48 protein-coding genes and 3 pseudogenes (2 of these 51 only partly in view) are annotated in these 57671 nt (G+C 56.0%); 33 read left to right on the top strand and 18 right to left on the bottom strand.

The window, feature by feature from the left end; translation table 11 throughout:
* From ACYZTU_RS20195 to ACYZTU_RS20165, 7 genes and pseudogenes are all read left to right on the top strand, one after another.
* A protein-coding gene (locus ACYZTU_RS20195; protein WP_461964983.1) for an FAD-dependent oxidoreductase crosses the window boundary here: on the top strand, positions 1–680 show its 3' portion. It extends 493 nt beyond the left edge of the window; 680 of the gene's 1173 nt are visible here — the last part of the coding sequence; its start codon lies beyond the left edge, outside the window; the stop codon is at positions 678–680.
* Positions 673–1467 (top strand): NAD-dependent epimerase/dehydratase family protein, encoded by a 795-nt coding sequence (locus tag ACYZTU_RS20190; RefSeq protein WP_461964981.1) that lies wholly within the window; start codon positions 673–675, stop codon positions 1465–1467. The genes ACYZTU_RS20195 and ACYZTU_RS20190 overlap by 8 nt, the downstream gene beginning before the upstream one ends.
* The gene (locus ACYZTU_RS20185) at positions 1464–2300 is read left to right on the top strand and encodes a sugar phosphate isomerase/epimerase family protein (protein WP_461964979.1); all 837 of its coding nucleotides are present in this window, start codon (positions 1464–1466) and stop codon (positions 2298–2300) included. Before ACYZTU_RS20190 ends, ACYZTU_RS20185 begins: the two co-directional genes overlap by 4 nt.
* A complete protein-coding gene (locus ACYZTU_RS20180) occupies positions 2297–2653 on the top strand; it encodes a DMT family transporter (protein WP_401278752.1) in 357 nt (118 codons plus the stop codon). Before ACYZTU_RS20185 ends, ACYZTU_RS20180 begins: the two co-directional genes overlap by 4 nt.
* 11 nt (positions 2654–2664) lie before the next feature.
* Complete coding sequence (locus tag ACYZTU_RS20175; RefSeq protein ID WP_461964977.1) at positions 2665–4806, top strand: glycosyltransferase family 2 protein; 2142 nt, start codon at positions 2665–2667, stop codon at positions 4804–4806.
* A 362-nt stretch (positions 4807–5168) separates the two neighbouring features.
* Positions 5169–6863, top strand: coding sequence for an acyltransferase family protein (locus ACYZTU_RS20170; protein WP_461964975.1), 1695 nt, complete (start codon positions 5169–5171; stop codon positions 6861–6863).
* A gap of 161 nt (positions 6864–7024) precedes the next feature.
* Positions 7025–7484, top strand: a pseudogene (locus tag ACYZTU_RS20165) (IS66 family transposase); the annotation flags it as partial.
* Between the two features lie 186 nt (positions 7485–7670).
* Here the strand turns inward: ACYZTU_RS20165 and ACYZTU_RS20160 are convergent.
* The 8 genes from ACYZTU_RS20160 to ACYZTU_RS20125 form a co-directional block, all read right to left on the bottom strand.
* The gene (locus ACYZTU_RS20160) at positions 7671–9227 is read right to left on the bottom strand and encodes a hypothetical protein (protein WP_461964973.1); all 1557 of its coding nucleotides are present in this window, start codon (positions 9225–9227) and stop codon (positions 7671–7673) included.
* Positions 9228–9473: 246 nt separating this feature from the next.
* On the bottom strand, positions 9474–11507 hold the full coding sequence (locus ACYZTU_RS20155; RefSeq protein ID WP_461964971.1) for an HAD family hydrolase: 2034 nt from the start codon (positions 11505–11507) through the stop codon (positions 9474–9476).
* The gene (locus ACYZTU_RS20150) at positions 11504–12700 is read right to left on the bottom strand and encodes a glycosyltransferase (RefSeq protein WP_461964969.1); all 1197 of its coding nucleotides are present in this window, start codon (positions 12698–12700) and stop codon (positions 11504–11506) included. The genes ACYZTU_RS20155 and ACYZTU_RS20150 overlap by 4 nt, the downstream gene beginning before the upstream one ends.
* A 43-nt stretch (positions 12701–12743) precedes the next feature.
* Positions 12744–14039 (bottom strand): hypothetical protein, encoded by a 1296-nt coding sequence (locus ACYZTU_RS20145; protein ID WP_461964967.1) that lies wholly within the window; start codon positions 14037–14039, stop codon positions 12744–12746.
* Between the two features lie 169 nt (positions 14040–14208).
* Positions 14209–16254 (bottom strand): glycosyltransferase, encoded by a 2046-nt coding sequence (locus tag ACYZTU_RS20140; protein WP_461964965.1) that lies wholly within the window; start codon positions 16252–16254, stop codon positions 14209–14211.
* The gene (locus tag ACYZTU_RS20135) at positions 16254–17393 is read right to left on the bottom strand and encodes a class I SAM-dependent methyltransferase (RefSeq protein WP_461964963.1); all 1140 of its coding nucleotides are present in this window, start codon (positions 17391–17393) and stop codon (positions 16254–16256) included. Before ACYZTU_RS20135 ends, ACYZTU_RS20140 begins: the two co-directional genes overlap by 1 nt.
* Positions 17394–17404: 11 nt before the next feature.
* Positions 17405–18727 (bottom strand): ABC transporter ATP-binding protein, encoded by a 1323-nt coding sequence (locus tag ACYZTU_RS20130; RefSeq protein ID WP_461964961.1) that lies wholly within the window; start codon positions 18725–18727, stop codon positions 17405–17407.
* Positions 18717–19547, bottom strand: a complete 831-nt coding sequence (locus ACYZTU_RS20125) for an ABC transporter permease (protein WP_461971116.1) — start codon at positions 19545–19547, stop codon at positions 18717–18719. The genes ACYZTU_RS20130 and ACYZTU_RS20125 overlap by 11 nt, the downstream gene beginning before the upstream one ends.
* 480 nt (positions 19548–20027) lie before the next feature.
* Here ACYZTU_RS20125 and ACYZTU_RS20120 point away from each other — a divergent pair.
* Positions 20028–21190, top strand: a protein-coding gene (locus tag ACYZTU_RS20120) for an IS3 family transposase (RefSeq protein WP_461964959.1) whose coding sequence is annotated in 2 segments (ribosomal slippage) — positions 20028–20283 and positions 20283–21190 — 1164 coding nt in all. Because the reading frame shifts where the segments join, the coding sequence is not laid out codon by codon here.
* Positions 21191–21375: 185 nt separating this feature from the next.
* On the opposite strand, the gene ACYZTU_RS20115 is transcribed toward ACYZTU_RS20120, so the two are convergent.
* Positions 21376–22314, bottom strand: a complete 939-nt coding sequence (locus tag ACYZTU_RS20115) for an NAD-dependent epimerase/dehydratase family protein (RefSeq protein WP_461964957.1) — start codon at positions 22312–22314, stop codon at positions 21376–21378.
* Between the two features lie 469 nt (positions 22315–22783).
* On the opposite strand from ACYZTU_RS20115, the gene ACYZTU_RS20110 reads away from it, so the two are divergent.
* From ACYZTU_RS20110 to fabF, 4 genes are all read left to right on the top strand, one after another.
* Positions 22784–24778 carry a polysaccharide biosynthesis protein gene (locus tag ACYZTU_RS20110; RefSeq protein WP_461964955.1) on the top strand — a complete coding sequence of 665 codons (1995 nt, stop codon included), beginning with the start codon at positions 22784–22786 and terminating at the stop codon, positions 24776–24778.
* Between the two features lie 112 nt (positions 24779–24890).
* Complete coding sequence (locus ACYZTU_RS20105; protein WP_461964953.1) at positions 24891–25226, top strand: ComEA family DNA-binding protein; 336 nt, start codon at positions 24891–24893, stop codon at positions 25224–25226.
* A gap of 205 nt (positions 25227–25431) precedes the next feature.
* Positions 25432–26226: an SDR family NAD(P)-dependent oxidoreductase gene (locus tag ACYZTU_RS20100; protein WP_461964951.1), complete on the top strand. Its 795-nt coding sequence runs from the start codon at positions 25432–25434 to the stop codon at positions 26224–26226.
* 32 nt (positions 26227–26258) lie between these two features.
* Positions 26259–27533, top strand: a complete 1275-nt coding sequence (gene fabF, locus ACYZTU_RS20095; protein WP_461964949.1) for a beta-ketoacyl-ACP synthase II — start codon at positions 26259–26261, stop codon at positions 27531–27533.
* Here the strand turns inward: fabF and ACYZTU_RS20090 are convergent.
* Positions 27530–28048 carry a TetR/AcrR family transcriptional regulator gene (locus ACYZTU_RS20090; protein WP_461971114.1) on the bottom strand — a complete coding sequence of 173 codons (519 nt, stop codon included), beginning with the start codon at positions 28046–28048 and terminating at the stop codon, positions 27530–27532. The genes fabF and ACYZTU_RS20090 overlap by 4 nt on opposite strands.
* A gap of 254 nt (positions 28049–28302) precedes the next feature.
* On the opposite strand from ACYZTU_RS20090, the pseudogene ACYZTU_RS20085 reads away from it, so the two are divergent.
* Positions 28303–28461 (top strand): annotated as a pseudogene (locus ACYZTU_RS20085) (GntR family transcriptional regulator); the annotation flags it as partial.
* A gap of 15 nt (positions 28462–28476) precedes the next feature.
* On the top strand, positions 28477–29328 hold the full coding sequence (locus tag ACYZTU_RS20080) for an urea carboxylase-associated family protein (protein WP_461964947.1): 852 nt from the start codon (positions 28477–28479) through the stop codon (positions 29326–29328).
* Between the two features lie 45 nt (positions 29329–29373).
* On the opposite strand, the gene ACYZTU_RS20075 is transcribed toward ACYZTU_RS20080, so the two are convergent.
* Both ACYZTU_RS20075 and eat read right to left on the bottom strand, forming a co-directional pair.
* The gene (locus tag ACYZTU_RS20075) at positions 29374–29541 is read right to left on the bottom strand and encodes a DUF2897 family protein (RefSeq protein WP_009050155.1); all 168 of its coding nucleotides are present in this window, start codon (positions 29539–29541) and stop codon (positions 29374–29376) included.
* A 138-nt stretch (positions 29542–29679) separates the two neighbouring features.
* A complete protein-coding gene (gene eat, locus ACYZTU_RS20070) occupies positions 29680–31044 on the bottom strand; it encodes an ethanolamine permease (RefSeq protein ID WP_461964945.1) in 1365 nt (454 codons plus the stop codon).
* A gap of 403 nt (positions 31045–31447) precedes the next feature.
* Between eat and kdpF the strand changes: the two genes are divergently transcribed.
* From kdpF to ACYZTU_RS20040, 6 genes are all read left to right on the top strand, one after another.
* Positions 31448–31537, top strand: coding sequence for a K(+)-transporting ATPase subunit F (gene kdpF / locus ACYZTU_RS20065; RefSeq protein WP_007899818.1), 90 nt, complete (start codon positions 31448–31450; stop codon positions 31535–31537).
* 8 nt (positions 31538–31545) lie between these two features.
* On the top strand, positions 31546–33255 hold the full coding sequence (kdpA, locus tag ACYZTU_RS20060) for a potassium-transporting ATPase subunit KdpA (protein WP_461964943.1): 1710 nt from the start codon (positions 31546–31548) through the stop codon (positions 33253–33255).
* A gap of 10 nt (positions 33256–33265) precedes the next feature.
* Positions 33266–35323 (top strand): potassium-transporting ATPase subunit KdpB, encoded by a 2058-nt coding sequence (kdpB, locus tag ACYZTU_RS20055; protein ID WP_461964941.1) that lies wholly within the window; start codon positions 33266–33268, stop codon positions 35321–35323.
* Between the two features lie 80 nt (positions 35324–35403).
* A complete protein-coding gene (gene kdpC, locus ACYZTU_RS20050) occupies positions 35404–35949 on the top strand; it encodes a potassium-transporting ATPase subunit KdpC (protein WP_461964939.1) in 546 nt (181 codons plus the stop codon).
* A 133-nt stretch (positions 35950–36082) separates the two neighbouring features.
* The gene (locus tag ACYZTU_RS20045; RefSeq protein ID WP_461964937.1) at positions 36083–38728 is read left to right on the top strand and encodes a DUF4118 domain-containing protein; all 2646 of its coding nucleotides are present in this window, start codon (positions 36083–36085) and stop codon (positions 38726–38728) included.
* A gap of 68 nt (positions 38729–38796) precedes the next feature.
* Positions 38797–39495 carry a response regulator gene (locus ACYZTU_RS20040; protein WP_461964935.1) on the top strand — a complete coding sequence of 233 codons (699 nt, stop codon included), beginning with the start codon at positions 38797–38799 and terminating at the stop codon, positions 39493–39495.
* 159 nt (positions 39496–39654) lie between these two features.
* On the opposite strand, the gene ACYZTU_RS20035 is transcribed toward ACYZTU_RS20040, so the two are convergent.
* Positions 39655–40695: a patatin-like phospholipase family protein gene (locus ACYZTU_RS20035; protein WP_461964933.1), complete on the bottom strand. Its 1041-nt coding sequence runs from the start codon at positions 40693–40695 to the stop codon at positions 39655–39657.
* A gap of 222 nt (positions 40696–40917) precedes the next feature.
* Between ACYZTU_RS20035 and ACYZTU_RS20030 the strand changes: the two genes are divergently transcribed.
* The 3 genes from ACYZTU_RS20030 (at position 40918) to ACYZTU_RS20020 (ending at position 42981) form a co-directional block, all read left to right on the top strand.
* Positions 40918–41196, top strand: coding sequence for a hypothetical protein (locus ACYZTU_RS20030; RefSeq protein WP_461964931.1), 279 nt, complete (start codon positions 40918–40920; stop codon positions 41194–41196).
* Between the two features lie 45 nt (positions 41197–41241).
* Positions 41242–42009: a CHAD domain-containing protein gene (locus tag ACYZTU_RS20025; protein WP_461964929.1), complete on the top strand. Its 768-nt coding sequence runs from the start codon at positions 41242–41244 to the stop codon at positions 42007–42009.
* 174 nt (positions 42010–42183) lie between these two features.
* Entirely contained in the window at positions 42184–42981 is a 798-nt protein-coding gene (locus ACYZTU_RS20020) for an acyl-CoA thioesterase (protein ID WP_461964927.1), read from the top strand.
* A gap of 12 nt (positions 42982–42993) precedes the next feature.
* Here the strand turns inward: ACYZTU_RS20020 and ACYZTU_RS20015 are convergent.
* Both ACYZTU_RS20015 and ACYZTU_RS20010 read right to left on the bottom strand, forming a co-directional pair.
* Positions 42994–43206 (bottom strand): annotated as a pseudogene (locus tag ACYZTU_RS20015) (terminase); the annotation flags it as partial.
* A 157-nt stretch (positions 43207–43363) separates the two neighbouring features.
* The gene (locus ACYZTU_RS20010) at positions 43364–44845 is read right to left on the bottom strand and encodes a methyl-accepting chemotaxis protein (protein WP_461964925.1); all 1482 of its coding nucleotides are present in this window, start codon (positions 44843–44845) and stop codon (positions 43364–43366) included.
* Between the two features lie 178 nt (positions 44846–45023).
* On the opposite strand from ACYZTU_RS20010, the gene ACYZTU_RS20005 reads away from it, so the two are divergent.
* The 7 genes from ACYZTU_RS20005 (at position 45024) to ACYZTU_RS19975 (ending at position 50357) form a co-directional block, all read left to right on the top strand.
* Positions 45024–45554, top strand: a complete 531-nt coding sequence (locus tag ACYZTU_RS20005) for a hypothetical protein (protein WP_461964923.1) — start codon at positions 45024–45026, stop codon at positions 45552–45554.
* A gap of 82 nt (positions 45555–45636) precedes the next feature.
* Positions 45637–45828 (top strand): PLDc N-terminal domain-containing protein, encoded by a 192-nt coding sequence (locus tag ACYZTU_RS20000; protein WP_262169451.1) that lies wholly within the window; start codon positions 45637–45639, stop codon positions 45826–45828.
* 163 nt (positions 45829–45991) lie between these two features.
* Positions 45992–46225: a hypothetical protein gene (locus ACYZTU_RS19995; RefSeq protein ID WP_461964921.1), complete on the top strand. Its 234-nt coding sequence runs from the start codon at positions 45992–45994 to the stop codon at positions 46223–46225.
* Between the two features lie 214 nt (positions 46226–46439).
* Complete coding sequence (locus tag ACYZTU_RS19990; protein WP_059404670.1) at positions 46440–46781, top strand: ribonuclease E inhibitor RraB; 342 nt, start codon at positions 46440–46442, stop codon at positions 46779–46781.
* Positions 46782–47178: 397 nt separating this feature from the next.
* Complete coding sequence (locus ACYZTU_RS19985) at positions 47179–48588, top strand: circularly permuted type 2 ATP-grasp protein (protein ID WP_461964920.1); 1410 nt, start codon at positions 47179–47181, stop codon at positions 48586–48588.
* A 12-nt stretch (positions 48589–48600) separates the two neighbouring features.
* A complete protein-coding gene (locus tag ACYZTU_RS19980) occupies positions 48601–49551 on the top strand; it encodes an alpha-E domain-containing protein (protein ID WP_461964918.1) in 951 nt (316 codons plus the stop codon).
* The gene (locus tag ACYZTU_RS19975) at positions 49548–50357 is read left to right on the top strand and encodes a transglutaminase family protein (protein WP_461964916.1); all 810 of its coding nucleotides are present in this window, start codon (positions 49548–49550) and stop codon (positions 50355–50357) included. Before ACYZTU_RS19980 ends, ACYZTU_RS19975 begins: the two co-directional genes overlap by 4 nt.
* 121 nt (positions 50358–50478) lie before the next feature.
* Here ACYZTU_RS19975 and ACYZTU_RS19970 read toward each other — a convergent pair whose 3' ends face one another.
* Positions 50479–51300, bottom strand: coding sequence for a c-type cytochrome (locus ACYZTU_RS19970; RefSeq protein ID WP_461971112.1), 822 nt, complete (start codon positions 51298–51300; stop codon positions 50479–50481).
* A 582-nt stretch (positions 51301–51882) separates the two neighbouring features.
* On the opposite strand from ACYZTU_RS19970, the gene ACYZTU_RS19965 reads away from it, so the two are divergent.
* The 3 genes from ACYZTU_RS19965 to ACYZTU_RS19955 all read left to right on the top strand — a co-directional run bounded on the left by ACYZTU_RS19965 (position 51883) and on the right by ACYZTU_RS19955 (position 56076).
* Positions 51883–53088 carry an acetyl-CoA C-acetyltransferase gene (locus ACYZTU_RS19965; protein WP_461964914.1) on the top strand — a complete coding sequence of 402 codons (1206 nt, stop codon included), beginning with the start codon at positions 51883–51885 and terminating at the stop codon, positions 53086–53088.
* Between the two features lie 25 nt (positions 53089–53113).
* Entirely contained in the window at positions 53114–55258 is a 2145-nt protein-coding gene (locus ACYZTU_RS19960) for a 3-hydroxyacyl-CoA dehydrogenase NAD-binding domain-containing protein (protein ID WP_461964912.1), read from the top strand.
* A 95-nt stretch (positions 55259–55353) separates the two neighbouring features.
* On the top strand, positions 55354–56076 hold the full coding sequence (locus tag ACYZTU_RS19955) for an amidotransferase (RefSeq protein ID WP_461964910.1): 723 nt from the start codon (positions 55354–55356) through the stop codon (positions 56074–56076).
* Between the two features lie 51 nt (positions 56077–56127).
* Here ACYZTU_RS19955 and ACYZTU_RS19950 read toward each other — a convergent pair whose 3' ends face one another.
* Entirely contained in the window at positions 56128–57099 is a 972-nt protein-coding gene (locus ACYZTU_RS19950; RefSeq protein ID WP_461964908.1) for a magnesium and cobalt transport protein CorA, read from the bottom strand.
* Positions 57100–57261: 162 nt separating this feature from the next.
* Positions 57262–57671, bottom strand: the 3' portion of a protein-coding gene (locus tag ACYZTU_RS19945) for a 1-acylglycerol-3-phosphate O-acyltransferase (protein WP_461964906.1). Its footprint extends 313 nt past the window's final position; only the last 410 of its 723 coding nucleotides appear in the window; its start codon lies off the right edge, out of view; its stop codon occupies positions 57262–57264.

The following is a 57671-nucleotide window of genomic DNA, read 5'->3' as shown; positions in this document are numbered from 1 at the left end:
TCCAGGTTCGTTGTTCAACCCAAGCGAGCGGTATTTCCAGAGGGCCGGACTCTACACTGCGCGTGGCAGTAAAAACGCCAAACGGCCAGTTGGAACAGGTCGTGTGTCGTTACGTATTCAATTGCACTTACAGTGGTCTCAATCAGTTCTCTGGCGAGTTTCCCGGGGTGAAGGCTGAGCTCAAGCAAGAAATTACTGAAATGGCCCTGATGCAGATGCCCCCATCCCTTGTCGGGCTGGGTGTTACGGTGATGGACGGGCCATTTTTCTCGATGATGCCTTTCCCTGCCCGCGACCTGCATACCCTGTCCCATGTGCGGTATACCCCGCACTTGCATTGGACTGATCGGCAAGGGGTTGACCCCTATGAGAAACTTCGCCATTACCCGCGGGACTCACGCGTTGATCGAATGGTGAGGGATGTGGGGCGCTATATCCCGGCCGTTCTTGAGGCCAGGCATATTGACTCGTTGTTCGAGGTCAAAACCGTTCTGGTGAAGAACGAGGGCGACGATGGGCGGCCGATTCTTTTTGAAAAACACGCAGGGCTCCCCGGTTGTTACTCGGTGCTCGGCGGCAAAATTGACAATATTTATGATGTTCTTGAGAAACTCGATACAGAACAGTTCTCGTGTATCGATAGTCAGGAAACCATCAAGTCTGGAGTTGTGAATGGCTAATGCACTTATCGGGTTTTCAGGGTTTGTTGGCAGTACGCTGCTGAAGCAGAAAACCTTCACGTCGCTGTATCGTTCAACCAACATCGGCGATATCGACGGTCAGGTGTTCGATACCGTTGTGTGTGCTGGTGCGCCGGCACAAAAGTGGATCGCCAACCGTGACCCTGAGGCTGATCGGGAAAAAATCGACGGTCTGATTGCACATCTCAAGACCCTCCGGTGCACGACCTTCATTCTGATCAGCACAGTCGATGTTTTCAGCAATTCCATGGGGGTTGATGAAGAGACGCAGGTGGATGTGTCGGGTCTGCATGCCTATGGTCTGCACCGCCGATTGCTAGAGGAATTTGTTGAAAGCCATTTCGCAAACTACCTGATCGTGCGTCTTCCGGGGTTGGTGGGGCCTGGTCTGCGTAAAAACGTCATTTTCGACTTCTTGAATCAAAACAACCTTCATTCGATCGATGGTCGTGGCGTCTTCCAGTTCTATCCGATGGTCAATCTCTGGCACGACATCCAGCTGTCGCTCGATGCCGGTTTGAAGTTGGTTCACCTGACGGCGCAACCCGTCAGTGTGGCCGATATTTCGCAGAAGGGCTTCGGCACACCTTTCACCAACGCCCTCGCGAATCCCGCTGCAACCTATGACATGCAGACCCGGCATGCGCAGGTATTCGGTGGGGCTGGGCGGTATCAATACAGCGCTCGCGAGACACTTCTCGCGGTTCGTGCCTATGCCCAGTCAGAACCGCTAGCTGTGAAAACCGATCCAGGAGTAAACCCATGAGGCTGGCGATTTCCAACATTGCGTGGGATATCGCGCAAGACGAAGGCGTCGCCGATTTGCTTCGGCTTCATGGTGTCGACGCAATCGATGTGGCACCCGGAAAGTACTTTCCCGAGCCCGCCAAGGCTTCGGACGATGGCATCATCCGGGTTAAAGACTGGTGGGCGATGCGAGGCATCGAAATCACCGGGATGCAGGCGCTGTTGTTCGGTACAACCGGTTTGAATGTCTTTGGTTCGCAGCAATCTCAAGAAGATTTGTTAACGCACTTGAGCGCTGTGTGCCGTATTGGCGCTGGCCTTGGTGCTACCAGAGTGGTCTTTGGCTCACCGAAGAATCGTGATCGCAGCGGTTTGAGCGATGAGCAAGCGTTCGCGGTGGCTGTGCCTTTTTTCAGGCAGTTGGGGGACATCGCTCATTCCAATGGGGTGACGATCTGTCTTGAACCCAATCCAGCCTGTTACGGCGCCAACTTCATGACCACCAGCGCAGAGACTGCAGCCGTGGTCAGAGCAATTGATCATCCTGCCATCCGCATGCAACTGGATACCGGTGCGCTGACGATCAACGGCGAAGACCCCCAGCAGGTGCTGAACGAGTGTGCCGGACTGATCGGGCATGTGCATGCCAGCGAGCCGGATTTGCTGCCCCTCGGGGATGGCGGCACCGATCATGCGCAGATGGCGTTGGCTTTGAAGTGTTATTTGCCTGGTCATGTTGTATCGATCGAGATGGTTGCCACCAAGGATGAGTCACATCTGCACTCTATTGAACGTGCCTTGGGCGTAGCGTTGAAGTCTTACCGTGTAGACAGCGTCGAGGATGGAGCATGAAATGGATCATTCTGTTTCTGGGCATCCTTTCCAATGCATCTGCCAGCGTACTGGTGAAGATGGCAATGATGCCGCCACGCAAGTTTCCGTCGCTCAGTGATCCACTGACGGCAATCACCAACTGGCCCTTTTGGCTGGGACTTGGGCTGTATGGCATGGCGTTTCTGCTCTATGCCGCTGCGCTGGCTCGTCTTCCACTCAATGTGGCGCATCCGGTGTTGACTGCGGGGGCGGTGGCGACTGTCGCCTTGTCTTCGATATTGATTTTTCGTGAGCCCTTTCACTGGACGACAGCGGCAGGGGTTGTGTTGGTAATTGCTGGCGTCGGGCTAATCACAGCTCGCGTAGTTTGATGGTAGAAATAATGACCGCTTCTGATATTGATCCAGCTGTGCGCAGCACCTGGCAAGTTCCTTCTTTTGATACTCCACTGTGGCTTGGGCGTAAACATCCCTGGTGCGTGGTTATTCCCGTCATTAACGAAGGCGATCGCATCAGGAACCTGATTGCCAAGATGGCAGAGGCAAAAATTTCTGACATTGCCGATATCATCATTGTCGACGGTGGTAGCACGGATGGTTCTCTTGAGTTGCAGGCTCTACAGGATAAGGGCGTCAGCGGTCTTCTGGTGAAAACCGGCCCGGGCAAGTTGAGCTCGCAGTTGCGTTGCGCCTATGCATTTGCCCTGGATCAGGGTTATGAAGGCATTGTCAGCATCGACGGTAATGATAAGGATGATCCGGTTGCCATTCCGCGCTTTATTGACGCCTTGAAACAAGGTGTCGATTTTGTCCAGGCTTCTCGTTTCCTGCCGGGTGGTGTGGCAGTGAATACGCCAAAGTCGCGCGACCTGGCCATTCGATTGATCCACGCTCCGGCATTGTCGTTCAGCTCAGGTTTTCCATGGACAGATACGACCCAGGGCTTTCGGGCGTACAGCCGTAAAATGCTGCTGGACCCGGCAATCAGCCCGTTCCGCGACGCCTTTCGAGAATACGAATTACTGGCTTACCTCTCTCATCGAGTACCGCAGATGGGGTATCGATGCTTGGAATTATCCACTAGTCGCATCTATCCCGAAGGTGAAGTTCCGACCAAGATCAGTGCAGTTAGGGGGAACCTCAAAGTCCTGAAGACCCTGCTCTTCTCATGCGTGGGGGCTTACAACGTACCCGGTACTGAAAGGAAACTCTTGCCCAGTGCTTGGCCAATAGCTCTTGTATGCTTTATTGGTTTTCTGTTTAGTGTGCTGGCGTTTTTTCCCGGGTGGATGAGTCCGGATTCTTTTGCGCATTACGTCGATGCATCAAAAGAAGTTTATAACGATTGGCAGCCTGTAATGATGAGCTGGTGGTGGCATCAGCTCAGTCGCATTTACTCTGGTCCTGCGCTGTTATTAATTCAGAACCTGATTTTCTATTGGGGGGCGTGGGGGTTGATTGCTCTCGCTAGCCGTCGGAAAATTGGTCGCTTTGCATATCTTATTCCTTTGATCGGATTCTGGCCTGGGTTGCTTTTTCCTTTGGGTCAGATCTGGAAAGACGTTGCTTTTGCTTGTTCCATGTTTTTTGCGTGGGCAATCCTAATCAATGTATGCGCGCAGTCTAGAAAGCTACAGTTTATCGAACGTTTTGGAGTATTCGCTCTAGGAGTCTTTGCCTTCGGTGTAAAAACAAATGGGTTGGTTGCTCTACCGTTCCTGTTTGGGTTTTGGGTATTCATTGAGGGGTGGAAGAAGTCCAGCTGGGCTATGCAAGTTGGTCTTATGCTAATCATCACTGTGGGAGCCGTAACAACTGCCCATTTTACGGTGCCTCAAGATCGTATCGTCAAGACGAGTTCGTTCCAGTACACCCAAACCTACGATCTGCTCGCTATCTCAGTAAAAACAGACCAAAATTTGCTACCTTCATACATCAATGCTCGCATTGATGGTGCGCCTGGCTCGTTGAAAAAATTCTATTGGGTTGGAGGCAATAATGCACTTTTTTACAATACGGCAGGTAATCTGACCACTACAAATGCCAACGAGCTTGCTGAGTTGAAGAATCTCTGGGTACGGGCAGTGATTAAATATCCACGAGAGTATCTGGCACATCGATTGGATAATTTTTTAGCGTTGCTCCGATGGGGGGAAACTACGCCAGCATACGTTGCCGTCGTTGGAATCGATGAGAATCCGTATGGGCTGAAGTTTGAAAAAAATAAGTTTTCGGATGGGTTGGCCTCGCAGCCTGATCGTCACCCATGGATGTTCTTACCCTGGATTTATGCGGTGTTGCTCTTGACCTCGACAGGAGTGCTGGTCTGCCTAAAATGGCATAGGGGAATGGTGTTAAGCTTGAGTGGTTCTGCGGTCGCTTTTGTGGCTCCGCATTTCTTCATTGCTCCCTCCGCTGACTATAGATATCTGTATTACGCATATTTTTGTGCGTTGATATTGGCGTTCTTTGCAATTGCCGAGATGTTTCGACGGGTTGCTGCCAAGGCGATGCGGGCGGGTTGATACGGCTCGGCTGGTCCCCTCTGCCTCGTCAAGGTAAAGCCCCGTTATGGGATACGGATGCATAGGTCGCTTGCGCGGACAGACAATGAGCGACCTGGCTAGTGCAGTCAGGCGCTCCCAATTCAATCGGTTTAGCTGGTTCCGGCGTTTAGGGGTATTGAACGCGGCGATATACAGTGAACCGATGATTTGGTAGGAGCCCTACCGCACAGGTACAAAAAGGCCGGCAACTGGGCGGGCGGGCGTTCGGGAGGATCTGCAGCAGTTGCTGCGATGTGATGGGGTTTTCTCCAGCGAAAATATTAGTGGTCCAGTGCTATCATGTGCGCTGACAAAAAAACATAACGGACTGGTCACCTATCGTGCAAAAACACGTTCCTGTCGGAGAGCGCAGCTTGTGGGCACTATTTCTATCGATGCCTATTGCCTACCTGCTAACCTCAAAATTATTACCGTTTATTGTGGTGACTTTATTCGGAGTCCAAACCTCCGTAATCGAATTACAGGCAACAGGAGCGAAATCTGCCGACTCAAAGGGGGCAGAAGTGTGGGTTGAAAGGCCTCAGTACATGGATGGCACAGTGCCTGCCGGATGGGAGGCCCGGGGAAACAGGCTGGTTTCCTACATTCCTCCATATGGCCCTCTTACCTTAGAAGTGCCTTCTAACAGTCCAGGCCTTGAGTTTGTCAAAACTGATTGGTCGGGGCATGCATCAATAAAAATCGGCGCAGAGAAAAGTACAGTCGATCTTTATAGTAAGTCTGAATCGAAGGTATCAATCTCTGGTTATGAACTGCTGCTAAAGTCCAAGGGTATATTCGTTCCTTTCGTGGCGGTTGTTTTTTTTACACTGCTGGCTTTTATGATGCTCATCACCCATCGCGTTCTCCGCGTTGATGGCGCTCTCTCGACAGTGGTGGATCGGCCTGTCGGCTCTAAGAACCTAAAGTATGACTCCCGCCTTGACCATCTCCGTTTTTTGGCCGCCGCAATGGTGATTTTTTATCACTGTTTTACCGATAACTTTGGTCTTGGTCATAGTACCTATAACCCCCTTTTAGGGCTCGTCGAACAGGGGCATATGGGTGTTGGACTCTTCATGGTACTTAGCGGTTATCTGCTCACGAAAATCGCGTCAGGCAAAGAAATAAATTATTTTGACTTTATAAAAAATAGAGTTATACGAATCTATCCTCTGTATATACTGTGCGTCTTGATAATGCTGTGTGGGTGGAGCCTTAACTATTCTTTCACGCAGGCGCTCAGTTTGTTTTTTCCATTTGTGAATGCTCTGCAAGACGTAAAGCTTCCAATGTTTGCCCACCTATGGACAATTGCGGTAGAGTTTCAATTTTACTTAATATTCCCATTTCTTGTCTTGTTTCTAGATAAAGTTGGTCCGAGGTACATCGTAGGGCTTCTGGTACTCACAATATTCTTCAAATATCTCATGTGGACGAAAATGGGTTCAGTGACCAATGTGGCCTACATGACCCTGTTAGGACGCATTGATCAGTTTATTATCGGTATGGTTGCGGCCTTTTTGACTAAGCAATATTTGGCCGATAGTAAGATAACAACTGCGTGGCTTGTTGCTGCAATCGCAAGTGCAGCCGTTGTAATGAGTATTTTCTGCGGACAAAAAGGTCTAATCGGAATTGATCAGTCTTGGGTGATGGCGTTTTGGCCATCCATCGAGGCGGTGATGTGGGCTACCCTGATCGTCAGCTACTCGCATGCACGAATTCGGATCCCTGAAGCCATCAATGTAAGCCTAGCGCGCTTAGGTCAGCTTAGCTTCTCTATGTATTGCATGCACTACGTCGTGATTCCATTCACTAATTCCCATTTCGTTCGCATTGGGCAGGCCCCCGGTGGGTTGGCTGATGTCCTTGCACAGACTGCCTTTCTAACGGTTCCTGCCATCGTGATCTTCTCTATGCTGACTTACGGAATTATTGAGAAGCCATTCTTTACCCTCAAGAAAAAGTACGCCATGCCCTCCCCGGCGGAGCGATCTTTGCGCCAAGAGAAAGAACGTGAAAGCGTCAAGTGATTGGACGTTCTGGACAGAATTACCTCTTTCGGAACCTGTCTGCGTATGTCGCTCATCTAGGCCGGTCAGCCAAAACGATGAATTAATGACTCCAACTTATCATTGTTGTTTCATCGAGTATTTAGCAGGGTGACTCATTATTCCGTGAATGGCAGATTTATCAAACCGGGCGTGCCGATATCGCCCTGAATCTGATCAACAAGCTGTACGGTATCGAGCGAGATTTAAAAGAAGTCGGCGATGAACATCGACACGAAAGTCGACAGCAAAACAGCCTGCCGGTGTTGGCGCAGTTGCAAGCATGGTTGGAGAAAACCCGGCCACAAGCGACGGCGCAAAATGCACTGGGCAAAGCCATCAGTTACCTGGCCAGCAATTGGATCAAGTTGGTGCGCTACACCGAGGCCGGTTACTTGCCGATCGACAACAATACGGCCGAGCGTGCGATCAGGCCCTTCGCGCCAGAATTGGCTGTTCAGCGACACGCCCAGAGACGCGACGGCCAGCGCTCAACTTTACAGTTTGGTCGACACGGCCAAAGCCAACGGCCAAGAGCCCTTTGCGTGGCTGCCACAGGCATCGTCGGTGGACGATTACGAAGCCTTGCTGCCTTGGAGTTGCTTGCTTGCTCGCTCGCCTCGCCAAGCGCGCCGCCTATTTTTGAATAGGTGGGGTTCATGGAGCACTTACCAGCATTCAGCCAAGCCGTTCAAGTGGAGTAGAACGGCTGAGGCCATCATTAGCGAGTATATAAGGCGAAGCCAAGCGTGATAAAAAATTAAATTAATGGATTAAGCGCTCAGGCCACTAGTCAGCTTTTATTACGGATGTTTCGCCGTTGGCTCTAGTGATAGTTGCCTTTGAGTATTGAGGTAAATCTGGAAGTATCATTTCACCCTCAATGTAGGTTAGAGCGCAGCCCTTCCTGGCTTTTAGAAGCTCAGCGGCATTGTCCGAAGATTTGTATTCGTAGATTCCGTGGTTGAACAGAAGGTTTGCATAACCTCTCACAGCAATATTTGATGCGTAGACGGTACATTCTTGATCTGATGCTCCAATGACTTTGTTTGCAAGTACTCTGTTGGATTTATCCTTTTCACCCCAGAATGCGTATCTGGCGAGGTCCTCCCGGTAAGAGCAGTATCCCTGGTAGCTGGCAATCGCAAGTGCACCTATTAGCCCCAATCTACCGAGAAGCCTTGAGTTAGCAAAGCAAACTGAAAATATAATTGTTGCTGGGAATATGAACTTTAGTCGATCGAAGGTATATGCAGATGCATGCTGAAGCATTACCACGTTCTCAATCAGTGGAATACACGCCGCTAAAAATACAAAAACCAAAACGCCGGATAACTGAGATTTCTGTGCGTGGCCTCTTGTAAAGCTCGAAATCGCTGATATCCCAACGGCTAACAGGAGAAATAGTCCGTATGAGAGACCATAGCCATAGATGAGCAGGGTAACGCTACCTGTCGATGCGCTGCGGTCGACGAACCTATGTAGAAGGGAGTTAATCGCTGGAGAGAGTCCGATAGCCGCGCTAAGATGCGCGATGGTGACTATACCCGCCAGTCCAGTGGAAATAAAAATGTAGAAAGACATTTTTCGATCTGCCCTGCATCCTCCCGCACCAAACCAGAACAACAGAACAAGCCCCGCGTTGAATATATAACCAGTCCACTCTGTAAGAGCCCCGCAGAAAGTAAGTATAAGTAAGGAGAAGAGATGCACTTCTCTTGTACGACCAGAAGGTGAAATTAAATACTTCAGTACGGTAAGTAGTGATAGCGCTAGGATCACTTGATATAAGCAGTGTGCCCAGTAAGTGAGTCCGGTGGATAAAAGTGCTTCTCTACTGAAAATCGATATCAAGGATGCGGACAAAGATGCTACTGATGATGTAAGTTGGGCGTAACCGGTAGACCGTAACAAAAAATAGCAAAGTATCAGAATTAATACGCTGGTGACCCCGCCAAGCATAAAATTGAAGTAGGCAAGGTTCGTAGTTGACTTCTCAATGGGTAAAATTTTAAACCATAAGTAGGGGGCGATGAACCCAGGGAAGCTAAAGCTCGTATAGATATAGTTTCCACTTTTTGTCGGAACAGTAGCGCCCCATGAAATACCTTTATCTAACGTACCTCCGAGCGAAATCAATGGCAGGTAAAGATGCGCGGCGACAGGATTTTCGCTTATAGCTTTAATGGTCAGCAGAGTGTGATATGTAGCCTCCAAATTCTGAGAGCCATTAGGCTCAGAAAATTCTGACTTTCGTAGTTCAAAGGAGATAGCAAGTAGTGTGATCAATGCCAGCAGGCAATAAAAGATAGGCGATCTGAATATTTTTGTTGACGTGAAGGACATGGGACTTCCTGTAATGGAGCCGGGCGCTCAGAAACGCCTGGATTTGTAGTGCGATAGTAACCCGCGGCGCGCATGCTACCTCTTACACAGTCAAGGCAAAAGGGTCAATTCCACGGTCGCGCATCGCCTAATCATTACGAAGGTAGGTCTTTGCGCTGCGAAACAGTTTTTATACGTAAGCGCACCATAATCCCCATCTATCCCAAAATGGGGTAGGCGGGGATTATGGTGCGCTTAACTAAGCATCTACCGTCTGCGAGACTTCATCCGATAACGTTTGACCGCGTTGGCCACCGTGAAGAGAGCAATAAGCACGGTCTTGTGCACGGGACCAATTCCATTGAGGTGCTTGATTCCGGAGGTCCATTGAACTCGACGGATGTAGTCCATCACCTGCCGACGCGAAGTGCTACTGAATGGGGAAAGAAAGATCGTAGATAATGCCGGAGCCTGATTCTTCTGGAAGATATCACCGAAGCCAAAAACGTCGTGTTGAGGTGTATGGATGAAGATCTTTGCCAAGTCAGCATCCGGATTGACACTGAGTTTGTTCCAGACATGCACAGCCGACGCGCGCAGTTCCGCGGAGCCCACCACATAACGCTCCAGGTACGGTCCCCATATTTGGGCAGCCAGTTCGACACCCTCCTGGAAGTGAACGGAAAATTCACTGTGGGAACTATTTTCCTCGGCTGAGACATTGCGATAAGCAGTAGCCTTGCCTTGCGACCTTACGTACTTCTCCGTGCTGCCCATGTTTGATGTGCACAGCATTTCAAGTACAGCAAACGCTTCAAACAGCTTGCCTGTATCAGCATCAACCCGTTCATCAGCACCGTAGGCACGCTTTGAAACATTCGACGCTTGGGGATTTAGCATCTTTCGCAGACCGAGATACATCCCGTGAAAGTGTGTCGCAGGCTTTATCCGCGCAAGATTGTCCTGGATTGTCCCGCGCCAGCCAATATCAACCAGGCCGACCTTGTCGTTTTGTGAAATACCTTTTTCTGTAAGGTATTCATTCAATAGCTCGCGTTGTTCCAGTATCTTTTTGTTTACGGCAGCCGTGAATGCCGGTGCCCGGATCAGCTTGCTTAATGACTCGTTCTCATCAGGGCGCTCAATAATATCCGAGGCCTCTAACCCAACCTCAGATAAAAGGTCAGCAAAGTCCGCGTATTCCAGACCCAGCGTGGAAAACAGCCCGGAAATCTTTTGCGAGCGGTTCAGGCGCCAAATACGATTGAACTCATCATTCGAGACTTCTTCCATTGAAGCGACGAACGTAGAAAGTCGACTGACCTCAAGCTCCGCATATGCTGGCAATTGATGCCCAAAAAGCGTCTGATCTGGAAAGACAATTTCGTATATACGGCGGAAAAACTCGCCCTCTCGGGTAAGAAAGAAGACTCGATCCAGACGCTCAGCGACTGCCTGCTCGGCAATCCACAAGGCAAAGCCCAGGAACAGTGGCGCGGCCTCTACTCCGAAACGAAATGCTGCCGCTTCGGTCTTTTGCCGCGCAAGTATTGACGACTCCACTGCTTGGATACTGAGCTGTCGAAGATGCTGGAACAACGCCTCACGCGAAACAAACAGGCTCTCTCGCTCTTTCCTGGCCGCGTGAGATTTGTCCGGGACGAATGAAATGCCGGTAACGCCCAGTTGCGCCGGGGACTCAACATCCGACCAAGGGTGATCGCCTACATGCACATGTTCGGGAGGAGTGATCCCGTAGACCTCGTGCACATGCTTGAACAGTGTTCCTGAACGTTTATTCAAGCCCACGTCGCACGAGCTCACGCCATCCTCAAAGAGATGACTGAGCCCCTTCTGCTCGAGCAAGTGTTTGAGCATGTCAGAGGTCATGTAGAAATCAGAGAGGAATATCGTTCTTTCGGCAGAGTGCTGCTTGAGAAACTCTTCGATATCCGGATCCTGAAAAGTACGGCGCACTTCTACTGAAAGCTCATAGTCGGCAAAGCGCTGGGGCAGACTCTCATCGAAGGGAGAGAGCAGAATTGTCTCCAGCCATTCCTTGAGCACATGAACGATTTCGTACTCTTCGTCCTTGTTTGCTTCTCGAGCCGTCCGCGCAAGACGGGCTTCTGTATCCACCCGTGCCTGATAGATCTCCCAGTAGCCCGTGTAGAGCGGTTTGAAGTGTCCAGCCAGCTCGAAAAATACATGAGCAGCAGTCGCCAGCTTGATGCATTCAGGGTGGCAATCTCTTCTAAGCAAGGTGTCCCAGACATCAACCGTCTTGATTTTGTAGATCATCGTACTTCTCGCCCACCAAAAATCACTTCACCCACTGCTTCCAGCTGTTTGATCCGAAGCTTGAGCCACGCGGGGAGTTTGGCGGCAAGTTCACTGAGTTTGTGACGGCGAACGACCCAACGATTTGAATTGAGACGTTGCTTTTCCTGAACGGAGTACTCGTTGAACGCCTTTACAGTCAACTCTGTAAAAACAGATTTTTCCATGAGTGGACCTTCCAAACTCTTCTCTACCCAGTCGCAGAAAAGAGCCGAAGAGTCATGCCAGGAAGGCCAAATGTCGGCCGTCTGGCGCGCTCCCTCCTGAAGACGCAAAAGCTCCGTACGGTCGCATATGAGTGTTTTTAGGACACTGACGACGCCTTCAGTGTCACCTGTGGAGACTACGACCGCATTTTTTCCATTAACGATATATTCGTCATGTCCGGAAACATCAAAGACTACGGCGGTGCCGCCACAATGAAACAGCTCAAGCGGCGGACCAAACATTCCTTCAACCGTACTGAGCTTGATCAAAATATCGCAAGAGCGATAAATTTCGGCAGTCTTGACCATGGGCACCCGGGAAAACACCCGCGAGACTCCGGGAAGCCACTTGATGGGGGAGCCCGTCAGTACCCAGATGTCTTTCGCGCCAGCTTCTCTGGCTAATCGAACACCCAAGGCCGTATTTTTGAATGAGACACCAAAATGTCCCTCTACCAGAATTCTGGGTTGCGCATCAATAGGGCGAGGAGCGCTTGCGACACCCGTTTGTGAGTACACATCCTTGCGAACACCGTTGCGTACCAGAGTGGTATCCCGATTGAAATCGTCTTTCAGGTAATGCTGGATCCACGTAGCTTCAGTCACGTATTCGATTGGGAAGTGGTAGGTAGCGTCAACCAAAGCACGCAATGGCCCTTCCGATTCAGGATAAAACCTGGATTCGATCGACTGTACGAAATACGCATACCTTCTGGCGTCGAAATTGCCAAGCTCAAAAGCGGTCTTCCACCATGTGGCGATGACCAGGTCGAAAGACTCTTGCTTGGCCTCTTCTATGGGCAGACAACGAAGCTTCGGCGCTTCGTCATGCCAGGAAAGCGTCGCTGCCGAAAAAGGTTCCTGAACCGCCAACGTTACGTCATATCCATGATTACGCAGGTAGCTGGCATGTTGAATGATGACGTAAGTGCCACCGCTAATAGCCATCGAGCCTACGAGAAAGCAAATTCTTCTATCGTTCAATTTATGATTACTTCTGAAAATAGCGGATTAATCCGTATAAGTTGGCTATTGGGCGGCCAACCCGCTCATCGAGCTTCTTCCATGGCCAGAACCCAAGCAATCCTCGTCCGTTGCGCCTCAGGACGGTGAGCATGAACTTCAACCTATCAGAAAAGCTCGGGACCTTGTGCGCGCCGGTAAAGAAAGAACGCTCAAACACACCGTAGTTTTCAACATGAAATACTGAAGAAAACCAGTCGATCTCGGACTGTGAAGGTTGGAAAACCAAGCGCGCATGGCTGCGAGCGATCTGCTCAATACGTAGCGACTGCGTACTGGCTTGCAGTGTCATGGCTTCCAGCAACTGGTTGTAACGAGCGAAGATGTGACGCTGAACAGGAAACACCAGAGCCTCCAGCATCTCTTGCTCATGGAACGTGTCATGGACGGCACTAGCCCTACCATTAGTGTCTATTTGGTAGCTGGCCGCTGAACCATGATCTGCTGCCAGGAGAATTTCGAACAGGGCGCGGTTTTCATTAAAGACATGAAACCGCGACGTACGGCCTGCAATGGATGAAAACAGAAGGCCGTGCTTGGGATTCGCAGAACCTGCCGCCCCTGGCGCAATAAGCCCGATGTAGTAGCCCGTAACTGATTTGACTGGCGATGCCGGTCCCTTGCACAACAGCGCGTAAAGGTTGTCCTGAATCGTGCCCTTCCAGCCGACGTCCACGACCACAAGGTTTTCGGGAACATCACCTTCCGAGAGGGTAGAAAGATACTGCCCAAATGCCTTTCGACGACTCAGCCGTTGCTCGTCATATACCGCAATGAATCGTGGCAACGCCTTAAGTCGGGAGAAGAGGTCACTTTCGGGAAAGTCCTCCTGCCTTTGATTCGACTGTTCAGTCGTCAGGCCCAGCAAGGCCGACAGCTCTGTGCAGAACTCATCCAGCCCAAGGCTCGAGAGAAACTCCAGCAGCGACATTCGCCGATATTGCCTGAAAAGCGTTTCGAACCGCTCTTCACTCAACGCATTCAGAGAAGGCAGCAGCGTTGATCTGCGAGAAACCTCCAGGTAACGGCTCTGAATCGGGACGCCCATGCGAACGCAATAGCAGTCGAACATTTGCTTGAGCGGTTGTCCCTCTCTGGAGAGAAAGAATACCTGCTTGACGCCGTTCTCGATGAGTTTGCGATGCAGTTCGCACACCCAAAACAGAAGCGTGTCTGCCATTTCTCCGAAAAGTTCGAACGAATCAGATCTTCCTTCAAAGCTAGCTCCTCTGATGTCACTCGTCGCCGATGGAGGTTTTTTCACTGCATATATTCCGTGTAGTGGGATCGATGTCGATTAGCGTTTTGAGGAGTGTGATAGCGGATAAGGCAGGTATATCCGGTAGACTGCGATACCGGAATGACTGCGCCAACCTACGCTCAAACCGTTTCGCATGCCGCAGGCTGATCCGAGCCTACGGCATCCCCTGCTTTCAAGTACGGCTGTCGATCGCTGTAAGGCTTTCAAAGTACTGACCAAACTTTGCAGCCTTTATAGACCAGTCCCACTCTTTGATTCTTTCAATGTTTTCTGTTGAAAGCCGAGTCAGCAACGCAGGCTCTTCGACAAGCTTGCGGATACTGTCCTTGAGCGCTTCAACCGTTCTCTCAGGCAAGATAAAGGCTTTCTGCAACTCACCGAAAGCCTGCGGCACGATGCCGACATCAGTACTGATAACCGGTACCCCGCAGGCCATCGATTCCAGAACAGGGTTAGGCGTACCTTCTATCTTCGACGTACACACATAGACGTCGATCTTTGAGTAGTAGTTAGGCATCTGGTCATGGGGAATGAATTGATCCTGTCGGTCAGCGAACAGGCTTTTTACAGCAAAACCTTCTTGCTGAAGTTGCTCAATTGCTGGCTTGAGGATCGAATTCACGCCTTTGAAGTCTTCGAGCTCTGCCGCCCACTTACTGTTTCCAACCCAGCCAATGACCAGCTCACGCTGACCGACTTCTCGAAGGCGTTCAATATTCATGGGCATGAATTTTGTCAGGTCGACACCATCCTCAATTACGCGGGTGGGTTCCGGATAGCCGCTTACTTCTGAATAAATGCAGTTTAACTTTTCAGAGCCCACAGTGTAGCCAGCAACTATCTCGGTAAAAAGATGGGCGCGGCCACTGAGTTCGTCTTCTTCCAGAAGCAGGTGGTCGTAAACACTTGTGCTGAGCTTTTTAGTGGCAATAAAGCGCTCATGGAACAGCTCATATGGCATGCCAAGGCTTTCAACATAACTTCTGTAGTACGGCGTACCGATGAGTGTTAAATGTTCTCTCCAGAAGAAGTGCACAATGTCACAGTCTTCGGTCATCATGAAGATTTTGTCGATGTTATCGATGATATCCATCGGTATCACAACGAAATCAAACTGCTCACTCAAATAGCGTTCCAGTTGCCGGGCGATATTTCCAAACGCCCAGTTATCCGTATCGATGATCAGTGCGATTTTCGTCTTTTCATGCTCTACCGATACCACCTTTACGGGAGCGGAAATGTGATCGGCTTCATTGTTGAGCCCCAGTTCATCGTGCCGTGACTGGACCCAATGGTCTACCGCATCACCCCAGATCTTGAAACCGTGTTTTGCCTCAAGGTGCATCGCAGACTTGTGAAGAACACCGCGAGAAAAACGTTCTTTTTCATAGTTGCGATCAGCGTCTGAATCAGGCATTGGGTGGTCATGCACCAAAGCACATACCGATGCGCAACCGACTTTGTAGCCCTGCTGGAACAGGCGTACCGAAAAATCGATATCCTCGAAGCCAACAAACATACCCTCGTCATAACTACCGACACGAGTGAACGTGTCCTTGTTAACGACGCAAGCACCACCAAACAGGAAAGTCCCGAGGAACGGCTGACTGATAACGTCCTGTATTTTTGTCTGTAGGGAAGCGCTTCCAGCACCGATATGAAGTTCGCCCTCTTCATAGGACACATAAACGTGACCGCCCCTGGCGAAGATTGTTTGACCATCTGGGTCCAGCAAGGGAAGGCTCATGAAATGACATCCAAGAACCGCTAGATCATGCTGAATCTGCTTTAGCGGATTCATCGTGAAGTAGATATCGTTGTCCAGACACATCAGCCATTCCGTTGTGACGTGTGGAATGGTTCTATTACGGCCGCCTGAAACACCGAAATTTTGCCCAAGCTCAACAATACGGGTGCGGAAAGATAGCGTTTTGCACGCCTCGCGCATTCGCTCGATTTCTTCTGCCGAAGAGCCGTTATCGATAATCAGCACTTCACCGGCGAAATGCGGCAAGAACTCTTCGATGGACTTGAGCAGCTTGATCGATAGCGACGAGCGGTTCATCGAAAGGAAAGAGATCGTCAGGTTCTCGCCACTACTGCCGATGTTCGGCCCCGTCTCCCGCCAGGCATCAGACGCCAGAAGAGCGTGCGCATTGTCATAAACGTAGAGCCCGCGCGAAAGCCCCGGGATGATATCCAGCCCTAGAACTTTCATTAGTTAGGGTTCCCGCGAACAATTCTGAAGACCTTTTTTATCAGCGCTCGAGCATGGCGAGGAACCAGCCCACCCAAACGGAGATAGCGGTAATAACCGACTCGCATTTGATCACGTTCTGCGGTCACTCTTGCCACTTCGGCCTGAAGCGCATGCACTACTGCATTCAACTCATGCTGAGTGGAGTTGAACACATGCAATCTTTCTTTTACCAGTTCGTTTTCCGTCAGCGTTGCCTGATAGTTAAGTCGTGTTTTTCTCAAGTCCGCCTTAAGCGTATCAGCTTGAATTTGAAGGGCTGTCAAACCCTGATGGAGAGTGTCCACCTTCAACCGTTCGTCCACAAGCAATGTGCCGTCCATTGCATGAACCATGCGCGCATACGCGTCCATACTGATCGGGAAAACAGCAGCACCATTAGTGATTTCAGGAGCATTCCAGATGCCGAAATAATAGCTGCAGTTCTCAGTATTAAATTCCGGTTTTTCACCACCATTTACAAGGTATGCACCTTGGACTGAGTTGTATTTCATCCAGCTATCAGGAACAGTTTCATAGTCTCGCTCGATATCTAGCGACGTTGAGCCGAATCCAAAGACCGCGGTTCCTATGCTCCAATTGACGTTGTCTCCCAGTACGCTGCTGGCGAGTTGCTGAAACTCTTCGAATCGGTATTTGCGCAAGTGGTACGGGTTGCGCTGATGTTCTTCCGGGAAATACCAATAGTCATTTGGGCAACTAATGATAATGATCGCGTCTTTCTTTGCGATGCGTTTCAGCGATTGTAAATAGGCTGCCGGATCTTCAATGTGCTCAATGGTTTCACACGAAACGATAACGTCAAAGTATTCGGGCGGAAACTTGTCTTCGATGGTTGTCGCGTCAGCCGCAGTAAACTCGATCCCAAGACCACCAAACGAACGGGTAGCGCGATTCACTGCGTCGACGAACACATCTACGCCGACGACCTCTTCGGCTCCAGCCTGCTTTAAAAGGTAACTTCCATAACCCTCGCCGCAGGCGATATCCAGGACTCGCTTGTTTTTAACAAAGGGCGTGGCAACCGAGTATCTCGCGAAATGGATTGACGCTTCTATGTTCGCTCTCTCTGGAGCAGAGTTGATATCTAACCGTTCCATTTGTGGCCTATTCAAATACTGTTGAGATCGTTTGGTTGAAAATTCCACTGTCGCGGAAGGCTTAACATGCCAACCGCTTTGAAGTTATCTTCAACACGGAACGAGCACGCATTTTTTGCTTCTGCGTAAGTTATGAATCCAACATTGTCGTTAATTGCTACCCGCCACTTGTACTGACCGCTCAGCAGGGGGAGATCTGCAAAGTCAATCGATACAGTTCCTGCGCTTGAGGAACGGTAGGCCGGGATTTTGTCCATCAATGTGGTAGCGCCACATAGATACAGCTCATCATGTCTATATAGATTGAAGACGAAACTGATCTCTTCCGGCGGTGTATCAACCAGTGCGACAAAATCGAAACACACACTCACAGATTGCCCGGTTGTCACGGTTTCCAGTGCCGTGCCTTCGGTGTCAGTCAGGCGGACATCCGTAATTTTAAAAAGCTGATCCGCAGACTCGCTGTTACTCAGAGTCGCTTTGGGGGCGACTCTTTTTGGCTTGTCGGCATCTGACTCGCAAGTGTCGTGACTTTCAGCAGCAGCCGCTGCTGCCAGCGTGGCTGCGAATGCTGCAGTGGTACTTTGAGCAACCTGAGCCTCCATTTCGATCATGTATTGATCGATGACTCTAGGCGCAGGACCGAACATGACTTGTCGGCCTTCTTTGAGGTACAGCGCTCGTTCACACACCGATTTAACTTGATACTGATCGTGGGATACAAAAAGGATGGTGCAACCACGATCACGTATTTCGTAAAACTTCGAAAGGCAACGTCGCTGGAATGCCGCATCACCGACAGCAAGAATTTCATCGACGATCAATATTTCGGGTTCAACGTGAACAGACACCGAGAATGCAAGCCGGGCAAACATACCGCTCGAGTAGTGTTTTACAGGGCTGTCGATAAACTGCCCAATGTCAGCAAAACCGGCAATTTTATCAAATCGATTATCAATTTCTTCTTTTGACAATCCAAGTATCGACGCACTTAGATAAACGTTTTCACGCCCTGTAAACTCTGGATTGAAACCAGAGCCGAGTTCAAGCAAAGCTGACAAACGACCTTGACGCTCTACGTGACCATGCGAAGGAGTAAGGGTCCCGCAAATGATCTGTAATAGTGTGGATTTACCTGAGCCGTTACGCCCCACAATACCGACGGTTTCGCCTTTCTTTACATCAAAATTGATATCCCGCAGCGCCCAGAACTCATCGCTGGGGTTAGTAGCGCCTTTCCAGAGAATTTGCTTCAGTCGGTCTTGTGGTTTTTCATAAAGATGATAAATCTTTGATACACCTGCAACCGAAATTGCTAAGTCATTAGAGGACATCAGCAAACCCCTTTCTTGTCTTCTGGAACCAGATATAGCCTAGCCATGCAATGATGACTGCGCAGAGTGTGTAAACCGCCAAACCCTGAAAGTTCGGGAGTCTCCCCCATATCATCACTTCCCTTGCTTGCTCAATAATGAAGGTAAGCGGGTTGATCAATAACCATGGACGTACGGCCTCAGGCAATGATGTGGCAGGGTAGAAAACCGGTGAAAGAAACATTAGCACTGTGGTGAAAAGACCAATAGTTTGAGCCACGTCGCGTAAGTACACACCCAGCGAAGCGAGAAACCAGGCAGCCCCCAGCGAAAGTATGATCAGTGGCAATATTACCAGCGGTATAAATACAGCGGTCCATTGAATAAAACCGTTGAAAATCAAGAAAGCGATCAATAGAACAACAAGACTTACCGTTGCATGAAAAAGTGCCACGCCAATGCTGATGGCCGGAAGTATTTCAATAGGAAATACAACTTTTTTGACGTAATTAGCATTATCCAGGATCAGTCTTGGAGAGCGATTCAGAATTTCTGAAAACAAGCCGTGAACGATCATGCCCACGAACAATATAACGGCAAAATCAGTCTTGCTATCGGTCCCGCCCGTGCCCCAGCGTGATTTGAACACTACTGCGAAAAAGAAGGTGTATACCAACAACATCAGCACCGGGTTAAAAAAAGACCATGCCAAACCCAGCATCGACCCGCGATACCGTCCGATTACTTCTCTCTTTGTCATTTGAAGAGTGAGTCGACGGTTGCGCCACAAACACGAGATCAAGGTGGATGGAGAAATTGAATGCTTACTATGTGGATTGATCGGCGTTGCCTTTTGCATCGATACGCTCACTGTTTAAATCCTTGGGAGGCTTGCACAGTATTGATCGATATCTACGCAAGGAGTGACTGGAGTTTTGGAAAGGTAAGGTTTTTTTAAACAGGTACTATTAAGGGGGAGGGCGGAGCGTGAAGTTGTCTGGCCGATACTTCTAAATTCGGCGAGCTCACTAGCTGCGTTATGAAGTGCACCGATATTAAAATGTACGGCGTTCAATTTATCACCCACTGATCTCTAGATTCAGTCCTCAAAGCACCTTCGCTAGCTAGATTACTGTCTTGGCTATTGCAAGTGTTCGGCGCGTTGAACCGCATAGCCCAAGCGTAAGGGCGCGATCATACCAGCTCGATGCTCGTATTATAACCCCAAAAAATACGTGTCGCTCGCCCATGCGTCTTTGTAGTGGTCTAATGAAACCGGACACCCATTTAGGCGAGAATGCTCGCCAGATCGAGGTGTCAGATGACCAAACAACGCCGTTCCTTTTCTGCTGAATTCAAACGCGAGGCTGCCGAACTCGTGCTCAAGCAAAACTACAGCTACATCGAAGCCAGCCGTTCACTCGGCGTCGGCGAGTCGGCACTACGCCGTTGGGTCGACCAGGTTCAGCAGGAGCGCAAAGGTGTTACCCCGCAGAGCAAAGCGCTGACACCGGAGCAGCAGAAAATCCAGGAGCTGGAAGCCCGGATCGCCCGGCTTGAACGGGAAAAATCGATATTAAAAAAGGCTACCGCGCTCTTGATGTCGGAAGATCACGAGCGTACGCGCTGATCAATCAGCTGAGCGTCCATGAGCCGGTTGATTGGCTATGCAACGTATTTGAAATCAACCGCTCAAGTTACTACGCCCACCGCCTAAAGCGCCGAACGCCGGATGTCGAACGGCTTCGGTTGCGCAGCCGGGTGAGCGAGTTGTTTTCACAAAGTCGCAGTGCTGCCGGCAGCCGTAGCATCCTCTCGTTGATGCGTGACGATGGTGAGCAACTCGGTCGGTTCAAAGTGCGCAGCTTGATGCGTGAGCTTGACCTCGTCAGCAAACAGCCAGGTTCTCATGCCTATAAACGAGCGACGGCTGAACGGTTGGATATCCCGAACATCTTGAATCGGGAGTTCGATGTCCCGGCACCCAACCAAGTGTGGTGCGGCGACATCACCTACATTTGGGCTCAGGGGAAATGGCACTATCTGGCTGTCGTGATGGACCTTTGCGCGCGTCGGGTGGTGGGCTGGGCGCTATCGGAAAAGCCGGACGCCGAGCTGGTTATCAAGGCGCTGGATATGGCTTACGAACAACGGGGAAGGCCTCAGGGGCTGCTGTTTCACTCGGATCAAGGGTCGCAGTATGCGAGTCGTTTATTTCGCCAGCGACTGTGGCGTTATCGCATGCGTCAGAGCATGAGTCGTCGGGGGAATTGCTGGGACAACGCGCCGATGGAGCGCGTGTTCCGCAGCTTGAAAACCGAATGGATACCGACCACGGGCTACAGGACGGCTCAAGAAGCCCAACGCGATATCAGTCATTTCTTGATGCATCGGTACAACTGGATTCGGCCCCATCAATTCAACGGTGGGCTGGCGCCAGCTCGGGCCGAAGAAAAACTTAACGTCGTGTCCGGGATTAGTTGACCACTACACTTTCTCTCAGGGGGAGAAATCATCATCGGGCCTGCTCCCTGTGTTATCTAGGTGGTGTGCTGCATGGGCCCTCCTTACGCTGCAAGAAGGGGTGCGTCAAACCCAGCCAGGACCGCCTACATTAGGTGCTCGGCGGTCTCGGCTAGTAACCTCTTTGGAGTGGCTTTGTACTGGAGCTACTCTGATGGACATCCCAGCAGGCGGGCCAGCCCTACCTTCATAGGGGTCGGTTCCGGAAATTTAAATCTTTCAAGTAATCTCTGGTTGTTCGCCCTTGAATGGCGTATGTCACCGGAGCGGGGCGAGCTGTAACTCACCGGTGGAAGCTCTCCTACTACTTCGGCTAATTTTTCCAGCATCTGATTGAGTGTGGTGGCTTTATTCATTCCAACGTTGATAGCACCAGCTTCGACGTGCGGAGCTTCCACGGCTTGCACCAATATCTTCACCAAGTCCTCAACGTAAACGAAGTCTCGAGTTTGTTCTCCGTCGCCGAAGACGGTAATGGGTAGGCCTTTCTGTGCCCGCTCGCTAAAAATGCTAATCACCCCCGAGTACGGTGACGAAGGGTCCTGACGAGGGCCAAAAATGTTGAAAAAACGAAACACAACGGGTTCGAGAGCATGCTGACGGCGGTAGAAGTCGAAGTAATACTCGCTTGCCAGTTTATCGGAGGCATAGGGTGTTAACGGGGCCTTTGGTATTTCCTCGTTAATAGCTTGCCCCTCTCCATTGTTGCCATAAACTGCTGCACTTGAGGCAAATACAACGCGTTTGACATTAGACTGACGCATAGCTTCGCAAACGTTCAAGGTGCCGATGAAGTTGCTCTGGTGCGTGCGAACAGGGTCGTCCACCGAGGCTTGGACTGAAGCAACCGCTGCTAAATGAACGACTGCCTGGCACCCCTTCATGACCTTTGCAACAAGGGCGGCATCGGCGACATCGCCTTCGACAAATTCGACGTGGTTTTTTTCCAACGGTAGGTTACTAAGCTTTCCGGTGGATAAATCATCGAGAATTCGGACTGCATAGCCTTTGCCAACCAAAGAATCGGTCAGATGTGATCCAATAAAACCGGCACCGCCGGTGATTAAAATAGGGGCGTTAGACATTATGGTAAACCTATCAAATGATTTCTGAGCTTTTTGCCACGAGTGCAGCCCGGTTCTGGAATACGGAATTTTAACGAGCGGATTCAGAAAGCGCCTCATCGATATCTTGGCGCAGATGGTTTTCTGATGCTCTATGGTACTAGTCTCCCATACTGGCGCCTCGCAATCGAGACGTCTCTGCCAGCGGGCAGTTTTCTTCCTTGTGCCGTACCAGGAATTTTCTAGAGGTGGCAGAGGTTTATCTTTTGGGCGTCTACTATGTTGTCGGCTGGCACAGCTTGGTTTAAGGGTAGCGTAGGAACGTAACCATTCGTGTCGCGAAAAGGGTAGTGGCGTTTCGCCTTTTTATGGGATCTGACAATTGAACGGGCCTAGAGACTTGGGTTAAAAAGGGGGGGGGCGATTTCGACTAAATCCGTACAATGGGAGAACATTGTGAGAGGGATCAGGACCGGGTCGGTTGAAGCTTATGGATAAAACACGTGGTTTTTTGCTGGGTTTGCCTCGCAGACAAAAAAGACTGATTCAGGTCCTTACAGACGTCGTTTTGGTTTGGGCGGCTCTCTGGTTGGCTTTTATTGTGCGATTGGGCATCGATGAGATGGTCAACCCTTTGAAGGTACATCTCTGGTTGTTCGCCTGCGCTCCTGTCGTCGCAATCCCGCTCTTCATCCGTTTTGGCATGTACCGAGCCGTCATGCGGTACTTCGGTAATGATGCACTTATTGTCATCATTAAAGCCGTAAGCCTCTCGTCCCTGATTATGGCGCTGGTCGTCTATTGGTACAGCAACCACGAAGCCGTCGTCCCTAGGTCCATCATCTTCAATTACTGGTGGCTAAGCCTCGTCATTATCGGCGGCCTGCGCCTGTGCATGCGTCAATACTTCATGGGCGACTGGTTCAATGCCGCCCAGCACGTACCATTCACGAATCGCGATGACGGCCTTACTAAAGTCGCCATCTACGGTGCTGGCGTAGCTGGCAATCAGCTTGTCGCAGCACTTCGAATGGGCCGTGTCATGCGTCCCGTGGCGTTTATCGATGATGATCCGAGCATCGCGGATCGTTCGATTGCCGGGTTTCAAGTCTATAAACCCAAGCACATCCAACAGATGATTGATGAAACAGGCGCTCAGGAAATCCTCCTGGCTCTCCCGTCATCGACCCGCGCACGCCGTAGGGAAATTCTCACGATGCTGGAGAGGTTTCCGCTTCATATCCGAAGCGTACCCAACTTCACCGATCTGGCCAGCGGTCGGGTAAAGGTCGAAGACATCCAGGAAGTGGATATTGCCGATCTGCTAGGTCGCGACTCGGTACCAGCGCAGCCAGACCTGCTTGAACGCTGTATCAAAGGCAAGACAGTGATGGTCACGGGTGCAGGCGGATCGATCGGCGCCGAGCTGTGCCGGCAGATCTTCTTGCTTGGCCCGACTACGCTTTTACTGTTTGAACACAGTGAATTCAACCTCTACAGCATTCTTTCGGAGCTTGAACGGCGCGGTTGTAGGGAGTCGGTCTCTGTCCGTCTGCTTCCGATCCTTGGCTCGATCCGCCACCAGGACAAACTTCTGGATGTGATGAAAACCTGGGGAGTGGACACCGTCTACCACGCTGCCGCGTATAAGCACGTCCCGATGGTCGAGCACAACATTGCCGAAGGCGTGCTTAACAACGTCATTGGCACGCTCAATACCGCGCAGGCTGCGTTGCAGTCAGGCGTGTCCAACTTTGTGTTGATCTCCACCGATAAGGCCGTGCGCCCGACCAATGTCATGGGCAGCACCAAGCGGTTGGCCGAGTTGACTCTGCAAGCCCTCAGTTGTGAAATTGCCCCTGTGCTGTTTGGCGACAAGGCCAATGTATCCCGAGTCAACAAGACCCGGTTCACCATGGTGCGCTTTGGTAATGTGCTGGGGTCTTCCGGCTCAGTGATCCCGCTGTTTCACAGCCAGATCAAATCCGGTGGCCCGTTGACGGTCACCCACCCGAAAATCACTCGCTATTTCATGACCATCCCCGAGGCCGCGCAACTGGTGATCCAGGCGGGTTCCATGGGGCAGGGCGGTGATGTGTTCGTTCTGGACATGGGTGAGCCGGTGAAGATTGTCGAGCTGGCAGAGAAGATGATTCACCTGTCGGGTTTAAGCGTTCGCTCGGACAAGAATTTGCAGGGTGACATCTCCATCGAATTCACCGGTCTGCGTCCTGGGGAGAAGCTTTACGAGGAGTTGCTGATTGGCGACAACGTGGCAGCGACGCAACATCCGATGATCATGAGCGCCAACGAAGATCATTTGCCTTGGGATGTACTCAAGGGCCGTTTGACGGAGTTGCTGATTGCTGTCGATCATGACGATTACAGTCGCGTCCGTCAGCTCCTGCGCGAAACCGTCAGCGGCTACACCCCCGATGGCGAGATCGTTGACTGGATCTACCAGCAACGTCGCCTCGAACCCTGATTGTTTCACATCCTGTAACGGACACATTTTTGACAGGCTCCAGACATCGCCTAAGTTTGGGAGGCAGCTTCGGAAAAGCTGCTTTCTCAATTGATGTCATGGAGCGTCATTTATGCGTACTGGCTATTTCTACTCTCTGGTTTTTGCCCTGCTCACCAGCGCTTCTATTGCTGCCATTGCTGCGCCGACGGCCAAGCCTGAGGCTGGCAATGCACCCTTGGTGCTGGAAGTTTCTCCCACGGCACAGTCCGGCAAGGTCGATCTGAATCAGGCCGATGCGCCAACCCTTCAGCGTGAGTTGTCTGGTGTAGGCGAGGCCAAGGCCAAGGCGATTGTTGCTTATCGTGAGAGTAATGGACCGTTTGCATCCGTGGACGAGCTGCTCGAAGTGAAGGGAATTGGTAAAGCCATTCTGGATAAAAATCGCGAGAAGCTTGAGGTGAACTAAGCTTATACGTCAGCGCCAGGGGCCGGTCATTGATCGGCCTTTTTGCTTTTTGGCGAACGCTGTGATGGTGCGCCTTTCGTCGATACGATAAAAATTACGCCTATCATATACCGCTCAGATTATGCCTATAATAAATTGGTTTCCGCCAAGCGTTCTGAGCCTCAGGCGCTTGTCTTTCCCTTAGGCATCTCCCAGGAGCACAGTCATGAATTCTGTCCAGTCCCAAGGTACGGCCCTCGTCACCGGTGCTTCTTCCGGTATCGGTGCGATTTACGCCGAGCGGTTGGCGGCGCGTGGGTTTGATTTGTTATTGGTCGCCCGTGATCAAGCGCGGCTGGAAGCGGCGGCGACCACGTTGCGCGCCGAACATGGCGTTCAGGTCGAGGTGCTCAAGGCGGATCTGACGCAAAAGGATGATGTGCTGAAGCTTGAGCAGCGTCTTCGCAGCGATTCGAGTATCAGTCTGTTGCTGAACAACGCCGGTGTTGCCGCTGATGGGTTGTTGGCCAATTCCGACATGGATCAGCTGGAACGCTTGATTCAACTGAACGTGACAACGGTCACGCGGTTGGCGTCGGCAGCGACCGCCAGTTTTGCCAAGGCGGGTCGGGGGACGATCATCAATATCGGGTCAGTAGTTGCCTTGTTTCCTGAGCGCTTCAATGCCACTTACAGCGCCAGCAAGGCTTATGTGTTAAGTCTGACGCAGTCGTTGAACGCTGAACTGGAGGGCACCGGGGTCAAGGTGCAGGCCGTGTTGCCAGGTGTAACACGCACCGAAATCTTCGAGCGCTCCGGTATCGATGCGACCCAGATTCCGGCGGAGATGGTTATGGAAGCTGGGGAGATGGTCGATGCGGCGTTGTCGGGGCTGGACCAGGGTGAGTTGATCACCATTCCTTCGTTGCCGGATGCGGCCGACTGGGACGCCTTCGTTGCGGCGCGTCATGTGATGGCGCCGAATCTTTCCAAAAGTAAGGCCGCCGCGCGTTACACGTGAGGCGTCATGAATCGGCTTGAGGTATTTGCGGTATGAGTGATCGTCGAGTAGTTGTAACGGGCATGGGCCTGGTGTCTCCATTGGGTTCTGGTGTCGAAGCCGTCTGGGCGCGTCTGTTGGCAGGGCGTTCCGGGTTGCGCAATTTGCCGGACGAGGTGGTTGCGGATTTACCGGCCAAGGTCGGTGGTGCGGTGCCGACGCTGGAGGACGATGCCGAGGCGGGTTTTGACCCGGATCGGGCGACGCCGCCTAAAGAGCAGAAGAAGATGGACCGCTTCATTCTGTTCGCCATGGAAGCGGCACGTCAGGCGCTGGAGCAGGCTGGTTGGCAAGCGGCGGACGCCAATGCCCAGGAGCGTACTGCAACCATTATCGGTTCCGGTGTGGGTGGTTTCGGTGCGATTGCCGATGCGGTGCGTACCACGGACAGTCGTGGACCGCGACGCTTGTCGCCATTCACCATTCCTTCATTCCTGGTCAATCTGGCCGCGGGTCATGTGTCGATTCAGCACGGTTTCAAGGGCCCGTTGGGTGCTCCGGTGACGGCGTGCGCGGCCGGTGTGCAAGCGATTGGTGATGCGGCGCGGCTGATTCGGTGTGGCGAGGCAGACATTGCGGTGTGTGGCGGCGCGGAAGCGGCGATCGATCGCGTCAGTCTCGCCGGGTTTGCCGCTGCTCGCGCCTTGTCCAGTGGTTACAACGAAACCCCGGAGCGTGCCTCGCGGCCGTTCGACAGTGGCCGCGATGGCTTTGTCATGGGGGAGGGCGCAGGCCTTCTGGTGATTGAATCCCTGGAGCATGCCTTGGCCCGCGGTGCTCAACCGCTGGCGGAGCTGGTCGGTTACGGCACCAGTGCCGACGCCTATCACCTGACGGCGGGTCCCGAGGATGGCAGCGGTGCACGACGGGCGATGTCGCTGGCGTTGGCCCAGGCGGGCATTTCGCCGGCGCAGGTGCAACATCTCAATGCTCATGCGACCTCGACGCCGGTCGGGGATCTGGGGGAGTTGGCGGCCATCAAGGCGTTGTTCGGCACGGATAACAAAATTGCGGTGACGTCGACCAAGTCGGCCACCGGGCATTTGCTCGGCGCAGCGGGCGGTATTGAGGCGATCTTCACGCTGTTGGCGATTCGCGATCAGGTCGTACCGGCCACCCTCAACTTCGATAACCCGGACCCTGCCGCCCAAGGCGTCGACATCGTCCACGGTAAAGCACGGCCGATGGCAATCGAATACGCGCTGTCCAACGGCTTCGGGTTTGGTGGGGTGAATGCCAGCGTGCTGTTCAAGCGTTGGGAGGGTTAGTCCCGAGTTTGTTTAAGATAGGCGCGAGTCACGTCGAGAATCCGCTGGGCCAGCTCAGGATTCTCGACACTGCGTGACAGCAGTAACGCCCCGACCAGCGTCGACATGATGACGATGCTTTGGTCGGCGGCGACGTCTTCGTCTTCAAGGGTGCCTTGCACTTGGTCGAGCCGGGCGTTGAGTACCACGTCAGTGGTCGGGCTCTGCTGCCCGCGCAAGCCGAGTTCCGATGACATGGTCGGCAACGGGCAACCTTGATCGGGTGAAGTCTGGTGCCATTCGGATAAATAGGCGTCGATGAACGCTTCCAGCGGGCGATCCTGAGCGAAGAGCTCGGCGCAAATGATATCGACCTGCTCGCCTGCGGCTTGCAAAGCCTTTTCTACCAGTTCGTCCTTGGACTTGAAATGCGAGTAGAAGCCACCGTGAGTCAGGCCCAGTGCTTTCATCAGCGGTTGCAGACCTGTCGCGCCAATGCCATCGCGGCGAAAACGTGCTGAAGCCTCCTTAATGATGCGTTCGTGGGTCTGGGCTTTATGGTTCTACTTCTAAAAAGCATGCAGATGCGTCCAGCTCCATTCGACTGTTTCGAATTAACTGGCACGAATAGTGATTACTCATTACTTGACGATTGTTGAACAATCACGAGGCAATGAGTATGAACAGCGGACTGTCCCTCGCCGACCACATCACCCTTGAGTTGCGCGCCGATATCATTGGCGGTCGTTTGCTGCCCGGCGGGGCAGGAAGGCCTGACCCGTTATGTGCGCAATCACGTTTTCAGGCGCCCTGGCTGGCGCGCGACCGGCAAATACATGAGTGGCTGGCCGAGGGCGACAAGCGCGCGGCCGAGGACGCCATGAGCCTTTATCTCGACGATTCCGAACACCTCCTGTTGCAGATGCTTACCCGTTCTTCCCATCACTGATCGAGGATTTGTGCCATGTACAAAGACTATCCGGCGGCCTATCAAGTCAGCAAAGGCTCCGCGTTGCAGGTGAACAAAGCCTTCTACGAGCGGATTCGCGATGCGAAGGACGGGCGCACGCTGATCGAGGCATTCGAGGTGCCGATCCGCACCGGGCGCGCCTGGAAAGTGCCGGCCGGGCATGTGTTCCGGGTGACCACACCCGTCGGCCCGCAAGTGGGCGACTTCAACGTCTGGAATGCCAACGATCCACGGGAGCGTTTGTGGGCGGCACGGACCCGGCAATTACAGGGCGCTCACGTCAGCACCCATGACCGGCTCTGGTCGAACCTGCCGTTTTTACGTCCGATGGTGACCATCACCGATGACAGCTTGGCCGGTTACGGCATCGACGAACATGGCGGTCGCTTGCATGACTTGCTGGGCACCCGCTGCGATCCCTATGTGAACAAAATGCTCACCGGCGAAGACTTCCATCATCACTGCCACTCCAACTTGACCCGCGCGGTGCTGCCCCATGGCCTGACCGAGTTTGACGTGCATGACGTGCTGAACATTTTCCAGTGCACGGGCCTGAACCACGACGACATGTACTTCATGAAAGCCTGTCCGGCGCAGAAGGGCGATTACCTGGAGTTTTTTGCCGAAATCGATCTGTTGTGTGCGCTCTCGACCTGCCCGGGCGGTGACCTGTCGCTGGCCATGTGGGGACCGGATGCGCAGGATCCGCTGAGCGTGTGTTGCCCGCTCGGGGTAGAGATTTATCGTTTGGAGGATTCGTTGCTTGAAGGCTGGAGCCAGCCGGAACGAGCGGCCTATAAAGGGCTGCATGGCCTGCACATCGCCAAGGCGGAGTGGGAGAAGTAGAAACGCAAAACCCTGTCATTCAATGAGAATGACAGGGTTTTTGGTTTAGCGGTCCTGCGCATCCTTGGCATCCGCTTCCGCGTTGCGTTCAGCGACGCGTTTGCGTTGCTCATCGGTCAGTTCGACCTTGTTGGCGGTGTCACGCAACATCATCAAACCACCAACGATCGAGCCGATTGCAACGATCAGAATTAACCAGGCATACCAGGGCATAGGGCTCTCCTTAAGGGCAGGCCGATTGGCGGGTTTCGCCAATCGATCGTGCATACCACTTTGAGCGATGGATTTTCGCACTGGTTCCATCGCAGCCACTCCATTCTATGCCTGATATGACAGCAACACTTCGCCTGTTTACAGCCCGGTCAGCATCGCGTCCGCCGGCGCATCGGCACGCAGTTGCGCCGTGAGCATGAAGTACACGAACCCCACTGCCATGAAGCCCAGGAAGATCAACCCGATCAAGGTGTTGAACCAGGCCATCGCCACCAGGCAGACCACCGCCAGCACCAGCGCAATCATCGGCACCAATGGGTAGCAAGGCGCGCGAAAGGTGCGCTCCAGATTGGGTTCGGTTTTGCGCAGTTTGAACAGGCTGAGCATGCTCATGATGTACATCACGATCGCCCCGAATACCGCCATCGTGATCATCGCTGCCGTCAGCGTCATGCCGCCCAGGTTGATCAAGCCATCACTGTAGATCGCGGCAATGCCGATCACGCCGCCAGCGATGATTGCCCGGTGCGGGGTCTGAAAACGTGACAGCTTGGCCAGGGATGCCGGCAGGTAACCGGCACGGGCAAGGGCGAAGAACTGCCGCGAGTAGCCGAGGATGATTCCGTGGAAACTCGCCACCAGACCGAACAGGCCAATCCACACCAGCATGTGCAACCAGCCCGAGCTTTCGCCCACCACGGTTTTCATCGCTTGCGGCAGCGGATCGTTGATGTTCGACAGGGTGCGCCAGTCACCGACGCCGCCAGCAAAGAACATCACGCCCATGGCCAGCAGCACCAGCGTCAAAATACCGCTGATGTAGGCCTTCGGAATGGTGCGTTTCGGGTCCTTGGCTTCTTCGGCGGCCATGGCGGCGCCTTCGATGGCCAGGAAGAACCAGATGGCAAACGGAATCGCCGCGAACATCCCGGCAATCGCCGGGGCGCCAAACACATCGGAACCGGCCCAGCCGTTAAGCGCGAAATTGCTGAAGCTGAACGCCGGGGCGACCACGCCCATGAACACCAGCAGTTCCGCTACTGCGAGTACGCAGACCACCAGTTCGAAGGTTGCGGCCAGTTTCACCCCGAGGATGTTCAGGCCCATGAACACGATGTAGGCGCCGACTGCTGCGTGCTTCGGATCGAGAGCGGGAAACTGCACGTTGAGGTAGGCACCGATTGCCAGTGCAATGGCCGGCGGGGCGAAGACGAATTCGATCAGTGTCGCCAGCCCGGCGATCAATCCGCCTTTCTCGCCAAAGGCGCGACGGCTGTAGGCAAAGGGACCGCCGGCATGGGGAATCGCCGTGGTCAGCTCGGTGAAACTGAAGATGAAGCAGGTGTACATGGTGGCGACCATGAAGGACGTCACCAGAAAACCGAGTGTGCCCGCCACGCCCCAGCCGTAACTCCAGCCGAAGTACTCACCGGAAATCACCAGCCCGACCGCAATGCCCCACAGGTGCAGCGTGCCCAGCGTGGGTTTGAGTTGTGTGTTCATGCGTTTGCTCCCTGAACGGTTTGGAAAGCTCGGGGGAGGGCGTTTGCAGCGGGCGTGCCAGTGTTGTGATGGCGGTCGTAAAGCGCAGAAATGCGTCGTATCGAGGATGTTCGGTGCTGGATGTGCGTTTTTTGTGCGCCAGTTGGGAGCAGTGTCGCTTGTTATGCCGCCTTCGCGAGCAGGCTCGCTCCCACATTTGGAATGCAGTTGCCCAGACACCCCGAACCCTGTGGGAGCGAGCCTGCTCGCGAAAGCGGTCGCCCTGCCACCGTGTAACCCCAGCGTAAACCCACTCTTTACTCTTTCTTTATGCACAGCCAACACCCTCGATCTCGTTCCTTTACAGCCTCCCTGCCGACAATGGCTCCACACGCGGCAATACGCCGTAACACGGAGAATTTCCATGAGCGTTCTGGACGGGGTGTCACTGCTATTGGCAGTGGGGCTGTTCATTTATCTGTTGGTTGCGCTGTTGCGCGCGGACCGGAACTAGGAGCGGATATGCACAGTTATGACTATTGGCTGATCCTCGCCTTCTTCGCCGTGGTGCTGATTCCGGCACCGTTCCTGGGGCGCTTTTACTACAAGGTGATGGAAGGTCAGCGCACTTGGCTTTCACCGATCCTCGGACCGGTGGAGCGTGGATGTTATCGGGTGGCCGGCGTTGATCCGCAGGCCGAACAGAGCTGGCAGAAGTACACCCTGGCCTTGCTCGCCTTCAACCTCGCGGGCTTTTTGCTGTTGTTCGCGATTCTGTTGTTCCAGGACCACTTGCCACTGAACCCGCAGAACCTGCCGGGTCAAGAGTGGACGCAAGCGTTCAATACCGCCGTCAGCTTTATGACCAATACCAACTGGCAGTCGTACAGTGGCGAAGCGACCCTGAGCTACCTGAGTCAGATGGTCGGCCTCACCGTGCAGAACTTTGTCAGCGCCGCCACCGGCCTCGCCGTGTTGGTTGCCCTGTGTCGCGGGATCGGCCGCAAGTCGAGCAAAACCCTCGGCAACTTCTGGGTCGACATGACCCGCGCCACCCTCTACGGCTTGTTGCCGCTGTGCTTGTTGCTGGCGCTGTATCTGGTCTGGCAGGGCGTGCCGCAAACTTTCGCGCAGTACGTGAATGCCGTGACGATGCAAGGCGTCGATCAGGTGATCCCGCTCGGCCCGGCCGCCAGTCAAATTGCGATCAAGCAACTGGGCACCAACGGTGGTGGCTTCTTCGGCGTCAACTCCGCGCACCCGTTCGAGAACCCGACGGCGTGGAGCAACCTGTTCGAGATGGCCTCGATCATCCTGATACCGGTGGCCCTGGTCTTCACTTTCGGCCACTACGTGAAAGACCTGCGTCAGAGCCGCGCGATCATCGCCTGCATGCTGGCGCTGTTCCTGATCGGCGGCGCGACGTCGCTGTGGGCTGAATACCAGCCGAACCCGACCCTGAACAACGTCGCCGTCGAACAGACCGCGCCGCTGGAGGGTAAGGAAGCACGGTTCGGCACCACCGCCACGGTGCTGTGGTCGGTCACCACCACCGCGGCGTCCAACGGTTCGGTCAACGGCATGCACGACAGCCTCAACCCATTGAGCGGCATGGTCGCGCTGGTCAACATGATGGTCGGCGAAGTGATCTTCGGCGGCGTCGGTGCCGGGCTCTACGGCATGTTGTTGAACGTGTTGATTGCCGTGTTTCTCGCCGGCCTGATGATCGGCCGCACCCCGGAATACCTCGGCAAGAAACTGCAAGCCAAAGAGGTCCAGTTGCTGGTGGTGACCTTGCTGGTGATGCCCATCGGCGTGCTGGTGCTCGGCGCGATTGCCGCGAGCCTGCCCGGTCCGGTCGCAGCAGTCAGCAACCCCGGTGCTCACGGCTTCAGCCAGTTGCTGTACGCCTACACCTCGGCCAGTGCCAACAACGGTTCGGCGTTCGGCGGTTTCGGGGCCAATACCACGTTCCACAACTTGATGCTGGGACTTGGCATGTTGATCGGTCGCTTCGGTTACATCCTCCCGGTTCTGGCCCTGGCCGGCAGCCTGGCGATGAAGAAAACCGCGCCAATCGGCCAGAACAGCTTCCCGACCCATGGCCCGCTGTTCGTGACCTTGCTGACCGTGACCATTTTGCTGGTGGGTGGTTTGACCTTCCTGCCGACATTGGCGCTGGGTCCTATTGCTGAACATTTGAGTTTGGCTGCTTTTGGGTTAAAGAGCTGAGGATTGAATGATGAATATGCCCGCAACTAAAACCGCCACCGTCAAGGCGCCGGAACAACCGAAAACCGCGATCTCGGCCCTCTGGCGCCCGGCGCTGGTGCAAGCCTTCGTCAAGCTCGACCCACGGCAATTGCAGCGTGCGCCGGTGATGCTGGTGGTCGAACTGACCGCGATCCTGACCACCGTGCTGTGCTTCATTCCCGACAGCAGCGTGCCGACCTTTGTCGCCGCGCAAATCGCCTTGTGGCTGTGGTTCACCGTGCTCTTCGCCAACTTCGCCGAAGCCTTGGCCGAAGGTCGCGGCAAGGCCCGCGCCGACAGCCTCAAAGCGGGCAGCGAAGGCTTGAGCGCTCGACGCAAAACCAGCAACGGTGCCTTTCAAGTGGTGCCCGCCACCAGCCTGCGCAAGGGCGATGTGGTCCGCGTTGAAGCCGGGGAAATGATCCCCGGTGACGGCGAGGTGATTGAAGGCATTGCGGCGGTCAACGAAGCGGCGATTACCGGTGAATCCGCGCCAGTGATTCGCGAATCCGGCGGCGACCGCTCGGCCGTCACCGGCAACACCCGGCTGGTCTCAGACTGGTTGCTGGTGCGCATCACTGCCAACCCTGGCGAGTCGACGCTGGACCGCATGATCGCCCTGGTCGAAGGCGCCAAACGCCAGAAAACCCCGAACGAAGTGGCGCTCGACATCCTGCTGATCGGCCTGACCCTGATCTTCCTGTTGGTGGTCGTCACCCTGCAACCGTTCGCCCACTTCGCCAACGGCAGCCTGCCGCTGGTGTTCCTGGTGGCGTTGTTGGTCACGTTGATTCCGACCACCATTGGCGGTTTGCTGTCCGCCATTGGTATCGCCGGGATGGACCGTCTGGTGCGCCTGAATGTGATCGCCAAATCCGGTCGCGCCGTGGAAGCGGCGGGGGACGTACACGTCCTGCTGCTGGACAAGACCGGCACCATCACTTTCGGTAACCGTCGTTGCACCGCGGTTTACGCGGCACCTGGCGTCACCGCCAAGGAACTCGCCGAGGGTGCGTTGTTCGCATCGTTGGCCGATGACACGGCTGAAGGTAAATCCATCGTCGAGTACCTGCGCGGCACTCACCCGCAGCCTGAGCCGTCCACCGAACTGCTGAGCGTTGTACCGTTCAGTGCCGAGACGCGCCTGTCCGGTGTCGACTATCAGGGCCGTGTGTATCGCAAAGGTGCGGTGGATTCGTTGCTGGCCTTCGTTGGCCTGAAACGCGCCGACCTCGCCGCGCCTCTGTCCCGGGAAATCGACAAGATCGCCCAGAGCGGCGGCACGCCGTTGCTGGTCTGCGCCGACGGTAAATTGCTCGGCGCGATCCACCTCAAGGACGTGGTCAAGCCCGGCATCCGCGAGCGTTTCGCCGAGCTGCGCAAACTGGGGATTCGCACGGTCATGGTGACCGGCGACAACCCGCTGACCGCTGCGGCGATTGCGGCCGAGGCGGGCGTTGATGACGTGCTGGCCGAAGCCACACCGGAGAAGAAACTGGCGCGCATTCGCCACGAGCAGAACGACGGTCGCCTGGTCGCCATGTGCGGCGACGGCGCCAACGACGCCCCGGCCCTGGCCCAGGCTGACGTGGGCATGGCGATGAACGACGGGACGCAAGCGGCGCGCGAGGCGGCGAACATGGTCGACCTCGACAGCGACCCAACCAAGCTGCTGGATGTGGTGCAGATTGGTAAAGAACTGCTGGTGACCCGCGGCGCGCTGACGACGTTTTCCATCGCCAACGACGTGGCCAAGTACTTCGCGATTCTGCCGGCGCTGTTCGCCTCGATCTACCCGCAACTGGGCGTGCTGAACGTCATGCACCTGAGCAGTCCGCAGAGCGCGATTTTGTCGGCGATAGTGTTCAACGCCTTGATCATTGTGGTGCTGATCCCGCTGGCGCTCCGTGGTGTGCGGGTGCAAGCGGCGAGTGCGGCGGCGTTGCTGCGACGCAATCTGTTGATCTATGGGCTGGGCGGGCTATTGGTGCCGTTTGTGGGGATCAAGGCGATCGACATGCTGCTCACTGCGTTGCATTTGGTTTGACTTTGAAATCCACCCCTCTCCCCAGGGGGTGGATCCACCTGACACACCACAGTTCCAACCCCAGATTCGAGGATTCTGAAATGTCCACAATGATACGCCCGGCCCTGAGCCTGCTCGTCCTGATGACCCTGATCACCGGCGTCGCTTACCCCTTGGTGGTCACCGGTGTCGCCCAGGTCGCATTCCCCGATCAAGCCAACGGCAGCCTGGTCCACGACGCCGATGGCAAGGTCCGCGGCTCGTCGCTGATTGCCCAGGATTTCGTCGGTGACGCCTGGTTCCATCCGCGGCCATCGGCCGGTGCATTTGCCACCGTGTCGAGCAGTGCCAGTAACCTCTCGCCGAGCAACCCGGCCCTGGCCACTCGGGTGATTGACGATGCCAATAAACTGCAGGTGCCGGGTCAGGGGCCGGTGCCATTGGCCCTGTTGACCACCTCGGGCAGCGGTCTCGATCCACACTTGCCACCGGCAGCGATTACCTATCAACTGGCGCGTGTTGCGGCCGCGCGCAATCTGCCGGTGGCGACCCTTCAGCAACTGCTGGATGCGCACATCGAACAGCCGCTCGTTGGCCCGCCAGTGGTGAATGTGCTGGCGCTGAACCTGGCGCTGGAAAACCTGTAGAAGATGATCGTTCCCACGCTCCGCGTGGGAATGCAGCCCGGGACGCTCCGCGTCCCAAAAAGCGGACGCAGAGCGTCCATTGATGCATTCCCACGCGGAGCGTGGGAACGATTAATTAGAGAGAACTTCAAGCATGAGTGACTCCGGCCGCGCCGACGCGTTGTTAGCAGACCTGCCCCGGGATGGCCGTGGCCGGCTCAAGGTTTTTCTCGGCGCCGCACCCGGTGTCGGCAAAACCTACGCCATGCTGCAAGCGGCCCACACCCAACTGCGCCAGGGTGTGAAGGTCATCGCCGGCGTGGTCGAAACCCATGGCCGCGCCGAAACCGAAGCGCTGCTCGGCGGCTTGCCGCAGCAACCGTTGGTGCGCTCGGAATACCGTGGCGTGATGCTCGAAGAAATGGACCTCGACGGCTTGCTCGCGGCCAAACCGAAACTGGTGCTGGTGGACGAACTGGCCCACAGCAACGCGCCCGGCAGTCGCCACACCAAACGCTGGCAAGACATTCAGGAACTGCTCGCTGCAGGCATTGACGTGTTCACCACGGTCAACGTCCAGCACCTGGAAAGTCTGAACGACAAAGTGCGTGGCATCACCGGCGTGCAGGTCCGTGAAACCCTGCCGGACTGGGTGCTGCAAGAGGCCTACGAACTGCTGCTGATCGACCTGCCGCCGCGCGAGCTGCTCGAGCGTCTGCGCGATGGCAAAGTCTACGTGCCGGAGCAGGCGAGGGCGGCCATCGACGCTTTCTTCACCCAGACCAACCTCACGGCCCTGCGTGAACTGGCGATGCAAACCGCCGCCGCTCAGGTCGATGATGATTTGACCCAGGGCTATCGCCAGCTCGGCCAAGCGGCGCCGGCGGTACGCGGTCGCCTGTTGGTCGGTGTCGATGGCGATGCTCAGGCTGAGCGCCTGGTGCGTCACGCCAGTCGCGTCGCCCAGCGTCGGCATTTGCCGTGGAGCCTTGTGCATGTGGACAACGGCAGCGTGCGTGACGAGCAGTCGCGGTTGCGTCTGCAAAGTGCCCAGCAATTGGCCGAACGCCTCGGCGGCGAAGTGGTGTTGTTGCGGGCTGGTGAGGTGGCGAAAACCCTGATCCAGCACGCCGCCGAACGTCGCGCCAGTCTTGTGTTGGTGGGGCAATCCCGGCAGCGGTTGCGTCGGCGCTTGTTCGGTGGCGGTCTGGCGTCACGTTTGCTGCGCAATGCGCGCGGGCTGGAAATTAACGTCCTCGACAGCGACCACGAACAGCATCAGCCGCGTCAGCGTTCGGCGCAGACGCTGGTGTGGTTCGACTACGCGCTGGCGCTGGTGGCGACGGTGCTCGCCAGTGCCTTGGCCTGGGCGGTGGCGAGTGTCTTGCCACTGCCCAATATCTCGCTGGTGTTTCTCGCCGCGGTGTTGCTGGTGGCGGTGCGCAGCAGTCTCGGCCCGGCGCTGGCCTGTGCGGCGTTGTCGTTTCTGACCTACGACTTTTTGTTCATTCCGCCGACTTTCTCTTTCAGCATCCAGCGCGAAGAAGACGTGCTGACCTTGTTGTTCTTCCTGCTGATGTCGGCGCTCACCGGTAACCTCGCGGCCCGACAGCGGCGGCAGTTACAAGCCCTGCGCGACACTCAGGAAGAAACCACCGAACTGCTCGACCTGTCACGCAAACTCACTGCCGCCACCGACCGTCAGGCGGTGGTCAGCGCAGCGGCCCAGCACCTCAACGGCTGGAGTGACCTGCAACTGTGCCTGCTCAATCAAGACGGGCAGGGCGGCTGGAAAGTCGAAACCGGTGGCCCGTTGGAGTTTTCCGAAGCCGAGCGCGCTGCCGCTGATTGGGCCTGGCAACATGATCAACCGGCCGGCGCGGGCACCGGCACGCTGCCGTTCGGACGCTGGTGGTGGTGGCCGTTGTCGGTGGAAGACGGGCCGCTGGCACTGCTCGGTGTGTGTGCCAAAGAGGGCCAGACCTTGAGCGGGCAGCGGCGCCGTTTGTTGACCGCGTTGAGCCAACCGCTGGCCCAGGCGCTGGCGCGTGCGCAATTGGCCGAAGACCTGGAAGCCGCTCGGCTGCACGGCGAAACCGAGCAACTGCGCAGTGCCTTGCTGGCCTCGGTGTCTCACGATTTGCGCACGCCGCTGACCTCCATGCGCGGCAGCATCGACAGCCTGTTGGCCCTCGGTGAAGCGATCCCGCTGGAGGATCGCCGCGAACTGCTCGAAGGCACTCGCGATGAAGCCGAACGCCTCGATCGCTACATTCAAAACCTGTTGGACATGACCCGCCTCGGGCACGGCGCCCTGAAGCTTGCGCGGGACTGGGTGTCGCCGGCCGACATCGTCGGCAGTTCACTCAATCGTCTGCGCGCAGTGCTGGCGCCGTTGCAAGTGACCACCGAAGTGCCGCCTGAGTTGCCGCTGCTTTACGTCCATGCCGCGTTGATCGAACAGGCGCTGGTCAACGTGCTGGAAAACGCCGCGCGGTTTTCACCGCCTCACGGCCGCCTGCAATTGCGCGCCGGGGCCGATGACAGCGAGCTGTTTTTTTCGGTAAGCGATGAGGGACCAGGGATTCCGCAGGAGGAGCGAGCGAAGATTTTCGACATGTTCTACACCGCTGCGCGCGGTGATCGTGGCGGACAGGGCACCGGGCTGGGGCTGGCGATCTGTCAGGGCATGGTCGGTGCCCATGGCGGGCGGATCAGCGTCGCCGATGGCATCGACGGGCGAGGCACCTGCATCACTTTGCACCTGCCGTTGCAGGCTCAGCCGGCCTTTGAAAATTAAGAGCCGAAAGTGAAGCCTGATCACGTTTGCGCTACTCTCTTGCCACTTCTTAGTGTTGATGTGAATTCATGAGCCAGACCGCGACCATTTTGGTCATCGATGACGAACCACAGATCCGCAAATTCCTGCGCATCAGCCTCGCCTCCCAGGGCTATAAAGTGCTCGAAGCCGGTACCGGAACCGAAGGCCTGGCCCACGCCGCGCTGAATAAACCGGACCTGCTAGTGCTTGACCTTGGCTTGCCGGACATGGACGGCCAGCAAGTGCTGCGCGAGTTTCGCGAGTGGTCTAAGGTGCCAGTGCTGGTGCTCTCGGTGCGTGCCAGTGAAGGGCAGAAAGTCGAAGCGCTCGATGGCGGCGCCAACGACTACGTGACCAAACCGTTTGGTATTCAGGAGTTTCTGGCCCGGGTTCGTGCGTTGTTGCGTCAGGCACCGGCGGGAGAAGCTCAACCGGCGGCGCTGACCTTCGGCCCGTTGACCGTCGATCTGGCTTATCGCCGGGTATCACTCGATGGCACCGAAGTGGCGCTGACCCGCAAGGAATACGCAGTGCTGGCGCAACTGGCGCGGCATCCAGGGCGGGTCATCACCCAGCAGCAATTGCTTAAGGACATTTGGGGGCCGACACATACCGAGGACACTCACTATTTGCGGATTGTGGTCGGGCACTTGCGCCAGAAACTGGTAGACGACCCGACGCAACCGCGGTTCATCGTCACCGAGGCGGGAGTTGGTTATCGGTTGTTGAGTGAGGGCAGCCTTTAGTTCTGAGTTGTCCGGGCGGACTACCTATATCGCGGGCAAGTCGGATCGCCGCACCGCTCGCTCCTACGGATTAGCGTCGTTCACAAACATTTGTGATCACCTTAATCCTGTAGGAGCGAGGCTTGCCCGCGAAGGGGGCCTGTCATTCACCCGAGAGTCTCAGGAATCCCGCTCACTCTCATACCGATCCATCGTATCCCGCGCAATCTCCCGCCCCAGCGCGATCAATTCCGGCGCTTTATAGAACTCGAAAAACCGGCACACCCGTTTGGGCACGTTGATCAAAATATCTGGCGGATAACCGGCGATCTTGTACTGCGCCAATGAGGTTTGCATCACCTCGAAACTCTGGTTAATCAGGTCCAGCAAAGAGGCCGGGCCGACGTTGTCGATGATGAACGAGCCTGTCGCAGATTTCGGCGCGCCGGCGCGCTCAGGGGCGGCTGCCGGTTGCTGGGCTTCGGGTTCGGCGGACTCGATCCACGGGTTGATCTCGGCCGCTTCTGCCATCAACGCTTCCTTTTCCAGCAACAGCAATTGTTCCGCCTGTTTGCGGCGAAATGGCAATTTTGAACCGAGCGAGTTGATCAGGCTGTCGAAACGGCTTTTGAACGCCGCCGGGCGTTGGATAACCGGCAATTGATAGTGGCGCTGGTTGGTGGAGTTGAGGTTGACCGCGATGATCAGGTCGCAATGACTCGACACCACCGGCACGATCGGTAAAGGGTTGAGGATGCCGCCGTCCACCAGCATGCGATTGCCCTGCATCACCGGGGTGAACAGGCTGGGAATCGCCGCCGAGGCGCGCATGGCCTGGTGCAGGCAGCCTTCCTGAAACCAGATCTCCTGCTGGTTGGTCAGGTCGGTCGCCACCGCCGTGTAAGGGATGCGCAGGTCTTCGATATTGATCTCGCCGACGATCTTGCGGATCTGCCCGAAGACCTTCTCCCCGCGAATCGCCCCCAGACGAAAACTGACGTCCACCAGACGCAAGACGTCGAGGTAGTCCAGGCTTTCGATCCAGTCGCGATATTCATCGAGTTTGCCGGCGGCATAGATCCCGCCGACCACCGCGCCCATGGAACAACCGGCGATGCAGGCGATGTCGTAGCCACGCCGCTCGATCTCTTCAATGACACCGATATGAGCATAGCCCCGGGCCCCACCTGAGCCCAGCACCAGTGCGACACGCTTTTTCATGAATCGCCCTCGTCTGACAAGGTTCAACAATGCACCCATCGAGGGGCGCGCTTCAATCGCTAAGGTCGTTTCGTGAGGCGAGTGCGTCGTTTTTTCGACACTCCATGGCGGCAGATGGGTATTCTCGCGAGCGCTAGAGTTTGTGCGGCGAGGCCAAGGCACTTTTCACGCGCCAGACCGTCTTAACTGCACGACTGTTGACCTATTTTTGAGGTGTAAGTGATGAAAGTCTGGATCTGTTTTCCTTTGATTGCCCTGGCACTCGCCGGTTGCGCCGGCAAAACCGCTTACCGTGACAGCTGCGCCAACGGGATCGATGCGGCGTGGCATGAGCTGGACCTGGCCAAGGCTGAAGGTTTCGCCGGGAATGTCAGTTACTCCAAGGCGCTGTCGCTGTTGACCGGCGCCAAGACCCAGCAGCAATTCGAAGCGTTTGAAGGCTGCGCCAAGAAGGCCGAGAAGGCGCGCTTCTATATTCGTGAGTCGCGCGCTGGCCGTTGAGGCATGATGTAGGCATTAAGGGCAATTCGATTCAGGGAGCAAGCGATGTCTGCCTTGGTTGATCGGTTGGTGGCTCATGTCCTGGGCCTGGAAGTTCGGTTACTGGCCTGTCAGGCACGCTTGAGTGCCCGCACCGACGCCGAAGCGCTGCACGATCTGCGCACCACGGTTCGCCGTTTGCGCAGTCTGTTGCGGCCATTGCGCGGCTTGCCTGGGGTCGAACAGCTGGAAGCGTCGGCGTCCCGGGTCGGCGACCTGACCACGCCGTTGCGCGATCGCGAAGTGCTGGCGGCGTACTTGCTCCAGCATGATCAGCCCGAGGCTGCCCATCGGCGCATGGCGCAAATGGCCGAGGCTTATCCGGCGGTGGCGGCGAGTCCTGAAGTGGCGCAGTTGCTGATGATCCTCGACGCCTTTCCGCGTTTTTTGCGGGCCTCCCAGCGTCAGGGCTTGCTCAAAGGCTTGCGACAGCGCATCGAAAAACGCCTGGCCAAACAATGGAAAAAACTCGATAAGGCCCTGCACGACCCTGCCCATGATCGCCATCGTCTGCGCCTGCTGATCAAGCGCGTGCGCTATGGTATCGAAGCCTATCCAGAGCTTGATCGATTGCCGAAACCGGCGCTGCCCAGACTCAAATCGGCCCAGGGTGCGTTGGGCGATTGGCACGATTGCTGGCAATGGCTCGCCCGGTCCGAACAGGAAGCCGATTTGCAGCCTTGTGTGGCCGTCTGGAAAACCACCATGGCCAAGGCCGAAAGCTGCGCCGACCGCGTCCTCGACAAACTCAGCGCCACCTGTTTCAAATCCTGAAACCACCACCAGACAGATCTATGTAGCAGCTGCCGAACGCAGCCTTCGGCAGCTGCTACAAGGGGCGGCGGTACTATCCGGCTAATTTGTCAGCCACTTTGGCCGGAATAGGCGCTGTGCCATCCTCGCAGGCTGGTTAAGATCCCTCCATCCTTTTCCCGCACTGAGGTTTTCATGCGCTTTTCCGATCTGATCGACGCTGTTCGCAGCCAGCCGCTAGAGCTGTCTATCCCGGCCGAATGGGCTCAGGGGCGTGCCAGTTTCGGTGGCCTGGTGGCCGCTTTGCAGTACGAAGCCATGCGCGCAAAAGTCCCGGCGGATCGTCCGGTGCGCTCGTTGGCGATCACCTTTGTCGGCCCTGTCGAGCCCGAAGTGCCAGTCAGCTTTGAAGTCGATGTGCTGCGCGAAGGCAAAGCGGTCAGCCAAGTGCTGGGCCGGGCGATGCAGAAGGGCCAAGTGGTGACGTTGGTCCAGGGCAGCTTCGGCGCCTCGCGACCGTCGGAAGTGGCGGTGACCGCTGAACCGGCACCCGAGATGAAGCACTGGGACGACTGCCAGGAATTGCCTTACATCAAAGGCGTGACCCCGGAGTTCATGCGGCATCTGGCGATGCGCTGGAGCGTCGGCGGTCTGCCGTTTACTGGCAACACATCCCGCGAGATGGGCGGCTGGGTGCGCTTGCGTGGGGACGTGAAGGAAGAAGCGGTCAGCGAGTCGCATATCCTGGCGTTGGTCGACGCCTGGCCACCGGCGCTGTTACCGCACCTGAAGAAACCTGCGATGGGCAGCACGCTGACCTGGACCATCGAATTCGTTCAGCCATTGCTTGAACTGAGCACGCTGGACTGGTGCAAATACCTCGTCGACATCGAGCATGCCGCTGACGGCTACGGTCATGCGGCCGCGAAGCTGTGGAGCGCGGACGGTCAGTTGATTGCCATGAGCCGGCAGACGGTGACGATTTTCGCCTGATCAGTGACGACGGTGGCGTTGCAGGCCGAGCGCTGCGAGCAGGCCGATCACACCGATCGCGACATTTGCGAAGCTCAGACTGAACACCCCCGAGACAATCAGCAGAAACGCCACGATGAACAGCGGCACAGCAATCAGGTGCAGCACCAGATTGGTCGGGTGCTGGTGATTGTTCGGGGACCCTCGCCATTGCCAGGCGGGAAGGTTGGGGTGACGTTTGCCCATGATGGTAATCCTCGATCCATGTTGAACACATGATTGAAGAATAGGCGTGGCACTGACGGGCGGCGAATCAAGGTTGGCTATCGAAGTGATAGGTGTCATGGTCAATATTGATGGTGACCGGGCTGACGCTATCGCGGGCTTGCCCGCGATGGGGCCGTCAAAGCTTCAGCTGCCCGATAGCCTTGCTCAATTCCCCGGCCAACGCCGCCAGTTCATGACTGGTGGTCGCCGAATTCACAGTCTGCTGCACAGTGGTCTCGGTCACATCCCGAATGCTCACGACCGACCGATTCATCTCCTCCGCCACGTGGCTCTGCTGCTCGGCGGCCACGGCGATCTGCGTATTGCTTTCGCGCATCTGCGCCACTGCGCTGGTGATTTCCGCCAACGCTGCGCCGGCCTCCTGAGCCTGCTGCACGCAATCGTCGGCCTTGAACGAGCTTTCCTGCATGAAGTCCACTGCGTCCCGAGTCCCGGCCTGTAACGCCGAAACCATGATCGTGATCTCGTCAGTGGACGTCTGGACACGCTTGGCGAGGTTGCGCACTTCATCAGCAACCACCGCAAAGCCGCGACCCATTTCACCGGCGCGGGCCGCTTCGATGGCCGCATTCAGGGCCAGCAGATTGGTCTGCTCGGCGATGCTGTGAATCACACTGACCACGCCGTTGATCTTCTGACTGTCCTCGGCCAGACGCTGAATCATCTCGGCAGTCTGCTGCACCCCGCTGGACAGCCCGGCAATCGACTTCTGTACCCGACTCACCACTTGCTGCCCGCTGCCGGCCAGGGTGTCGGCGGTTTGCGAGAGGTCGCGAGTGGCGCCGGCGTGCTGGGCAATGTGATAGACCGTGGCAGTCATTTCGTTGATCGCCGTGGCGGCCTGATCGGTTTCACTTTGCTGACCGAGCATGCCGTGACGCACCTCGTTCATGCTCGACGCGAGCCGCGCCGCGCCGACATCCAGTTGCCGGGCGGTGCTGGCAACGGTGTTGACCACCCGCTGGTAACCGGCCTGCATGGCGTTGAAAGCGTTGGCCATCTGCCCGACTTCGTCAGTGCAGGCCAGCGGCACACGGGCCGACAGGTCACCGGTTTTCTCGACGTGAAGCATGACGTCCTTCAGCGTATTGAGCTGGCTGAGCAGGAAGCGGATCAACAACTGCGAAGCGCCGAGCATCGCCAGCATCAGGATCGCCACCGCCACCGCATAGTTGGGAAAACGCTCGCCAAATACCTGGGTCAGGCTCGGGCCATGGGCAATCACCGCGACCTGATTGCCATCCGTGCGCGTAAACACTTCGGCGCCCATCAACGGATTGTCGCCGAACAGCGGCATGGCATTGATCCCGACCCAGCCATTGGTATCCGTCAGTTCCAGTACCGGCTGCCCGTTCAGCAACGGCGCCTGCCCGCGACTGTAAGTCAGCACGTTATCGGCTTTGGGGAGCGGTTGCCCGGCGGGCCAGGCGCCGAGCAGTCGCGCCTGGGCTTGGGCCGATGCCTGTGAGGCATGGCTGCGGGACTGTTGTTCGAGTTGCACGGCATAGATCACCAGCAACAAGGTCGTGACGAAGGCGACGGCGTTGACCGCCCAGAATTTGTATTTCAGTGAGATATTGCTAAGCCAGGCACCCATGGAGGTCTTCTCTGATAGCGGAAACAGTTTCGGCAAGGTGCCAGTATTTTGCCGCTACTCAGTGCGTCAGACCTTGATGTGTGTCAACAATCCCGACCCTGCTCGCGCACAGGAATTGCGCGGCGTAATGCGCTATCCTTCGTGGCTTCAAAATTCCCTCGCTACAGGATTCAGCCCAATGAAAGCCGCACTCGTCGAACTCATCAGCAAAATAAGCTCCGGGTGCATGAGCGATGAGGAAATCCTGAAAGTCGCTGACGAAGCGGCCCACGCCTACGCCGATCCCGAGGCTTTTCTGACGGCCAATCCGGACATCAACTACGACGACACGTTCCCGATTCCGCTGGGGGAGTGGGTAGTCGTGGGCAGCCTGCCGGAAACCGTGCTGTTCCAGGCTGACACCTACATGGACCTGTTCGCCCAGATCGTCGCTTCATTCGGGCCCGGCGTTGATTTCAACATCAAACCCAAGCAACTGGCCAAGACCGAAGCCCTGACCGCGCTCAATCGCATTCAAGTGCAGATGAGCAGCATGAACAAGGAAAGCGGCGGCTACGTGCTGATGAACTTCAGTCAGCTGCTCGACGACGAACTGCAAGTGGTGCTGGTCTACGGCAGCGACGTGCCTCGCGTGCTCGAGTTGTGCGCCGAAGTCGGCATCACTGCCGCACCGTCCCTGGAAGCCCTGAAAGTGGCGATCCACGTCTGAAGCCTAAAAGGCGCTAATAAAACGGAACCCTCGCAATGGCCGGCTATCCTAAGAGTGCATACCACTCTTAGGGAGCGTCACCATGGGTTCCACGTTCAACGGTCTGATTGGCCTGATTATTCTTGCCCTGGACATCTGGGCCATCATCAACGTGCTGAAAAGTGGCGCCACCACCGGGATGAAAATCGTCTGGGTGCTGTTGATCCTGCTGCTGCCGGTCCTGGGCTTGATCATCTGGGCGATCGCCGGACCACGGGGTAACGTGCGGATCTGAGCAGGCACTCAAGGCCGACACATTTCCCCTGTGGGAGCAAGCTCGCTCCCACAAGGTTCTGTGTTTTTTCATGCTTGCGCGCGGTAATCGATTTGAACGATCAGTCAGGGCAAAAGTCCAGATAGATGTAAGCCCATTTGCGGGTTTGATCGAGGAGGCACTGATGCAAAAGTGGAAAATCACTTTCGTGGATGATCACGGCGAAACTGTCGACGAAGTCTTTGAGTGTGACGAGTGCCCGGATAACGAGCACGCCGCCAGACTGCTTAAGGAGCGCCTTTTTCCTGTCGCCGCTGAACTGGATCTGAACGATCTGGAAGGGCGAACCGCTGATGCGAGCGTCAAAAATCTTAAAACCCAGAACAGCATACAAATCCTCGGCATTACTCCTGTCTGATACCTCTCCCGTCACATTCACAACCAGGCCTTGGCAGCGGCTCTATCTAGGGGCTACTCTGCAAACGAGATCAGCGAACGGATCGCTAAGGTCTGGTCTTGTCAGCTACATGCTTGCTTCCCACCGGCAATGTTGTTGCCGCATCGCTCGCCCCATTCGGTTGCGAGTGCCGGGAATACGGAAAGTCTATCCATCAATCTGAGGGGGACGATTCATGAGCACAGCCTATCAAGAAGACATCAGCAGCAGCGTGTTGCGCCGCATGAAAGAAGGCGGTTTTGACTTTTCACGATTCCATCCCATCGAGTTCTACGCCATTTTCCCGGACGAGGAGCGGGCGCGCAGGGCGGCGGGGCATTACTGTGGTGAATCCTTGAATGCACAAATCAGCGTGCGCGACGACGGCGCGTGGTACCTGGAACTGAGCAAAGTGATGTACGCCACCTATGACGGCATCGGCGACTTTGAGCAGGACTTCGAGGCGGTGGTCGAGCCTTTGGGCGGCATCATCGAAGGATGGGGCGTCAAGCAGGAGGTACGAGGGCTACTCGCATAACCTTATGAACAGTAACAACACTCAGCAACGGCTGACCTCAAGGTTGGCCGTTTTCGTTTTCGCGGGGCAGAAAACGTACTTGGCAAAACCCTGAAACAAGAATCCGGCGCAAAAAAAAACGCCTGAGCAGGCGGCTATAGGGAAGATCGTCAAGATTTCCAGCGAATGCGCGGATTATCCGCATCGACTCCCGAGCAGTGAAATCAACTCTGACTATGCTGGTGATAGCCGACAACATTGCTTCGCAATGAAGCGGGGGCGATCAGGTGGGGGTATTTACCGCACAGGATTGGTGCGGTGCGTGCAGCGCGATTATCCAACTGATTGATATCAAAGCGTTTATGCCGATGGCACGGGCTTTGCGAAGCCCAGATGTCCGGGTGACAAGGAGTACGGCATGATCCGCACCTATTTTGATGAGATGTACGATGCCGGCGGCCAGGTCCGCCCGCATTATCGGGAGTTTGCCCGTTGGCTGGCCGAAACGCCTGACGAGCTTTTGGCTCAACGGCGTCGCGAGGCCGATCTGTTATTTCATCGCGCCGGGATTACGTTCACGCTCTATGGTGATGAGCAAGGGACAGAGCGCCTGATTCCCTTCGACACCATCCCCCGCAGCATCCCCGCCAGTGAATGGCGAGTCGTCGAGCGCGGCTGCATTCAGCGGGTCAAGGCGTTGAACATGTTCCTCACCGACCTTTATCACGAGCAGCGCATCATCAAGGCCGGCATCATCCCGGCCGAGCAAGTGCTGGCCAACGAGCAATACCAGTTGGCGATGCAAGGGCTCGATCTACACCGCGATATCTATTCGCACATTTCGGGCGTCGATCTGGTGCGTGATGGCGACGGCACGTACTACGTGCTCGAAGACAATCTTCGTACACCGAGTGGCGTCAGCTACATGCTCGAAGACCGCAAGATGATGATGCGACTGTTCCCCGAATTGTTTGCGGCGCAGCGCGTTGCCCCCATCGACCATTATCCAAACCTATTGCTCGACACTCTGAAAAGCTCCAGCCCGATCGATAACCCGAGCGTGGTGGTGCTGACCCCTGGCCGTTTCAACAGCGCGTTTTTCGAGCATGCGTTTCTGGCCCGGGAGATGGGCGTTGAACTGGTAGAAGGTGCGGACCTGTTCGTACGTGACGACAAGGTCCTCATGCGCACCACGGACGGGCCGAAAGCCGTCGATGTGATCTACCGTCGCCTCGACGATGCGTTCCTCGATCCGCTGGCGTTCAACCCGGACTCGATGCTCGGCGTTCCAGGGCTGCTGTCGTCGTACCGCTCCGGCAACGTCGTGCTAGCGAATGCTATCGGTACCGGGGTCGCGGATGACAAGTCGGTGTATCCATTCGTCACGGACATGATCCGTTTCTACCTGGATGAAGAGCCGATTCTGAAGAACGTGCCGACGTGGCAGTGCCGTAATCCCTCCGAACTGTCCCACGTACTGGCCAATCTTCCTGATTTGGTGGTCAAGGAAACCCAGGGCTCCGGCGGTTACGGAATGCTGGTGGGGCCGGCGGCGACGGCGGCGGAAATCGAGTCATTCCGCGCGCGGATCAAAGCCAAGCCCCATGCGTACATCGCGCAACCGACGTTGTCGCTGTCGACCTGTCCGACCTTTGTCGAAAACGGCATCGCTCCACGCCACATCGACCTGCGTCCGTTTGTATTGTCTGGCCGCGAAACCCGGGTTGTGCCCGGCGGTTTGACCCGTGTTGCCCTGCGCGAAGGCTCTCTGGTGGTGAATTCATCCCAGGGTGGCGGAACCAAGGACACCTGGGTGGTCGAGGATTGAAGGAAGCCTGCCATGTTAAGTAGAACTGCCTCGGATTTGTATTGGATGTCGCGTTACCTGGAGCGGGCGGAAAACCTCGCACGGATGCTCGACATCAGTTATTCGCTGTCGCTGATGCCCCAGGATGGTCGCGGTGATGGCCTGCACGAACTCGCCATGCCGTTGCTGATTACCGGCACCCTGGACGATTACCTGGAGCGCCACGGCGAATTGCACGCCGAACGGCTGCTGCATTTCTTCGCCCTGGACGCGGCCAACCCGGCGAGTATCTACAGCTGCCTCGGCGCGGCGCGGGCCAGTGCCCATGCGGTGCGTGGGCGAATCACCGCGGACATGTGGGAAAACATCAACGCCACCTGGCTGGAAATTCGCGGGATAGCCGATCAGGGCTTGAGTCGCTATGGCATGAGCCGTTTCTGCGAGTGGATCAAGGAACGTTCCCACCTGTTCCGCGGCGCATCCTACGGCACGATCATGCGTAACGATGCGTTCCGTTTCATTCGCCTGGGGACGTTTATCGAAAGGGCTGACAACACGTTGCGCCTGCTTGATGCCCGCTACGAAATGGCCGGCGATCATGCCGAAGCGGTCAGTGATGGCACGGCGCACGCTTACTACCAGTGGAGTGCTTTGCTAAGGGCGTTGTCCTCTTTCGAGGCCTACACCGAAATCTACCGCGACGCCCCCGGCGCCCGGCATGTGGCAGAACTGCTGCTGTTGCGGGCCGATGTCCCGCGTTCCCTGCGCGCCTGCACCGAAGAAATCGACCAGATCCTCGCCCAACTGCCGGGGGCCAACGGTCGTCCTGCGCAGCGCCTGGCCGCGGAAATCGACGCACGCTTGCGCTACACCGGCATCACCGAAATTCTCGACGAAGGCCTGCACGCCTGGCTGACCGAGTTCATTCCGCTGGTGCGCCAGTTGGGCAACGCCATTCACAGTTCCTACCTGGAGGCTGCATGAGACTTTCCATTAGCCACGAGACCACCTATCACTACGAAGATCAGGTGCGGGCGAGCATCCAGTATTTGCGACTGACACCTCAAGACAGCGAGCGCCAGCATGTGCTCAGCTGGCAGCTCGACCTGCCGCGCCCGGTGCGCGCGCAACTCGATCCGTTCGGCAATATCCTGCACGTGCTGACCATGGACGAGCCCCACGAGGCGATCATCATCGGCGCGCGTGGGCAGGTGGACATCGACGAATTGCGTGAGGCGGAGCATGAAAGCCAGTCGGCGCTGCCGTTCCTGCGTTTCACGCGCCTGACCGAGCCCGATGAAGCACTGCGCGCTTTTGCCGAAAAAGAATGCAAACAACGCCGGGATCGCACAGCGCTGATCGACTTGATGCATGGCTTGAACCAGCACATGACCTACACGCAGGGCTCCACCGAAGTGGACACCAGCGCTGCTCAGGCCTTCGCCGGGCGTTCGGGCGTCTGCCAGGACCACACCCACGCGTTTCTCGCCTGTGCTCGCAGCCTGGGCATTCCTTCACGTTATGTGTCGGGCTATTTGTACAGCGAGAACAGCGAACACCTGGCCAGTCACGCCTGGGCGGAAGCCTGGCTCGATGACGCCTGGTACAGCTTCGACGTGACCAATGAATTGGCGCGGCCGGAGCGTCATCTGAAACTGGCGGTGGGCCTGGATTACCTGGATGCCTGCCCGGTGCGAGGCATGCGGCGTGGCGGTGGTTGCGAGCAGATGCATGCGAAAGTGTTTGTATCACCGACACCGATGCCGGTTATCTCCGTCCAGCAGCAATAATCCAGATCACCACCAAACCCTGTAGGAGCGAGGCTTGCCCGCGAAGAAGGCGCTGCGGTCTAATCGAATGACCGCGTTATCGTTCTTCGCGGGCAAGCCTCGCTCCTACAGGGGATAAGGGTCAGGGTTTAACTTTGCGCCCAGCCATATGCTTCAAATACCCCACCAACATCTCCAGATCCCCGTCCGGCAACACCGTCGCCGGGAACCCGGGCATCTTCGCCTGCGACCACTGGCGCAAACTCTGCGGATCACGAATGTAGCGCTTAAGGAAATCCGCGCCGAAGTACTCGGTCGGGTTAAACGGAATATTCAGGTCAGGCCCGAACTGCGCATCCCCGGCACCATTCAATCGATGACACGCCAGGCAATTCTTCTGAAACAGCGCAAAGCCCTTGTTCACCGGATCGTCGACCTTAAGCGTCGGATCTGGCAGCAGGGCAGGGAAGCGCTCGGCCACCGGTGCCATGCGCTTGATGCTCGCCACTTGAAATGGCCATTGCTCGGGGCTGATGTCGCCCGCCTGCGGATCGGTCCAGACCAGATAGAACGGTCCGGCGCCGGGCTTGCCTTCCGACAGCGCTGGCCACGGCTTGGTGGACTCTTCAATCGCCAACCATGCACGCGCACCCTGGGTATTGAGCAGCGGCGCAGCCGACAGTTCTGCGGCAAAACCATCCAAGGCAACAGCCTGTAAATGATCTTCAGGCTTGATGCCGGTCAACAACGCAGCCACCGGAACAGCGCGATAGCTCATGTCCCGTTTGTAAGACACGTCGTTACTGATGGTGATGGTCTGAACCTGAGGATGCTTGAGCAATTCCTCGGTTTGCCAGGTGCGACTGCTCGCGCCCAGCTCTAAGTTCAGCTGTGCGGCAGACAGAGGCGTGCAGAGCAGCAAGACCCCGAACAGAATGAGTGTTTTCAAGTGATCGCCGTCCATGTCGTGGAAGTGCCGCAAAGGTTGGCACACCCACGCTGGCCCGGGTAGCGAGCCAGTCACATTTTTAAGAGGGCGACATAAAATCTGTAGCTAAGTCAGCCGATCACCTTAGTCAGGTTCGGCAAAATCAACAACAGCGTGGTGGCGAATAGAATGAGCCCGGCTTGACGTACTTTCGATTGTTTGAACATGGCTTGACCGCCTTTATTGTTATTTCCTGATGCCTGCCTGCATTTCTCCATGACGGCAGAGCGTTGCACTTCCTGTTTGACGAGCGCCTCGGCAAAACCCGACGACAACTTCGTACAACTTCACCTTAGAGCCCGCGTCACGCTTGGTTTAGATCCATTTCGTATGGGCTTCATATAAATTGCGCTTAAAAAGGCATGAGGCTTAATGCCAGCTTCTTGGGCGCCCGTTTGCTAGACAGCTTGGTGTCCTGAATCGGTTGAGCCGGAGGTTGACTACCGTCCGTCTGAGCGTGACCGTCAACGTCAGTGAGCGCTGCGGTCATTGAATCCATGCCCGCTCGGCCTAAGGTGGGAACTCTGGATTTAATCCCCGCCCAGGTTCGAGGACGTCATGACCGAAGCTTTGATTTTCGACGCGTTACGCACGCCCCGCGGCAAAGGCAAGGCGAATGGCGCCTTGCACAGCGTCAAACCGGTGAACCTGGTAGCCGGGCTGCTAAAGGCGCTGCAACAGCGCACTTCCCTCGATACCCGTCAGGTCGATGATGTGGTGCTTGGCTGCGTGACGCCCATCGGCGACCAAGGCTCAGACATTGCCAAAAGCGCGACCCAGGTGGCCGATTGGGACGTCAGTGTGTCGGGTTTACAGATCAATCGCTTCTGCGCATCGGGGCTGGAGGCGGTAAACCTCGGGGCGATGAAAGTGCGTTCCGGCTTCGAAGACCTGGTGGTGGTCGGCGGCGTCGAGTCCATGTCCCGCGTGCCGATGGGCAGCGATGGCGGCGCTTGGGCACTGGACCCACAAACCAATCTTCACAGCCATTTCACCCCTCAGGGCGTGGGCGCTGACCTGATTGCCACGCTGGAGGGCTTCAGCCGTCAGGACGTCGACGCCTATGCGCTGCACTCCCAGCAAAAGGCGGCGCGGGCAAGGGCCTACGGTTCGTTCAACAAGTCGCTGGTGCCGGTGCAGGACCAGAACGGCATCATCCTGCTCGATCACGATGAATTCATCCGCGCCGAATCGACCCTGGAAGGCTTGGGCGCGCTCAAGCCGAGCTTCGAAATGATGGGGCAAATGGGCTTCGACGCCACCGCGATTCGGGTCTACAGCCATGTCGAGCGGATCAACCACGTGCACACCCCGGGCAATAGCTCCGGCATCGTCGATGGCGCGGCGCTGATGCTGATCGGTTCCGAGGCCAAGGGGCGGGCGTTGGGCTTGCAGCCACGGGCGCGGATCGTTGCCACCGCAGTCACCAGTACCGATCCGACCATCATGCTCACCGGCCCCGCACCGGCCACCCGCAAGGCATTGGCCAAGGCCGGGTTGCGGGTCGAAGACATCGACCTGTTCGAGGTCAACGAAGCCTTCGCCTCGGTGGTGCTGAAATTCATCAAGGACATGGCGATCGACCCGGACAAGGTCAACGTCAACGGCGGCTCCATCGCCATGGGCCACCCGCTGGGTGCCACCGGCTGCGCAATCCTCGGCACGTTGCTCGATGAACTGGAAACCCGGCGTCTGCGCTATGGCCTCGCGACGTTGTGTGTCGGCGGCGGCATGGGCATTGCCACCATCATCGAACGCCTCTGAGCCCCGACCTTAAGGAACAAGTGACATGACCGAAGCCATTCGTTACGAAAAAGGTCAGGACCAGATCGTCGTCCTGACCATCGACATGCCGGGCCAGAGCGCCAACACGATGAACGTGGTCTACCGCGAAGCCATGGCTGCTTGTGTCGCCAGACTCGTTGCCGACAAGGATTCCATCGCCGGCGTGATCATCACCTCGGCCAAGAAAACCTTCTTCGCCGGCGGCGACCTCAATGAACTGATCAAAGTCGGCAAGCCCCAAGCCAAAGCCTTCTATGACAGGGTGCTGTCCCTCAAAGGGCAACTGCGCACCCTGGAAACCCTCGGTAAACCGGTGGTCGCGGCCATCAACGGCGCCGCGTTGGGCGGCGGTTGGGAAATCTGCCTGGCGTGCCATCACCGGGTTGCGCTGGATGATTCTTCGGTGCAACTCGGCTTGCCGGAAGTGACCCTCGGCCTGCTGCCGGGCGGCGGCGGGGTGGTGCGAATGGTACGGATGCTCGGCATTGAAAAAGCCTTGCCGTACCTGCTCGAGGGCAAGAAAGTCCGGCCGCAACAGGCGTTGCGGGCAGGGTTGATTGATGAGCTGGCGACGGATCGTGATGAACTACTGGCCAAGGCTCGCGCCTGGATTATCGCCAATCCAGCGGTTGTGCAGCGCTGGGACGTGAAGGGTTACCGGATTCCGGGTGGTACGCCGTCGAACCCGAAAGTCGCGCAAATGCTGGCCATCGCGCCGTCGATCCTGCGCAGCAAAACCAATGGCTGCATGCCCGCACCAGAGAAAATCCTCTGCGCCGTAGTGGAAGGTGCTCAGGTGGATTTCGACACTGCGCACCTGATCGAAACCCGTTACTTCACCGAATTGACCACCGGACAGGTGGCGAAAAACATGATTGGCACGTTCTGGTTTCAGCTCAACGAGATCAATGCCGGTGGCTCGCGACCCCAGGGCTTTGCGCCTTACGTGACGCGTCGCGTGGGTGTGCTGGGCGCCGGCATGATGGGCGCCGGTATCGCCTTTGTCAGCGCGTCGGCCGGCATCGACGTGGTGCTCAAGGACATCAATCTTGCGGCAGCGCAGAAGGGCAAGGCGCATTCGGCGGCGCTGCTGGACAAGAAGGTTGCTCGTGGCCAATTGAGTGCCGATCAGCGCGATGCAACGCTGGCGCGCATTCACCCCTCTGAAAGCGACGCCGATCTGGCCGGTTGTGATCTGATCATTGAAGCGGTGTTTGAAGATCGCGATCTGAAAGCCAACGTCTCTTCGGCGGCGCAAAAAGTCGTTGGCCCGGATGCGGTGATTGCTTCCAACACGTCGACTTTGCCGATCAGTGGCCTCGCGACCGCCGTGCCGGATCAGAGCAAGTTCATCGGTCTGCATTTCTTCAGCCCCGTGGAAAAAATGCCGCTAGTGGAAATCATCAAAGGCGCCCACACCAGCGACGAAACCCTGGCTCGCGGGTTCGATTTCGTCCTGCAAATCAAGAAAACGCCGATTGTGGTCAATGACAGTCGCGGCTTCTTCACCTCGCGGGTGTTCGGCACGTTCACCAACGAAGGCATCGCCATGCTAGGCGAAGGCGTGAGCGCGCCGATGATCGAGACCGAGGCGCGCAAGGCGGGCATGCCGATCGGACCTCTGGCGATCTCCGACGAAGTTTCCCTCAGCCTGATGAGCCATATCCGCCAGCAAACCGCCAAAGACCTGCAAGCAGAAGGGAAACCGCTGATTGAGCACCCGGCGTTCGCCGTGATTGACTTGCTGCTCAACGAATACAAACGGCCCGGTAAAGCTGCAGGAGGCGGTTTCTACGATTACCCGGCCGGTGGCCAGAAGCACTTGTGGCCGGAATTGAAAACCCGTTTCGAGAAGGCTGACGGGCAGATTTCGCCGAAGGATGTGCGTGATCGGCTGCTGTTCGTGCAAGCCATCGAAACCGTGCGCTGCGTGGAGGAAGGTGTGCTGACCTCGACGGCGGATGCCAACGTCGGTTCTATCTTCGGTATCGGCTTCGCCGCCTGGACCGGCGGCGCGCTGCAGTTCATCAACCAGTACGGGGTGAAAGACTTCGTCGCCCGCGCCCAATACCTGGCGGAGCAGTATGGCGAGCGATTCGCACCCCCTGCGCTGCTGCTGGAAAAAGCGGCCAAAGGGGAGGCCTTCTAAGGGACGTATTACGCCTTCCGGGGCTTGCCTTATCATGGTGTTTCGAGGCAGGCTCTGAGGTGTGCATTATTGCCATCACGTGTCAGGTATTTTTTATGTCGTTACGCATCTGCATTCTGGAAACCGACATCCTGCGTCCAGAACTGGTCGATCAATATCAGGGATACGGGCAGATGTTCCAGCGTCTGTTCTCGCAGCAACCCATCGCTGCCGAATTCACCGTCTACAACGTGATGCAGGGCGAGTACCCGAGCGATGATCTGACCTTCGACGCCTACCTCGTCACCGGCAGCAAGGCCGATTCCTTCGGCACCGACCCGTGGATTGAAAACCTCAGGACTTACCTGCTGGCCCGCTACGAGCGCGGCGACAAACTGCTGGGCGTGTGTTTCGGCCATCAACTGTTGGCGCTGCTGCTGGGCGGCAAGAGCGAACGTGCGCCCCAAGGCTGGGGCGTCGGCACCCACAGCTACAAACTCGCCGCCAAGGCGCCGTGGATGAGCCCGCTGAGGGAAGAGCTGACCTTGCTGATCAGCCACCAGGATCAGGTCACCGCGCTACCGGAAAATGCCACGGTTATCGCTTCCAGCGAATTCTGCCCGTTTGCTGCGTATCACATTAACGATCAGGTGCTGTGCTTCCAGGGGCATCCGGAATTCATTCACGATTACTCGCGTGCGCTGTTGGATATTCGTCAGCAAGCGCTGGGCGAGCAGATTTATTCGAAAGGTATGGCGAGCCTTGAGCACGAGCATCACGGCACTACCGTTGCCGAGTGGATGATGCGGTTTGTGGCGCACAAGCCTCAGAGTGTCTGAAACTGATCGTTCCCACGCTCTGCGTGGGAATGCATCCCCCGACGCTCCGCGTCACAGCCACCCGGACTTCTTGAAGCTCACCCACAAACTGACGCACCCTACACCGATAAACCCCAGCACCCCGAAATACCCGTAATGCCACGTCAATTCCGGCATGTTCTGGAAGTTCATCCCGTATATCCCGGCCACCGCCGTCGGGAACGCCAGAATCGCCGCCCACGCCGCAAACTTGCGCTGCACCAGGCTTTGGCGTGACGCCTCCAGCAACACTCCAACCTCAATGGTCTGGCTGGCAATATCCGCCAGGGTCGTCAGGTCTTCCATCTGCCGCGTCACATGGATCTGCACATCGCGAAAGTACGGCCGCATGTTCTTGTCGATGAACGGGAAGTTCAGCTTCTGCAGTTCCTCACTGATCTCCACCATCGGCGCCGCATACCGGCGCAAACGCACTACATCGCGGCGCAAGCTGTGGAGCTTCTGGATGTCGTGCTCATTCAGGTGGCTACACAGAACGTTGACCTCCAGCGCATCGATCTCGGCATGGATTGCTTCGCCCACCGGCTGGTAGTTTTCGATCACGAAGTCGAGGAGGGCATAAAGAACGAAATCCTCCCCATGTTCGAGCAACAGCGGACGCGCCTCACAACGCTGTCGGACATGAGCGTAGGACGCCGAGTGGCCGTTGCGTGCGGTAATGATGTAACCGTTGCCGGCAAAGATATGAGTCTCGATGAACTGCAGTTTGCCTTCATGCCGGATCGGCGAATACGTGACGATAAACAGCGCATCGCCGAAGGTTTCCAGTTTCGGTCGACTGTGTTTTTCCAGGGCGTCTTCGATGGCCAGTTCGTGCAGGTTGAACTGGCGTTGCAGGTTGGCCAGCTCTTGCGCGTTCGGCTCTTCCATGCCGATCCACACAAAATGGTCAGGCTTTGCAGCCCAGGCAGCGCCTTCGTCGAGGGTGATATTGGTGACTTTTTTACCGGCGCTGTAAACCGCAGCAGCAACAACTCTACCCATGATGGTGGTTCACTTCTTAGTGGCGCTGTTTATTGGCAGCTTTCTATTGGTAAAGAATGGCAGTGCCAGGCGGTGCTCAGCTTAGCCCTGTCTGCTGCTTGAGAGTCAGCAAAGTCTGCAGAGTTCGCAGGCAAAAGAAAACCCGCACCGGGCAGGTTTCTTTTACGCGGCTTGCAATTGCCGATCCATTGACGCGATGCACTCGCGCATCTGTTCGCGGCACTGGGCAATCAGCAGCGGCATGTCATCAAGGCTCAATCCAGCCGTAGGAATCGCCGGTAGCGAGCGGATCAGAATCTTCCCACTGCGCCAGCGATTCAATCGCATGTGTTTAACGTAACTGCTGACACACACCGGAACGATCGGCACCCCGGCGGCAATGGCCATTTGAAAGGCGCCTTTCTTGAACGGCAGCAACTCTTCGCCCAGGTTGCGCGTGCCTTCCGGGAAGACCCAGATAGAGGTGTCTTCATTCTGCAGCGTGTGGGTCGTGGCCAACATCGACTGGCGCGCTTTCTGCGCATTGCCGCGATCAATCAGCACGTTGCCTGCCAGCCAGAACAACTGACCAA

Source organism: Pseudomonas sp. HLT2-19-2 (assembly GCF_054898005.1).
Note: the sequence above shows the minus strand (reverse complement) of the source record. Positions and strands in the feature narration are given on the sequence as shown.

Bases quoted from the DNA above. Each gene is read 5' to 3' on its own strand.
- ACYZTU_RS20190 (WP_461964981.1), top strand. From the start codon at position 673: ATGGCTAATGCACTTATCGGGTTTTCAGGGTTTGTTGGCAGTACGCTG.
- ACYZTU_RS20185 (WP_461964979.1), top strand. From the start codon at position 1,464: ATGAGGCTGGCGATTTCCAACATTGCGTGGGATATCGCGCAAGACGAA.
- ACYZTU_RS20180 (WP_401278752.1), top strand. From the start codon at position 2,297: ATGAAATGGATCATTCTGTTTCTGGGCATCCTTTCCAATGCATCTGCC.
- ACYZTU_RS20175 (WP_461964977.1), top strand. From the start codon at position 2,665: ATGACCGCTTCTGATATTGATCCAGCTGTGCGCAGCACCTGGCAAGTT.
- ACYZTU_RS20160 (WP_461964973.1), bottom strand. From the start codon at position 9,227: ATGTCCTTCACGTCAACAAAAATATTCAGATCGCCTATCTTTTATTGC.
- ACYZTU_RS20155 (WP_461964971.1), bottom strand. From the start codon at position 11,507: ATGATCTACAAAATCAAGACGGTTGATGTCTGGGACACCTTGCTTAGA.
- ACYZTU_RS20150 (WP_461964969.1), bottom strand. From the start codon at position 12,700: ATGGCTATTAGCGGTGGCACTTACGTCATCATTCAACATGCCAGCTAC.
- ACYZTU_RS20140 (WP_461964965.1), bottom strand. From the start codon at position 16,254: ATGAAAGTTCTAGGGCTGGATATCATCCCGGGGCTTTCGCGCGGGCTC.
- ACYZTU_RS20135 (WP_461964963.1), bottom strand. From the start codon at position 17,393: ATGGAACGGTTAGATATCAACTCTGCTCCAGAGAGAGCGAACATAGAA.
- ACYZTU_RS20130 (WP_461964961.1), bottom strand. From the start codon at position 18,727: ATGTCCTCTAATGACTTAGCAATTTCGGTTGCAGGTGTATCAAAGATT.
- ACYZTU_RS20115 (WP_461964957.1), bottom strand. From the start codon at position 22,314: ATGTCTAACGCCCCTATTTTAATCACCGGCGGTGCCGGTTTTATTGGA.
- ACYZTU_RS20110 (WP_461964955.1), top strand. From the start codon at position 22,784: ATGGATAAAACACGTGGTTTTTTGCTGGGTTTGCCTCGCAGACAAAAA.
- ACYZTU_RS20105 (WP_461964953.1), top strand. From the start codon at position 24,891: ATGCGTACTGGCTATTTCTACTCTCTGGTTTTTGCCCTGCTCACCAGC.
- ACYZTU_RS20100 (WP_461964951.1), top strand. From the start codon at position 25,432: ATGAATTCTGTCCAGTCCCAAGGTACGGCCCTCGTCACCGGTGCTTCT.
- fabF (WP_461964949.1), top strand. From the start codon at position 26,259: ATGAGTGATCGTCGAGTAGTTGTAACGGGCATGGGCCTGGTGTCTCCA.
- ACYZTU_RS20080 (WP_461964947.1), top strand. From the start codon at position 28,477: ATGTACAAAGACTATCCGGCGGCCTATCAAGTCAGCAAAGGCTCCGCG.
- ACYZTU_RS20075 (WP_009050155.1), bottom strand. From the start codon at position 29,541: ATGCCCTGGTATGCCTGGTTAATTCTGATCGTTGCAATCGGCTCGATC.
- eat (WP_461964945.1), bottom strand. From the start codon at position 31,044: ATGAACACACAACTCAAACCCACGCTGGGCACGCTGCACCTGTGGGGC.
- kdpF (WP_007899818.1), top strand. From the start codon at position 31,448: ATGAGCGTTCTGGACGGGGTGTCACTGCTATTGGCAGTGGGGCTGTTC.
- kdpA (WP_461964943.1), top strand. From the start codon at position 31,546: ATGCACAGTTATGACTATTGGCTGATCCTCGCCTTCTTCGCCGTGGTG.
- kdpB (WP_461964941.1), top strand. From the start codon at position 33,266: ATGAATATGCCCGCAACTAAAACCGCCACCGTCAAGGCGCCGGAACAA.
- kdpC (WP_461964939.1), top strand. From the start codon at position 35,404: ATGTCCACAATGATACGCCCGGCCCTGAGCCTGCTCGTCCTGATGACC.
- ACYZTU_RS20045 (WP_461964937.1), top strand. From the start codon at position 36,083: ATGAGTGACTCCGGCCGCGCCGACGCGTTGTTAGCAGACCTGCCCCGG.
- ACYZTU_RS20040 (WP_461964935.1), top strand. From the start codon at position 38,797: ATGAGCCAGACCGCGACCATTTTGGTCATCGATGACGAACCACAGATC.
- ACYZTU_RS20035 (WP_461964933.1), bottom strand. From the start codon at position 40,695: ATGAAAAAGCGTGTCGCACTGGTGCTGGGCTCAGGTGGGGCCCGGGGC.
- ACYZTU_RS20030 (WP_461964931.1), top strand. From the start codon at position 40,918: ATGAAAGTCTGGATCTGTTTTCCTTTGATTGCCCTGGCACTCGCCGGT.
- ACYZTU_RS20025 (WP_461964929.1), top strand. From the start codon at position 41,242: ATGTCTGCCTTGGTTGATCGGTTGGTGGCTCATGTCCTGGGCCTGGAA.
- ACYZTU_RS20020 (WP_461964927.1), top strand. From the start codon at position 42,184: ATGCGCTTTTCCGATCTGATCGACGCTGTTCGCAGCCAGCCGCTAGAG.
- ACYZTU_RS20010 (WP_461964925.1), bottom strand. From the start codon at position 44,845: ATGGGTGCCTGGCTTAGCAATATCTCACTGAAATACAAATTCTGGGCG.
- ACYZTU_RS20005 (WP_461964923.1), top strand. From the start codon at position 45,024: ATGAAAGCCGCACTCGTCGAACTCATCAGCAAAATAAGCTCCGGGTGC.
- ACYZTU_RS20000 (WP_262169451.1), top strand. From the start codon at position 45,637: ATGGGTTCCACGTTCAACGGTCTGATTGGCCTGATTATTCTTGCCCTG.
- ACYZTU_RS19995 (WP_461964921.1), top strand. From the start codon at position 45,992: ATGCAAAAGTGGAAAATCACTTTCGTGGATGATCACGGCGAAACTGTC.
- ACYZTU_RS19990 (WP_059404670.1), top strand. From the start codon at position 46,440: ATGAGCACAGCCTATCAAGAAGACATCAGCAGCAGCGTGTTGCGCCGC.
- ACYZTU_RS19985 (WP_461964920.1), top strand. From the start codon at position 47,179: ATGATCCGCACCTATTTTGATGAGATGTACGATGCCGGCGGCCAGGTC.
- ACYZTU_RS19980 (WP_461964918.1), top strand. From the start codon at position 48,601: ATGTTAAGTAGAACTGCCTCGGATTTGTATTGGATGTCGCGTTACCTG.
- ACYZTU_RS19975 (WP_461964916.1), top strand. From the start codon at position 49,548: ATGAGACTTTCCATTAGCCACGAGACCACCTATCACTACGAAGATCAG.
- ACYZTU_RS19970 (WP_461971112.1), bottom strand. From the start codon at position 51,300: ATGGACGGCGATCACTTGAAAACACTCATTCTGTTCGGGGTCTTGCTG.
- ACYZTU_RS19965 (WP_461964914.1), top strand. From the start codon at position 51,883: ATGACCGAAGCTTTGATTTTCGACGCGTTACGCACGCCCCGCGGCAAA.
- ACYZTU_RS19960 (WP_461964912.1), top strand. From the start codon at position 53,114: ATGACCGAAGCCATTCGTTACGAAAAAGGTCAGGACCAGATCGTCGTC.
- ACYZTU_RS19955 (WP_461964910.1), top strand. From the start codon at position 55,354: ATGTCGTTACGCATCTGCATTCTGGAAACCGACATCCTGCGTCCAGAA.
- ACYZTU_RS19950 (WP_461964908.1), bottom strand. From the start codon at position 57,099: ATGGGTAGAGTTGTTGCTGCTGCGGTTTACAGCGCCGGTAAAAAAGTC.